This is a genomic window from Geodermatophilus bullaregiensis (assembly GCF_016907675.1).
GTDB lineage: Bacteria > Actinomycetota > Actinomycetes > Mycobacteriales > Geodermatophilaceae > Geodermatophilus > Geodermatophilus bullaregiensis.
This window is the reverse complement of record NZ_JAFBCJ010000001.1, coordinates 230,687-287,078: the sequence shown is the minus strand read 5'-3', so window position 1 is coordinate 287,078 and position 56,392 is coordinate 230,687. Positions and strand designations below refer to the sequence as shown.

Annotated in this window: 55 protein-coding genes and 1 pseudogene (1 of these 56 only partly in view); 31 read left to right on the top strand and 25 right to left on the bottom strand. The window is 74.5% G+C overall.

The genetic code is table 11. From position 1 onward, the window contains the following. A protein-coding gene (locus JOD57_RS01275) for a sugar porter family MFS transporter (RefSeq protein WP_239568026.1) crosses the window boundary here: on the top strand, window positions 1-985 show its 3' portion. 482 nt of this gene lie to the left of the window's left edge; only the last 985 of its 1,467 coding nucleotides appear in the window; its start codon lies beyond the left edge, outside the window; the stop codon is at window positions 983-985. Between the two features lie 219 nt (window positions 986-1,204). On the opposite strand, the gene JOD57_RS01270 is transcribed toward JOD57_RS01275, so the two are convergent. The 9 genes from JOD57_RS01270 to iolC all read right to left on the bottom strand — a co-directional run bounded on the left by JOD57_RS01270 (window position 1,205) and on the right by iolC (window position 11,780). After that, on the bottom strand, window positions 1,205-2,197 hold the full coding sequence (locus JOD57_RS01270; RefSeq protein WP_204690233.1) for a DUF3500 domain-containing protein: 993 nt from the start codon (window positions 2,195-2,197) through the stop codon (window positions 1,205-1,207). 269 nt (window positions 2,198-2,466) lie between these two features. Beyond that, window positions 2,467-3,960, bottom strand: coding sequence for a CoA-acylating methylmalonate-semialdehyde dehydrogenase (locus JOD57_RS01265; protein WP_204690231.1), 1,494 nt, complete (start codon window positions 3,958-3,960; stop codon window positions 2,467-2,469). Between the two features lie 17 nt (window positions 3,961-3,977). After that, a complete protein-coding gene (locus tag JOD57_RS01260) occupies window positions 3,978-4,853 on the bottom strand; it encodes a sugar phosphate isomerase/epimerase family protein (RefSeq protein ID WP_239568023.1) in 876 nt (291 codons plus the stop codon). Continuing rightward, window positions 4,850-5,923 (bottom strand): Gfo/Idh/MocA family protein, encoded by a 1,074-nt coding sequence (locus JOD57_RS01255; RefSeq protein ID WP_204690229.1) that lies wholly within the window; start codon window positions 5,921-5,923, stop codon window positions 4,850-4,852. Before JOD57_RS01255 ends, JOD57_RS01260 begins: the two co-directional genes overlap by 4 nt. Further along, window positions 5,920-6,912 carry a sugar phosphate isomerase/epimerase family protein gene (locus JOD57_RS01250; protein WP_204690228.1) on the bottom strand — a complete coding sequence of 331 codons (993 nt, stop codon included), beginning with the start codon at window positions 6,910-6,912 and terminating at the stop codon, window positions 5,920-5,922. Before JOD57_RS01250 ends, JOD57_RS01255 begins: the two co-directional genes overlap by 4 nt. Window positions 6,913-6,958: 46 nt before the next feature. After that, window positions 6,959-8,890, bottom strand: coding sequence for a 3D-(3,5/4)-trihydroxycyclohexane-1,2-dione acylhydrolase (decyclizing) (gene iolD, locus JOD57_RS01245; protein ID WP_204690227.1), 1,932 nt, complete (start codon window positions 8,888-8,890; stop codon window positions 6,959-6,961). After that, a complete protein-coding gene (gene iolB / locus JOD57_RS01240; protein WP_204690226.1) occupies window positions 8,887-9,792 on the bottom strand; it encodes a 5-deoxy-glucuronate isomerase in 906 nt (301 codons plus the stop codon). The genes iolD and iolB overlap by 4 nt, the downstream gene beginning before the upstream one ends. 109 nt (window positions 9,793-9,901) lie before the next feature. After that, window positions 9,902-10,825: a class I fructose-bisphosphate aldolase gene (locus tag JOD57_RS01235; protein ID WP_204690225.1), complete on the bottom strand. Its 924-nt coding sequence runs from the start codon at window positions 10,823-10,825 to the stop codon at window positions 9,902-9,904. After that, complete coding sequence (gene iolC / locus JOD57_RS01230; RefSeq protein WP_204690224.1) at window positions 10,818-11,780, bottom strand: 5-dehydro-2-deoxygluconokinase; 963 nt, start codon at window positions 11,778-11,780, stop codon at window positions 10,818-10,820. Before iolC ends, JOD57_RS01235 begins: the two co-directional genes overlap by 8 nt. A 224-nt stretch (window positions 11,781-12,004) precedes the next feature. On the opposite strand from iolC, the gene JOD57_RS01225 reads away from it, so the two are divergent. Continuing rightward, window positions 12,005-12,733: a GntR family transcriptional regulator gene (locus JOD57_RS01225; RefSeq protein ID WP_204690223.1), complete on the top strand. Its 729-nt coding sequence runs from the start codon at window positions 12,005-12,007 to the stop codon at window positions 12,731-12,733. 116 nt (window positions 12,734-12,849) lie between these two features. Continuing rightward, entirely contained in the window at window positions 12,850-13,170 is a 321-nt protein-coding gene (locus JOD57_RS01220; RefSeq protein WP_204690222.1) for a hypothetical protein, read from the top strand. Window positions 13,171-13,221: 51 nt separating this feature from the next. Here JOD57_RS01220 and JOD57_RS01215 read toward each other — a convergent pair whose 3' ends face one another. Beyond that, window positions 13,222-13,482, bottom strand: a complete 261-nt coding sequence (locus tag JOD57_RS01215; protein WP_204690221.1) for a hypothetical protein — start codon at window positions 13,480-13,482, stop codon at window positions 13,222-13,224. Window positions 13,483-13,785: 303 nt separating this feature from the next. On the opposite strand from JOD57_RS01215, the gene JOD57_RS01210 reads away from it, so the two are divergent. The 3 genes from JOD57_RS01210 to JOD57_RS01200 all read left to right on the top strand — a co-directional run bounded on the left by JOD57_RS01210 (window position 13,786) and on the right by JOD57_RS01200 (window position 17,088). After that, window positions 13,786-14,658 carry an endonuclease I family protein gene (locus JOD57_RS01210; RefSeq protein ID WP_204690220.1) on the top strand — a complete coding sequence of 291 codons (873 nt, stop codon included), beginning with the start codon at window positions 13,786-13,788 and terminating at the stop codon, window positions 14,656-14,658. Between the two features lie 161 nt (window positions 14,659-14,819). Then, entirely contained in the window at window positions 14,820-16,013 is a 1,194-nt protein-coding gene (locus tag JOD57_RS01205; protein WP_204690219.1) for an MFS transporter, read from the top strand. Between the two features lie 205 nt (window positions 16,014-16,218). Next, complete coding sequence (locus tag JOD57_RS01200; protein WP_204690218.1) at window positions 16,219-17,088, top strand: alpha/beta fold hydrolase; 870 nt, start codon at window positions 16,219-16,221, stop codon at window positions 17,086-17,088. Between the two features lie 24 nt (window positions 17,089-17,112). Here the strand turns inward: JOD57_RS01200 and JOD57_RS01195 are convergent, their stop codons facing one another. Further along, window positions 17,113-17,946, bottom strand: coding sequence for a hypothetical protein (locus JOD57_RS01195; protein WP_204690217.1), 834 nt, complete (start codon window positions 17,944-17,946; stop codon window positions 17,113-17,115). A gap of 281 nt (window positions 17,947-18,227) precedes the next feature. On the opposite strand from JOD57_RS01195, the gene JOD57_RS01190 reads away from it, so the two are divergent. After that, window positions 18,228-19,769, top strand: a complete 1,542-nt coding sequence (locus JOD57_RS01190) for an acyl-CoA synthetase (protein ID WP_204690216.1) — start codon at window positions 18,228-18,230, stop codon at window positions 19,767-19,769. Between the two features lie 51 nt (window positions 19,770-19,820). Here the strand turns inward: JOD57_RS01190 and JOD57_RS01185 are convergent, their stop codons facing one another. The 3 genes from JOD57_RS01185 to JOD57_RS01175 are packed head-to-tail and all read right to left on the bottom strand — an operon-like array spanning window position 19,821 to window position 22,278. Beyond that, window positions 19,821-20,030, bottom strand: a complete 210-nt coding sequence (locus JOD57_RS01185) for a dodecin (RefSeq protein WP_204690215.1) — start codon at window positions 20,028-20,030, stop codon at window positions 19,821-19,823. A 39-nt stretch (window positions 20,031-20,069) separates the two neighbouring features. Then, a complete protein-coding gene (locus tag JOD57_RS01180; protein WP_204690214.1) occupies window positions 20,070-20,729 on the bottom strand; it encodes a TetR/AcrR family transcriptional regulator in 660 nt (219 codons plus the stop codon). A gap of 4 nt (window positions 20,730-20,733) precedes the next feature. Beyond that, window positions 20,734-22,278 (bottom strand): MFS transporter, encoded by a 1,545-nt coding sequence (locus JOD57_RS01175; RefSeq protein WP_204690213.1) that lies wholly within the window; start codon window positions 22,276-22,278, stop codon window positions 20,734-20,736. A 184-nt stretch (window positions 22,279-22,462) separates the two neighbouring features. On the opposite strand from JOD57_RS01175, the gene JOD57_RS01170 reads away from it, so the two are divergent. From JOD57_RS01170 to JOD57_RS25975, 4 genes and pseudogenes are all read left to right on the top strand, one after another. Beyond that, window positions 22,463-23,857: an aspartate aminotransferase family protein gene (locus JOD57_RS01170; protein ID WP_204690212.1), complete on the top strand. Its 1,395-nt coding sequence runs from the start codon at window positions 22,463-22,465 to the stop codon at window positions 23,855-23,857. 101 nt (window positions 23,858-23,958) lie between these two features. Further along, complete coding sequence (ald, locus tag JOD57_RS01165) at window positions 23,959-25,089, top strand: alanine dehydrogenase (protein WP_204690211.1); 1,131 nt, start codon at window positions 23,959-23,961, stop codon at window positions 25,087-25,089. Window positions 25,090-25,281: 192 nt separating this feature from the next. Beyond that, window positions 25,282-26,055: pseudogene (locus JOD57_RS25980) on the top strand (aldehyde dehydrogenase family protein); the annotation flags it as partial. After that, a complete protein-coding gene (locus tag JOD57_RS25975; RefSeq protein WP_204690210.1) occupies window positions 25,997-26,596 on the top strand; it encodes an aldehyde dehydrogenase family protein in 600 nt (199 codons plus the stop codon). The pseudogene JOD57_RS25980 and the gene JOD57_RS25975, both read left to right, overlap by 59 nt. A 72-nt stretch (window positions 26,597-26,668) precedes the next feature. Here JOD57_RS25975 and JOD57_RS01150 read toward each other — a convergent pair whose 3' ends face one another. The 6 genes from JOD57_RS01150 to JOD57_RS01125 form a co-directional block, all read right to left on the bottom strand. Further along, window positions 26,669-27,430 carry a DUF4389 domain-containing protein gene (locus JOD57_RS01150; protein ID WP_204690209.1) on the bottom strand — a complete coding sequence of 254 codons (762 nt, stop codon included), beginning with the start codon at window positions 27,428-27,430 and terminating at the stop codon, window positions 26,669-26,671. Next, window positions 27,427-28,443 carry an NAD(P)-dependent alcohol dehydrogenase gene (locus tag JOD57_RS01145; RefSeq protein ID WP_204690208.1) on the bottom strand — a complete coding sequence of 339 codons (1,017 nt, stop codon included), beginning with the start codon at window positions 28,441-28,443 and terminating at the stop codon, window positions 27,427-27,429. Before JOD57_RS01145 ends, JOD57_RS01150 begins: the two co-directional genes overlap by 4 nt. A 94-nt stretch (window positions 28,444-28,537) precedes the next feature. Then, on the bottom strand, window positions 28,538-28,996 hold the full coding sequence (locus JOD57_RS01140; protein WP_204690207.1) for a hypothetical protein: 459 nt from the start codon (window positions 28,994-28,996) through the stop codon (window positions 28,538-28,540). Then, entirely contained in the window at window positions 28,989-29,933 is a 945-nt protein-coding gene (locus JOD57_RS01135) for an NAD-dependent epimerase/dehydratase family protein (RefSeq protein WP_204690206.1), read from the bottom strand. The genes JOD57_RS01140 and JOD57_RS01135 overlap by 8 nt, the downstream gene beginning before the upstream one ends. Then, entirely contained in the window at window positions 29,930-30,526 is a 597-nt protein-coding gene (locus JOD57_RS01130) for a hypothetical protein (protein ID WP_204690205.1), read from the bottom strand. Before JOD57_RS01130 ends, JOD57_RS01135 begins: the two co-directional genes overlap by 4 nt. Before the next feature lie 5 nt (window positions 30,527-30,531). Continuing rightward, window positions 30,532-31,335, bottom strand: a complete 804-nt coding sequence (locus tag JOD57_RS01125) for a DUF4386 domain-containing protein (protein WP_204690204.1) — start codon at window positions 31,333-31,335, stop codon at window positions 30,532-30,534. A 91-nt stretch (window positions 31,336-31,426) separates the two neighbouring features. Here JOD57_RS01125 and JOD57_RS01120 point away from each other — a divergent pair, with 91 nt between their 5' ends. From JOD57_RS01120 to JOD57_RS01080, 9 genes are all read left to right on the top strand, one after another. Beyond that, entirely contained in the window at window positions 31,427-32,230 is an 804-nt protein-coding gene (locus JOD57_RS01120) for a TetR/AcrR family transcriptional regulator (protein WP_204690203.1), read from the top strand. 402 nt (window positions 32,231-32,632) lie between these two features. Beyond that, on the top strand, window positions 32,633-32,809 hold the full coding sequence (locus tag JOD57_RS01115) for a hypothetical protein (RefSeq protein WP_204690202.1): 177 nt from the start codon (window positions 32,633-32,635) through the stop codon (window positions 32,807-32,809). A 249-nt stretch (window positions 32,810-33,058) separates the two neighbouring features. Continuing rightward, on the top strand, window positions 33,059-33,718 hold the full coding sequence (locus tag JOD57_RS01110) for a GntR family transcriptional regulator (RefSeq protein WP_204690201.1): 660 nt from the start codon (window positions 33,059-33,061) through the stop codon (window positions 33,716-33,718). A gap of 236 nt (window positions 33,719-33,954) precedes the next feature. Beyond that, window positions 33,955-35,379 (top strand): MFS transporter, encoded by a 1,425-nt coding sequence (locus JOD57_RS01105; RefSeq protein WP_204690200.1) that lies wholly within the window; start codon window positions 33,955-33,957, stop codon window positions 35,377-35,379. Window positions 35,380-35,398: 19 nt separating this feature from the next. Continuing rightward, complete coding sequence (locus JOD57_RS01100) at window positions 35,399-36,274, top strand: transketolase (protein WP_204690199.1); 876 nt, start codon at window positions 35,399-35,401, stop codon at window positions 36,272-36,274. Further along, a complete protein-coding gene (locus tag JOD57_RS01095) occupies window positions 36,271-37,326 on the top strand; it encodes a transketolase family protein (RefSeq protein WP_204690198.1) in 1,056 nt (351 codons plus the stop codon). Before JOD57_RS01100 ends, JOD57_RS01095 begins: the two co-directional genes overlap by 4 nt. Before the next feature lie 32 nt (window positions 37,327-37,358). After that, window positions 37,359-38,120, top strand: a complete 762-nt coding sequence (locus JOD57_RS01090; RefSeq protein WP_204690197.1) for an SDR family NAD(P)-dependent oxidoreductase — start codon at window positions 37,359-37,361, stop codon at window positions 38,118-38,120. Between the two features lie 145 nt (window positions 38,121-38,265). Continuing rightward, on the top strand, window positions 38,266-39,135 hold the full coding sequence (locus JOD57_RS01085) for a patatin-like phospholipase family protein (protein WP_204690196.1): 870 nt from the start codon (window positions 38,266-38,268) through the stop codon (window positions 39,133-39,135). Window position 39,136: 1 nt separating this feature from the next. Beyond that, the gene (locus tag JOD57_RS01080) at window positions 39,137-40,249 is read left to right on the top strand and encodes a lysophospholipid acyltransferase family protein (RefSeq protein WP_204690195.1); all 1,113 of its coding nucleotides are present in this window, start codon (window positions 39,137-39,139) and stop codon (window positions 40,247-40,249) included. On the opposite strand, the gene JOD57_RS26595 is transcribed toward JOD57_RS01080, so the two are convergent. Next, window positions 40,244-40,576, bottom strand: a complete 333-nt coding sequence (locus JOD57_RS26595) for an ATP-binding protein (protein WP_204690194.1) — start codon at window positions 40,574-40,576, stop codon at window positions 40,244-40,246. The two genes, JOD57_RS01080 and JOD57_RS26595, sit on opposite strands and share 6 nt — an antisense overlap. Before the next feature lie 323 nt (window positions 40,577-40,899). Here JOD57_RS26595 and JOD57_RS25970 point away from each other — a divergent pair, with 323 nt between their 5' ends. The 3 genes from JOD57_RS25970 to JOD57_RS01060 are packed head-to-tail and all read left to right on the top strand — an operon-like array spanning window position 40,900 to window position 42,048. Then, window positions 40,900-41,190, top strand: a complete 291-nt coding sequence (locus JOD57_RS25970) for an SH3-like domain-containing protein (protein ID WP_204690193.1) — start codon at window positions 40,900-40,902, stop codon at window positions 41,188-41,190. Further along, on the top strand, window positions 41,183-41,461 hold the full coding sequence (locus JOD57_RS25965) for an SH3-like domain-containing protein (protein WP_204690192.1): 279 nt from the start codon (window positions 41,183-41,185) through the stop codon (window positions 41,459-41,461). The genes JOD57_RS25970 and JOD57_RS25965 overlap by 8 nt, the downstream gene beginning before the upstream one ends. Then, complete coding sequence (locus JOD57_RS01060; protein ID WP_204690191.1) at window positions 41,458-42,048, top strand: nitrile hydratase subunit alpha; 591 nt, start codon at window positions 41,458-41,460, stop codon at window positions 42,046-42,048. The genes JOD57_RS25965 and JOD57_RS01060 overlap by 4 nt, the downstream gene beginning before the upstream one ends. A gap of 11 nt (window positions 42,049-42,059) precedes the next feature. Here JOD57_RS01060 and JOD57_RS01055 read toward each other — a convergent pair whose 3' ends face one another. After that, complete coding sequence (locus JOD57_RS01055) at window positions 42,060-42,947, bottom strand: amidohydrolase family protein (RefSeq protein WP_307824356.1); 888 nt, start codon at window positions 42,945-42,947, stop codon at window positions 42,060-42,062. A gap of 310 nt (window positions 42,948-43,257) precedes the next feature. Between JOD57_RS01055 and JOD57_RS01050 the strand changes: the two genes are divergently transcribed. Continuing rightward, window positions 43,258-45,078, top strand: coding sequence for a feruloyl-CoA synthase (locus tag JOD57_RS01050; protein ID WP_204690190.1), 1,821 nt, complete (start codon window positions 43,258-43,260; stop codon window positions 45,076-45,078). Between the two features lie 37 nt (window positions 45,079-45,115). Here the strand turns inward: JOD57_RS01050 and zwf are convergent, their stop codons facing one another. Next, window positions 45,116-46,606, bottom strand: coding sequence for a glucose-6-phosphate dehydrogenase (gene zwf, locus JOD57_RS01045; RefSeq protein WP_204690189.1), 1,491 nt, complete (start codon window positions 46,604-46,606; stop codon window positions 45,116-45,118). Window positions 46,607-47,014: 408 nt separating this feature from the next. Between zwf and JOD57_RS01040 the strand changes: the two genes are divergently transcribed. From JOD57_RS01040 to JOD57_RS01010, 7 genes are all read left to right on the top strand, one after another. Then, a complete protein-coding gene (locus JOD57_RS01040; RefSeq protein ID WP_307824355.1) occupies window positions 47,015-48,865 on the top strand; it encodes a BCCT family transporter in 1,851 nt (616 codons plus the stop codon). 130 nt (window positions 48,866-48,995) lie between these two features. After that, window positions 48,996-49,286, top strand: coding sequence for a dihydrofolate reductase family protein (locus JOD57_RS01035; protein WP_204690187.1), 291 nt, complete (start codon window positions 48,996-48,998; stop codon window positions 49,284-49,286). A 432-nt stretch (window positions 49,287-49,718) separates the two neighbouring features. Beyond that, the gene (locus JOD57_RS01030) at window positions 49,719-50,759 is read left to right on the top strand and encodes a hypothetical protein (RefSeq protein ID WP_204690186.1); all 1,041 of its coding nucleotides are present in this window, start codon (window positions 49,719-49,721) and stop codon (window positions 50,757-50,759) included. Between the two features lie 154 nt (window positions 50,760-50,913). Next, window positions 50,914-52,242 carry a PheS-related mystery ligase SrmL gene (gene srmL / locus JOD57_RS01025; RefSeq protein WP_204690185.1) on the top strand — a complete coding sequence of 443 codons (1,329 nt, stop codon included), beginning with the start codon at window positions 50,914-50,916 and terminating at the stop codon, window positions 52,240-52,242. 47 nt (window positions 52,243-52,289) lie between these two features. Next, a complete protein-coding gene (locus tag JOD57_RS01020) occupies window positions 52,290-52,802 on the top strand; it encodes a universal stress protein (protein WP_204690184.1) in 513 nt (170 codons plus the stop codon). Between the two features lie 82 nt (window positions 52,803-52,884). Beyond that, window positions 52,885-53,370, top strand: coding sequence for a cation:proton antiporter regulatory subunit (locus JOD57_RS01015; protein ID WP_204690183.1), 486 nt, complete (start codon window positions 52,885-52,887; stop codon window positions 53,368-53,370). Window positions 53,371-53,379: 9 nt separating this feature from the next. Continuing rightward, window positions 53,380-54,543: a cation:proton antiporter gene (locus JOD57_RS01010; protein ID WP_204690182.1), complete on the top strand. Its 1,164-nt coding sequence runs from the start codon at window positions 53,380-53,382 to the stop codon at window positions 54,541-54,543. Window positions 54,544-54,546: 3 nt separating this feature from the next. Here the strand turns inward: JOD57_RS01010 and JOD57_RS01005 are convergent, their stop codons facing one another. Both JOD57_RS01005 and JOD57_RS01000 read right to left on the bottom strand, forming a co-directional pair. Further along, on the bottom strand, window positions 54,547-55,464 hold the full coding sequence (locus JOD57_RS01005; protein ID WP_307824353.1) for an ABC transporter permease: 918 nt from the start codon (window positions 55,462-55,464) through the stop codon (window positions 54,547-54,549). Beyond that, on the bottom strand, window positions 55,461-56,357 hold the full coding sequence (locus JOD57_RS01000) for an ABC transporter ATP-binding protein (protein WP_307824352.1): 897 nt from the start codon (window positions 56,355-56,357) through the stop codon (window positions 55,461-55,463). Before JOD57_RS01000 ends, JOD57_RS01005 begins: the two co-directional genes overlap by 4 nt. Window positions 56,358-56,392: the final 35 nt, after the last annotated feature.

Sequence of the window (56,392 nt, the reverse complement as noted above, 5' to 3'; positions counted from 1 at the left end):
GATCGTGACCGGGCAGTTCCTCGCCTTCGCCATGAACGCACTGCTGGATGCCGTCATCGAGGACGCGAACGTGTGGCGGTGGATGCTGGGCATCGCCACCATCCCCGCGGTGGCGCTGTTCGTCGGCATGTTCTTCCTGCCGGACTCGCCCCGCTGGTACGCCGTCCGCGGGCGGCTCGAGGACACCCGGCGGGTCCTCGGCCTCAGCCGGGACCCGGCAGAGGCGGCCGAGGAGTACAACGTCATCGCCGAGCACGCCCGGCGCGACGTCTCGGAGGACAAGGGTGCGGCGTTGCGCGACCTGCGCGAGTTCCCGTGGATGCGCCGGATCTTGTGGATCGGCTGCGGGCTCGCGACGGTGCAGCAGGCGACCGGCATCAACACGGTCAACTACTACGCACCGACCATCCTGGAGTCGACCGGCCTCGGCGCGAGCGCGTCGCTGATCCTGACCATCACCGTCGGCGTGGTCGCGATCATCGGCACCGTCCTCGGGATCTGGCTGATCGGCCGGCGCAACCGCAGGCCGCTGCTGCTCACCGGGTTCACCGGTGTCGCGGCCGGGCACGCCGTCCTCGCTCTGTCGTTCCTGCTCCCCGAGTCGGCGTTCCGGAGCTACCTCATCCTGGCCGCGATGCTGCTGGTCGTCTTCTTCGTGCAGACGTTCATCGGCACACTGGTGTGGTTGCTGCTCTCGGAGATCTTCCCGATGACGATCCGGGGCTTCGCCATGGGCATCGCGGTGTTCGTGCTCTGGACGGTCAACGCGGCGATCTCCTTCGCGTTCCCGCCCCTGGTCGAGGCACTGGGTGCGACCCCGACCTTCGGGCTCTTCGCGCTGATCAACGTCGGCTCGTGGTTCTTCGTCAAGAAGTTCGCGCCCGAGACCCGTGGTCGCTCGCTCGAGGAGCTCGAGGACGACTTCCGGACGCACGACGCCGCACACCTCGTCCACGAGGCCCCGGCCGGCGTCCGGGGCGGCTGAGCACCCCGGCCCCACAGGCGCCCGCCATCACCGGTCCTGCCGGGGATGGCGGGCGCCGGCACGTGCGGGGACCGTCGCCGACCGACGAGCAGGAGCAGACGGGCGTGCCTGCGTGCCCACGGGACCGGGATCGCGCCGGAGGGCCAGCGACGCGGCCGGCGTCCGGCGGACACCGGCCTGCGCGCACGACCGGGCGGACCCGCCGTCCGCGGCACCGGCTCAGCTCCGGTGGTGCTCCGCACGGTGGGCGGCGAGGGCGTCCAGGCCGAAGTCGGCCTCCCGGTCGCGCCACACCGAGTGTGCGTGGTTGCCGCCCTGCTGGGTGTTGTCCCACTCCACGAGCAGCCGGGGACCCTGCAGCCGGTAGTAGTGCGGCTGCCCGGGGTCGGTGGAACCGGCCCACGCCACGTGGAGGCCGTCGACGTCCACCGGCGGGACGACGCCGTCCGGCACACGGTCCACGTAGGCGGACACCAGCGCCTCGAGCAGCCTGTGCTGCTCCTCGCCCAGCTCACCCGAGGGGAGTCCCAGCGGCTGCGCCGTCAGCGACAGGCGCCCGTCGTCGCGCCGGGGGCCGCCGGCGGCGGGGAGCCGCGGGCGGTTGCCGCTGAGGATGTCCGACGGCGCCCGGTCGAGCAGGACCGCCCGGGCCCGCAGGGTGGGAGACAGTGACCGCACCAGGTCGCGAGCCAGGTCCTCGGTCGCGCCGAGCAGCCGCAGGGTCCCGGCGCCGAGCAACGGTGCCGCGGCCGGGTTGGCCCCGATGAAGCAGGGCGTGACCGCCCGGACCCGGCCGTCGACCACGAGGTTGTTCAGGGAGACGTGGTGGCCGCCGAACCGCCACCCCCACGGGGTGCCGCTCCCCGGCTCGCCGAAGACCCGCAGGTAGTACAGCCCGGGGTCGCGGTAGCGCTCCCGGTCCCCGCCGCGCGGGAAGCCCTCGGCGCGGTCGAGCACGTTCTCCAGGCCCATGACGCCGCAGACGGTGACGTAGCCGGCGACGGAGAGGCCGGTGGCCAGCAGGGCCATGGCCAGCGACTGCTGCACCGGCCGCTGGGCGCCCAGGGGCAGGCCGCCGTGGTCGGTGGGGACGTAGTGCCAGCGCAGCCGCTCGCCCTCCGCCTCGGCGCCGCCCGCCGGCCCGGGCCGCTGCGCCAGGCCGTGCTGTGCGGGGTCGAGCGAGGCCAGCCACGCCGTCGCCGCCGTCGCCATCCGCCCGGCGACGAGCGCGTCCGCGCCGCCCCGCGGGCCGGCCGAGGGGGTCAGGGCCGGACCTCGCGGGACCCGGCCCGGTCGGGACAGGAGGACCCGTCCTCCCGGGCGTCACCGGCGGCGAACACGTCCAGCACCTCCTGCGGGTCCCGTACGGCGATGGTCACGGCGCGGGGACCACTGTCCGGAGTCCGGGAGTGGTGCCCGCGCCGCGGTCCCCACCCCCCGCCGCGAGCGCGCGAGCGGCGGGGGACAGGAGGGACCTCACCTCAGGCGTTCTGCGGGAAGCCGAGGTTCAGGCCGCCGTGGCTGGGGTCCAGCCAGCGGCTGGTGACGACCTTGCCGCGGGTGAAGAAGTGCACGCCCTCGGCGCCGTGCGCGTGCGAGTCGCCGAACAGGCTGTTCTTCCACCCGCCGAACGAGTAGTAGGCCATGGGCACCGGGATGGGCACGTTGATGCCGATCATCCCGACCTCGACCTCGTGCTGGAAGCGCCGGGCCGCGCCGCCGTCGTTGGTGAAGATGGCGGTGCCGTTGCCGTACTCGTTGCGGTTGATCAGCTCGACGGCGTGCTCGTAGGTGTCCACGCGCAGCACCGAGAGCACCGGGCCGAAGATCTCGTCGGTGTAGACGCTCATCGGTGGCTCGACGTGGTCGACCAGGGTGGGGCCGAGCCAGAAGCCGTTCTCCCCGCCGTCGGGGGTCACCTCGCGGCCGTCGACGACGAGCTTGGCGCCCTCCTTCTCACCGGCCTCCACGTAGGAGGCGACGCGGTCGCGGTGCCGCTTGCTGATCAGCGGGCCCATGTCGGCGCCCTTGCGGCCGTCGCCGGTGCGCAGCGTGGCGGTGCGCTCGGCGATCCGGGCGACCAGGTCGTCGCCGATCCCGCCGACGGCGACGATCGCGCTGATCGCCATGCAGCGCTCGCCGGCCGACCCGAACCCGGAGTTCACCGCCGCGTCGGCGGCCAGGTCGAGGTCGGCGTCGGGCAGCACGACCATGTGGTTCTTCGCCCCGCCCAGGGCCTGGACCCGCTTGCCGTTCCGGGTACCGGTCTCGTAGACGTAGCGGGCGATCGCCGTGGACCCGACGAAGGACACCGACCGGACGTCGGGGTGCTCCAGCAGCCGGTCGACGGCGACCTTGTCGCCCTGGGCGACGTTGAACACGCCGTCGGGCAAACCGGCCTCCTTCCACAGCTCGGCGACCCACAGCGAGGCCGACGGGTCCTGCTCACTGGGCTTGAGGACGACGGTGTTGCCGGTCGCGATCGCGATGGGGAAGAACCACATCGGGACCATCGCCGGGAAGTTGAACGGGCTGATGATCGCCACCGGGCCGAGCGGCTGGCGGATCGAGTAGACGTCGACGTTGGTCGAGGCGTTCTCGGTGAACCCGCCGCGCACCAGCGACGGGACGCCGCAGGCGTACTCCACGACCTCCTGGCCGCGGGAGACCTCACCGAGGGCGTCGTCGAGGACCTTGCCGTGCTCGGCGGTGATGATCGCGGCCAGCTCGGGCTTGCGGTCGTTGAGCAGCTCCCGGAAGCGGAACAGCACGGCGGTGCGCTTGGCCAGCGAGGTGTCACGCCAGGCCGGGAACGCCGCGGTCGCGGCGGCCACGGCCGCGTCGACGTCCTCGACCGAGGCGAGGGCGACCTCGCCGGAGACCTCGCCGGTCGCGGAGTCGGTCACCTCTGCGGTGCGGCCGCTGGTGCCCTCGCGGCGGGCGCCGTCGATCCAGTGCGGGATGGAGGTGGGCATGGGGTGCCTCTCTCGGTTCAGGGGGTGGTTCCGTCGGGGAAGTGCTTGGTGACCAGCTCGCGGATGGCGGAGAGCATCCGGGTGCCGGACTCGCGGGCCTCGTCGTCCCAGCCGAAGACGCAGGTCGTGAGGACGCCGTCGAAGCCGATCCCCGCCAACGCGGCGAAGGCCTCGTCGGCGTCCACGTCACCGCGGCCGAGCTCCATGTGCTGGTGGACGCGGACGGTGTTGCCCGGGGGGTTGGTGATGTAGCGCAGCCCGTCCGAGGCACGGTGGTCCATCGAGTCGGCGACGTGCACGTGGGTGAGCAGGTCGCCGGCGGAGGCGATGATCCCGGCCGCGTCGTCACCCTGGTGGAACGTGTGCGGCATGCAGTACAGGAAGCTGACGCACGGCGAGTCGATACCGCGCACCATGTCGACCGCCGGGTGGCCGAGCTCGATGAAGTCGTCGGGGTGCGGCTCGAGTGCGAGCTTGACGCCCTCGCGCTCGAAGGTCGGCAGCAGCTCCTCCATCGACCGCCAGAACATCGCCTCGGCGAGCTCCGGCGCCTCGGGCCGGCCGTTGAACTCCGAGTTGAGCGTGTCCACGCCGAGCTCGACGCAGATCTCGATCGCCCGCTTCCAGTAGCGGACGGCGGCCTGCCGCTCCACCTCGCCCGGGCCCGACCAGCGCATCACCGGCAGCAGCGAGGTGACGCCGACGCCGGCGTCGGCCAGCCTGGAGCGGAGGGCCCGCACCGTGGCGGTGTCCACCCGCGGGTGCTTGAAGAACGGGATGAAGTCCTCGCGGGGCGAGAGCTCGATCCACTCGTAGCCCATGCCGGCCACCACGTCGGGCAGCTCGAGCAGCGGGACGTCGCGCAGCATCTGCGGGTCCAGCGCGATCCTCATCGTGGCTCCAGCCGGACCTCGGTGCGCTGCCCGCTGTGCAGCGCCTCGATGCCGGCGGCACAGACGGCCTGGGCGGCGTAGCCGTCCCACGCGCCCGGGCCGTCGACCTCACCGCGGCGGGCGGCGTCGACCCACCGCTGCAGCTCGATGTCGTAGGCGCGGCCGAACCGCTGCCGGAAGTCCGGGGCGATGCTCGTCGACCGGGCCGCACCCGACGGGCTCCCGGAGGTGCGGACCAGGCCGGCGTCCAGGCCGATCATCGCGCTGCCGTCCTCGCCGACCACCTCGGTGCGCACCTCGTAGCCGACGCCGGTGCTGACGAAGCACTCGACGTCGACCATCCGGCCACCGGTGGTCTCGAACAGCACCAGCAGCGGGTCGGACTGGCCGGCGACGGCGTGCCGGGTCGCCCGCGGCCGGAGCACCGTGACCGCGGCGACCTCCTCGTCCAGCAGGAACCGGGCGACGTCGACCTCGTGCACCACCGAGTCGCTGACCATCATCTCGCTGGTGAAGTGCGGCGGGACGGCGGCGTTGCGGTGTGCGCAGTGCACGACCAGCGGTTCCCCGAGCCCGCCGGAGTCGAGCAGCGCCTTCAGCTCGGCGTACTCGGGGTCGAAGCGCCGCATGAAGCCCACCGTGACCAGCCGACGGCCGGTGCGGGCGGCGTGGGCGTCCTCGGCCCGCACGAGCGCCAGTGAGCTCTCGGCCTCCATGGTCAGCGGCTTCTCGCACAGCACCGGGATGCCGCGCTCGATGCACGCCAGCACCTGCTCCTGGTGGTACTGGCCGGGGGTGGCGATGAGGACGGCGTCGACGTCGTCGTCGGCGATAGCGGCCAGCGGGTCGCCGATCACCCGGCAGCCGGGCACGCCGGCGGCCACCTGCTCGGCCTTGTCGGCGAAGGCGTCGCTGACCGCGACGACCTGCGCCCCGGAGATGCGGCTGTAGAGGCGGGCGACGTGGTCGGCGCCCATCATCCCGACACCGAGCACAGCGACCCGCAGGTCGCGCGCGGGGACGTCGGCGAGGTCCGGGAGCGCCCCGGCGCGGGTCTCGGCGGTGGTCACGCCTGGGTCTCCGATCCGGTGGTGGGGGTCCTCGGGGAGCCGAGCTGCAGCGAGGGGAACCCGCAGCTGCCGATGTAGCGGTGGGTCCGCTGCGCGATCGGGAAGGGCACGTCCGGCGGACAGGGGTAGAGGTCGTGCTCGACGATCGCGAACACGTCCAGCCCGTGCTCCTCGATCGCCTCGAACAGCGGCGGGTACGCCGGGACACCGTTCGGCGGCTCGGTCATGGCGCCCATCGGCACCGCAGCCGCCCAGGTGATGTCCTCCGCCAGCACCCGGTCGATCACCGCAGGGTCGACCTGCTTGAGGTGGAGGTAGCCGATCCGCTCGGGGTAGCGGCGGATCAGGTCCAGGTTGTCACCGCGGTAGTAGCTGACGTGCCCGGTGTCCAGGCACAGCGGCACGTACTGCGGGTCGGTGTCGGCGAGGAACCGCTCGATGTCGCGCTGCCAGCCCACGTGCGTCTCCGCGTGCGGGTGGAAGGCGATGGACAGGCCGTACTCCTCCTGCACCGCCTTCCCCAGCTGCGTCACGCCGGTCGTCTTCGCCCGCCACTGGTCGGGGGTGAGGTCGCGGGACTCGACGTCGGCGCCGGTCTTCTGGTCGCGGAAGGTGTCGGGGATGACGACGACGTGGGTGCCGCCCATGGCCTGGGTCAGCGCGGCGACGTCCCTCACCTGACCCCACACCGCCTCCCAGGAGTCGGGACGGTGCAGGTGCTCGAACACCGTGCCGGCCGACACCTGCAGGCCGCGCGCGGCGAGCTCGTCGGACAGCTGCGCCGGTTCGGTGGGCAGGTAGCCGTAGGGCCCCAGCTCGATCCACTCGTAGCCGCAGGCGCTGACCTCGTCGAGGAAGCGCTGCCACGGCACCTGTGCCGGGTCGTCGGGGAACCAGACGCCCCACGAGTCGGGCGCCGACCCGACCCTGATCCGGCTCCTGCCGGTCTGCTGCTGCGGTGCCGGCGCGACCTGGCTGTCCGCGCTCATGCGGTCCTCCTCTGGGACGGGTGGTTCACGGCGGGGTGCGGGTGGGTCACGGCTGGGACGGACCGAGGAAGGGACGCTGGACGGCCTTCCAGCGGTCGTAGACGGCGCGGGCCTCCTGCGTGCTCGACAGCGTCGAGACCTCGCTGACCGGCACGTCCCACCACGACTGGCTGGAGGGCGCGTCGATGAGCGGGTCGGTCTCGACGTGCACGACCGTCGTCCGGTCGCTCGCCTTGGCCTTGCGCAGCGCCGCCTCGAGGCTGGGCCCGTCCTGGGCGATGAGGACGTCGACGCCGAGGCTCGCGGCGTTGGCGGCCAGGTCCACCGGCAGCACATCGCCCTCCAGCCGGCCGTTGGCCGCGCGGTAGCGGTAGCGGGTGCCGAAGCGCTGGGACCCCAGCTGCTCCGACAGGGCGCCGATCGAGGCGAAGCCGTGGTTCTGGACCAGGACGACGACGATCTTGACGCCCTCCTGGACGGCGGTGACCAGCTCGGTCGGCATCATCAGGTAGGAGCCGTCGCCGATCATGACGAACACGTCGCGGTCGGGGCTGGCCATCCGGATGCCGATGCCACCGGGGATCTCATAACCCATGGTCGAGTAGCCGTACTCGACGTGGTAGCCCTTGCGGTCGCGGACCCGCCACATCTTGTGCAGGTCCCCGGGCATGGACCCCGCTGCGCAGACCACGACGTCGCGTGGGGCGGAGACCTCGTTGACGACCCCGATGACCTCGTTCTGGGTCAGCCGGCCGCCCTCGCCGGCGCTGGGCACCTCCGGGTGGTACGCGGCCTCGACGGTGGCCTCCCACTCGGCGGCGAGCTCCGCGGTGCGGGCCCGGTAGGCGTCGTCGACCGACCAGCCGGCCAGCGCGTCGGTGAGCGCGGTGAGGGTCTCCCGCGCGTCGGCCTGCACGGTCACGCCGGCGTGCTTGGCGGCGTCCATCGCGGCGACGTTGACGTTGACGAACCGCACGCCGGGGTCGTTGAAGGCGGTGCGCGAGGCGGTGGTGAAGTCCTGGTAGCGGGTGCCGATCCCGATGACGACGTCGGCCTCGCGGGCCAGCGCGTTGGCCGCCGTCGTCCCGGTGGAGCCGATCGCGCCCACCGACTGCGGGTGGTCGTAGGGCAGGGCACCCTTGCCGGCCTGGGTCTGCCCGACCGGGATGCCGGTGGCGGTCGCGAAGGCGTCCAGCGCCTCGGTGGCCTGCGAGTAGACGACCCCGCCGCCGGCGACGACCAGCGGCCGGCGGGCCGAGCGGATGACGTCGACGGCGCGCTGCAGGGCGGCCGGCTCGGGCAGCGGCCGGCCGACGTGCCAGGTGCGCTCGGCGAACAGCTCGACCGGCCAGTCGAACGCCTCGGCCTGCACGTCCTGCGGGAAGCAGAGGGTGACCGCACCGGTCTCGGCCGGGTCGGTGAGCACCCGCATCGCGCCCAGCAGCGCGCCGGGCAGCTGCTCGGGCCGCCAGATGCGGTCGAAGTACCGCGACACCGGCCGGAACGCGTCGTTGACGGTCACGTCGCCGCTGTCGGGCCGCTCCAGCTCCTGCAGCAGGGAGCCGGCCGAGCGGGTGGCGAAGGTGTCGGCCGGGAGCAGCAGCACCGGCAGCCGGTTGATGGTCGCCAGTGCCGCGCCGGTGAGCGTGTTCGTCGAGCCCGGGCCGACGCTGGTGGACACCGCCCAGGTCTGCAGCCGGTCCTTGGCCCGGGCGTAGGCCACGGCGGTGTGCACGACGGCCTGCTCGTTGCGCCCGAGCACGTAGGGGAGGGTGCCGGGGGTGTCGACCTCGGCCTGCAGCAGCGCCTGGCCGAGCCCGGCGACGTTGCCGTGCCCGAAGATGCCGAAGCAACCGGCGAACAGCCGCTGCCGCTGCCCGTCGCGCTCGGTGTACTGCTGCGCCAGGAAGCGCACCACGGCCTGGGAGACGGTCAGCCGCACCGTCTCCAGGTCGGCCGGCGGCGGGAACTCGCTCACGGTCGGGACTCTCCGTTCGGGGTCGCAGGGTCGTGCAGGGGGAGGCGGGGGTCGATCGGCTCGGCGGCCCAGGTGCCGCGGATCCAGGCGTGCTCGGGGTCGTCGACGATCCGCCAGGCGCGCTCGGCCCCGGGACCGGCCATGACGTTGAGGTAGTAGAGGTCGTGGCCGGGGGCGGCGATCGACGGACCGTGCCAGCCGTGCGGGATGAGGACCACGTCGCGGTCGCGCACCTCGGCCAGCACGTCGATCGGCCGATCGGGTGTGCCGTAGACCCGCTGGTAGGCCAGGCCCGGCTGCCCTCCCGGCCCGGGCGCCACCTCGAAGTAGTAGATCTCCTCGAGCTCGGTCTCCACCTCGGAGGACTCGTCGTGCTTGTGCGGCGGGTACGACGACCAGTTGCCGCCGGGGGTGATCACCTCGCAGGCGATGATCGCGTCGGCCTCGAAGACGTCCGCGGTCGCGAAGTTGTTCACCTGGCGGCTGCACCGGCCGGCCCCGCGCAGCTCGACCGGCACGTCGGCGGCCGGGCCGTAGCGGACCGGCAGCCGCCGGCGGGCGCGGGCGCCGCAGAGGGCGAAGCGCCCGCCGCCGGGGCTGGACAGTGTCGCGGTGGCCTCCCGCGGGAGGTAGGCGAAGTCGGTCGGCCCGGCGAAGACGTCGCTGCGGCCGGCGAGGGTCAGGACCTCCCCGTCGCACTCGATGCCCAGACCGCCTTCCAGCGGGACGACGACGACCTCGTCGGGGCCGGTCTCCAGCGTGTGGCGGCCTCCGGCGGCCAGCCCGAGCACCCGCAGGCTCGAGTGCCCCCAGCCGGCGGACTCCGGCGTCACCTCGAGGGCGTACGGGCCGGTGGCGGCGGTGCCGGCGGGCAGGTGCAGCGACTCGGTGGTCGCGGTCATGTGCTGCTCCTCTGCGATGGGGAGGACGGCGGCTTGCCGAGGCGGCCCCGGCCCTCCTGCAGGGGCCCGCCGCGAGCTCGCGAGCGGTGGGGGGCACGAGGGCCCTTCGTCAGTGCACCAAGGAGACCGCGGTGTCCACGGCGGCGGCGACGTCGTCGTCCGGCGGGTAGAGCAGCGTGCGGCCGACGACGAGGCCCCGGACCGCGGGCAGCGCCAGGGCGTCGCGCCAGCTGGCGTAGGTCTCCTCGGGCCGGCGGGAGGGGTCCCCGCCGAGCAGCAGGGTGGGGAGGGTGGTGGCGTCCATGACCCGCTCCATCTCGGCGACCACCGGCAGCTTGAGCCAGGTGTAGGCCGAGGTGGCGCCGAGCCCCTGGGCGATGTGCACCGACTTGATCACCCCGTCGGGGCTGAGGTCGTTGGCGACCCGCCCGTCGACGCGCCGCGACAGGAAGGGCTCGAGCATGGCCACGACCCCGGCCCGGGCGAGCTCGGTGACCGCGCTCCCGGACCGCTCCAGCATCCCGACCGTGCCGGGGTCGTCGAGGTCGATCCGGTTGAGCATCTTGGCCGCGTCGAACCGGGCCTCGACCACGCCGGCGACGTCGTAACCGGTCATCCGGTCGTCGAGCTCGAAGCTGGCACCGGCCAGCCCGCCACGGTTCATCGAGGCCACCACGACCTTCTCCTCGAGCGCACCGAGCAGCAGCAGGTCCTCGGCGACGTCCGCGGTGGCGAGCAGGCCGTCGACGCCGGGGCGGGCGAGCGCGGTCCGGAGCCGGTCGAGCATGTCGGTGCGGCTGTTCATCGCCGTCGGCCGCCCCTGGGCGGACAGGGCGCCGCGGGCCGGGTGGTCGGCGGCGACGAGCATGAGCCGACCGTCCTCGGGGAGGAACGCCGGCCGCCGGCGGCGCGCGGCCAGGGCCCGGCCGATGGCCTGCGGGTCCCGGCTGCGCAGCTCGGTGACCTCGGCGTAGGTGGTGCACACCGGCGGGGCGCCGAGCACCTCGGTGGGGGCCAGGGCGGTGTCAGACACGGGTGCCCTCCAGGGAGACGGTGACGTGGGACTCGATCTCGGCGGCGGTCGGCATCGCGGTGGAGCACTCCAGCCGGGAGGCGACGATGGCGCCGGCGGCGTTGGCGTTGCGCAGCACCTGCTCCAGCGGGAGGCCGGTGAGCAGGCCGTGGGCCAGTGACCCGCCGAAGGCGTCACCGGCGCCGAGGCCGTTGACCACCTCGACCGGCGTGGGCGGGACGACGACCCGCTCGGTGCGGGTCTTGCCCAGGACCCCGCGGGGGCCCTGCTTGACGATCGCCAGCTCCACCCCGGCGTCGAGCAGCGCGTCGGCGGCGCGGTCGGGGTCGGTCTCCCCGACCGCGACCTCGCACTCCTCGCGGTTGCCGACGGCGACCGTGACGTGGGGGAGGGCCGCGCGCACCTGCGCCGTGGCCTCCTCCCGCGACGTCCAGAACATCGGCCGGTAGTCCAGGTCGAGCACGGTGTGCCGGCGCCGTCCCCGGGCCTCCCACGCGGCGTGGTGGGCCGACCGGCTCGGCTCCTCGGACAGGCCGGTCACCGTCGCCCAGAACAGGCCGGCGTCCCGGATGGCCGAGGTGTCCAGGTCCTCGGGACGGATCTGCAGGTCCGGGGCGGTGGGCCGGCGGTAGAAGTACAGCGGGAAGTCGTCGGGAGGGAAGATCTCGCAGAAGGTGACCGGCGTCGGGTGGGCCGGGTCGACCACCACGAGGCCGTCGTCGACGCCCAGCTCGCGCAGGGCCCGCCGCACGAACCGGCCGAACGGGTCGTCGCCGACGCCGGTGACCAGGGCGGTGGCGTGGCCCAGCCGGGCCGCGGCGACCGACACGTTCGCGGCACTGCCGCCGAGGAACTTGCCGAACGTCTCGACGTCCTCGAGTCCGACGCCGACCTGCAGGGGGTAGACGTCGACCCCACTGCGGCCCATCACGACCATCTCCCGGGCGTTTCCCACGGTGCTCCGTCCCCCTGCTCGCCGGTCCGCCTGCCCCTGGGACTGTGCTCCGGGACACACGCTCATGTCAAGACTTTGTAAGGACATGAAGCCAACAGGACTTCTAGATGTTGACCACCACGAACGAGTGAGGACGACAGGAGGTGCAGAGGTGCGATCATGACGTGGCGGTTGTGCCGAGTCGCCGGCCGGACCGATGCGGTGCCTGCAGCCGAGGAGGGCCTGTGCTCACGTTCGACATCGACCGCTCCAGCCCGACCCCGCTGTACTTCCAGCTCGCCCAGGCGATCGAGGGCGCGATCACCGGGGGCGCCCTGCCGGCCGGCTCGCGGCTGGAGAACGAGGTCCTCCTCGCCCAGCGGTACGGGCTCTCCCGCCCGACCGTGCGCCGGGCGGTGCAGGAGCTGGTCGACAAGGGGCTGCTGGTGCGCAAGCGGGGGGTCGGCACCCAGGTCATCCAGCCGCACGTGCGCCGCTCGGTGGAGCTCACCAGCCTGTACGACGACCTCTCCAGGGCCGGCGATGCGCCGACGACCGAGGTGTTGTCACTGGACCGGGTCCCGGCGCCGGCCGACGTGGCCAAGGAGCTGGACGTGACCGAGGGCGACGAGATCGTCGTGGTGCGCCGCCTGCGGCGCTCGCACGGGGAACCACTGGCACTGCTGACCAACCACCTGCCGGGGCGCTTCGAGCCGACCGTGGAGCAGCTGACCGAGCGGGGCCTCTACCAGTACCTACGCGCTCAGGGCGTGCACCTGCGGGTGGCCCACCAGCGCATCGGTGCGCGGTTGGCTCGCGCCGAGGAGGCCCGCCTGCTCGACGAGCCGCCGCGCTCTGCCCTCCTCACGATGCAGCGGACCGCCTTCGACGACCAGGGCGGGGCCGTCGAGTACGGCCGGCACGTCTACCGCGCGTCCCGCTACGACTTCGAGACCACGCTGGTCGGTCGCTGACCCCCCCGGCGCGTCGGGACTTCGGCATGACCTGTGCCTCGTTTCCGGTCCGGCCTCCGGTGGTCTCGGCCACATCTGCTCACTCGTGGTGGGCACACTCACAGTGTTCCGGCGACATGTGCCAAGCCCGGTGGTCGACCATGGAGGAGGAGACACCGACCGAGAGCACGACGACCGAGACCATGGAGACCACCATGCAGGGCACTGCCTTCGCCATCGCCGACACCACGCCCGACCTGGGCTTCCTGAACGCGCTGCGCCGCCGCCGCGCCGAGCGCCGGGCTCGTCGCGCGCTCGAGCGCGAGCTCGCCGACTACGCCACCGTCAGCGACCGGGACGACCTCGCCGCCCTGATCGCCGGCCGTGGGGACACCGACAGCGCCGCGGCCAGCGTCCTCGTCGCCCAGGCCCGCCGCGATCTCTTCCGCGCCCGCTGAGGGTGAGGGGACCCTCCCCTCACCGGCTCGGTGGGCCTGGAGGGCCCCTCCTCAGGTGAAGGGGTTCTCACCGGCCTCGATCTCGGCCGCGAACTCCCGCAGCGCCGCCCGGTCCGGACTGCCGCCGGCGTCCCGCACCGCGGCGTCCAGCGCGGCGAGGACCTCGTCCGCCGGCCGGCCGGCCATGCTGTCGCCGATCCCGGCCAGCGTGGGGGCCACGCGCTCGCTGAGCAGCTCGGCCCGCCGGGGCGCCGGTGGCCGCAGGAGGCGGAGGAGCTCCTCCTGCACCCCGTTCCTCGATCGCCTCGGCACGTCCCACCTCCTCGTCCTGTGACGGGTGGGCGCCCGGTCTCGAGGCGCGAGGCCGACGACCGAGGACGCCCTGGGCGGCTGCAAGCTACCCCGTCCGCGACCGGCGCGGCGCAGGTGCAGGCCGACGGCGACGGCGACCGGCCGTGCCGCGACCGTCCACTGGCGCACCCCGTTCCGGGCCGGTCCTCACGAGCACGAGCAGTTGCGGGATGTCCGTTGACGCCCGGGTGACGGGGAGTGAGTAGCTCTTCCCGCGTGAGCACCGAGGCGGTACCCCGGTCGAGTGCACCGGCGACGGTGGACGTGGACGCTGCGCTGGCCGAGCTGGCCGCGGCCCGGGACCGCGTCTACCACGACGCGGAGGCCGACCGCGCGGCCGCCGACGCCTACTACCGGGGGGTCGCCCCCGAGGGGTTCGCGGAGCTGCTGAGGCGCACGCACGTGCGGATGCCGGGGTACCGGCCGTCCAGGGAGCTGTACCCGTGGGTGGACCTGCAGCCCACCGGGGTGCTGCGGAGCCTGTACACCGGCCACGAGTGGGACCCGGAGGAGCTGATCCGCGCCGACCTCGCCGTCGCCGAGGCCCGCACCCGGGAGCTGGCCGCCCGGTCCGGCGGGCCGGGGGCCCGGGCCGACGCCGGGGCGGAGGCCGCGCTGGCGGCCGAGGTAGAGGCGGCGTTGCCGTTCAACTGCGAGCACGTGGTGCCGCAGAGCTGGTTCGCCAGGAGGGAGCCGATGCGCGGGGACCTGCACCACCTGTTCGCGTGCGAGGCCCGCTGCAACAGCTTCCGCGGCAACACCCCCTTCGAGGAGTTCGCCGACTTCCCCCCGCCGGCGACGGCGGGCCCGGCGCCCCGGGTGGTGCGCGGCGAGTGCGGCAAGAGCGAGGGCGAGGGGTTCGAGCCGACCCACGGCAAGGGCGCCGCCGCCCGGGCCGTCCTCTACTTCCTGCTGCGCTACCCCGGCGAGGTGCAGCCCGGTGAGATGCCGCCGGAACGCCGGGAGGTGCTGGTGCGCTGGCACGAGGCCGACCCGGTGACCGACTGGGAACGACACCGCAACGCCGCGATCGCCGAGCGCCAGGGCAACCGCAACCCCCTCGTCGACCGGCCCGAGCTGGCCGGGGAGCTGTGCGGTCTCCTGGGCGAGGGGGCTCCCCGGGCCGGCCACCGGTAGGTACCCCGCCACCCTGCGCAGGTCCCCCCGGGCGTCGGCGACCGCCCCGGCGCCGGCGGCGACCGCGTCGGGGTCGGCGGGGCGGGCGCCGAGGTGGTGGACTCGCCCCGTCGGGCGGCCACGGTGCGGCGTCGTCCGTGGACCGGTGCGGAGGTGGCGTCGTGCAGGTGCGGCCCCGCGCGCTCGTCCTGCTCGTGGCGATGGCCTCCGCCGTCGCCCAGGCCTTCGGCCGCTTCTCGTACGCGTTGCTGCTGCCGGCGATCAACCGCGACCTGCTGGACTCCTACGCGCTGGCCGGGCTGGTCGCCACCGCCAACGTCACCGCCTACCTGCTCGGGACCGTGGCGGTCAGCGCGCTCTCCCGCCGGGCCCGGCCGGCCGCGCTGATCCAGGCCGGGCTGGCCTGCAGTGCCCTGGGCCTCGCGCTGCTCACCCGTGCCGGCGGCGCCGGGGGGCTGGCCGTCGGCCTCACCCTGACCGGCGTCGGCGGCGCGTTCATCTGGGTGCCGGCTCCCGGGCTCGCGGGCTCCGTCGTCCGCCCGTCGCGCCGCGGCGCCGCGATCGGCGTCGCCGGCTCGGGCATCGGCGGGGGGATCGTGTTCGCCAGCGCCCTGACGTGGGCGCTGCAGGCCCGGGGCGGCGACGCCTCCTGGCGCACGGTCTACCTGGTGGAGACGGCGGTCGCGCTGGTCGCGCTCGTCCTGTGCCTGCTCCTGCTGCGGCCGGCGCGGCACCGCGACGACGACGCCCCCGTGCGCGCCGGCGCCCTGCGCCGGGTCCCCGGCTGGATCGGTCTCACCGGCGGGTACGCCGCCTACGGCCTGGCGTACTCCGTCTACACCAGCTACCTGGTGACCGCGCTCGAGGACGACGCGGGCTTCTCGGCCGGACACGCCTCGGCGGTCTACACGCTGGTGGGCGTCGGCCTGACCGCCGGCGGGGTCGTGCTCGGGCCGCTGTCGGACCGGTGGGGCCGCGGCGGCACGCTGATCGGCGGCTACCTGGCCATGGCCGCGGCGATCCTGCTCGTGCCGCTGGGCGTGGAGCCCCTGGCCTCGGCCTCGGCCCTGCTGTTCGGCCTGACGATGTCGGGGCTGCCGGCGGTCATCGCCGCCCACCTGTCGGACTCCCTGACCCCGCGGGAGTTCGCCGGGGCCTTCGGCCGCTGCACCCTGGCCTTCGGCCTGGCGCAGCTGTGCGGCCCCCCGCTCGGGGGGTTCCTCGCCGAGACGGCCGGCGGGTTCCTCGTCCCGTTCGTCCTCGCCGGGGTCGTGGCGGCGGTCGGCGCCGGGCTCAGCGTCGGTGTCCTCCGCGCCCCGACGGCGCGCCGCCGGCCGGACCGCACCCGCTCCTGAGCGCCGCCGGCCGGCCCTGTCCGCTTCGTCACATCGCGCCGCTGCCCGGTCGTGGGGGAGTCCTGCCCCCTAGCCTCGGTGGCACGCCGTGCTCCCCGTGCCACGAGCGCGTGCCACGAGCCCGTGCCACGGGTGGGGCCGTCGGCGCCGGCCCACCACCACCACCCGTGTCGAGGAGGATCCGATCAGTCGCCGTGCGCCCCGGGTGAGGTCCCTGCAGGTCACCGCTCCGGACGGGACGCCCATCCGGGCGTGGTCGGCCGGCAGGGGGACGCCCGTCCTGCTGTGCAACGGGTTGGGCGCCTCGCCGTCGGCCTGGCCGGCCCTCGTGTCCGAGGACAGCGGCTTCCAGGTCGTCGGCTGGGACCACCGCGGCCTCGGGGCGTCCCGCCGTCCGCGGGACCCCGGCGCGGTGCAGGTCGAGGACCACGTGGGCGACGCCCGCGCGGTCCTCGACGCCTTCGGCCTGCCGGCCGTGACCGTCGTGGGCTGGTCGCTAGGGGTCAACGTCGCGTTCGAGCTGGCGCTGGAGGACCCGGGGCGGGTGGACGGTGTCCTGGCCGTCGCGGGCGTGCCGGGGGGCAGCTTCTCCTCGCTGTTCGGGCCGTTCGGGGTCCCGCGCCGCCTGCGGGCCCCGGTGGGGCGGCTGAGCAGCCGGCTGCTGCCGGTCGTCGGGCCGCTGCTGCCGGTCCTCACCCGCGGCCTGCAGCCCTGGCAGACCGTGCTCGCGCCGGCGGTCGCCGGACGGTCGACCGCGGAGGCGGCGCGCCTGCAGGCGCTGGCCGCGGTGGTCGGCGAGTTCGCCCGGCACGACTGGGGCTGGTTCCGGCACCTCGCGGTGGCCGTCGCCGACCACGCTCCGCTCGACCTGTCACCGCTGTCGTGCCCGGTGACCTTCCTGGCGGGCCGGTACGACACGCTCGTCGACGTCGCGGACGTCCGGGCCGCGGCCGCCGCGGTGCCCGGGGCCCGTTACCGCGAGTTCGCGGCGACGCACTTCCTGCCGCTGGAGGCACCGAGGGCGATGCTGGACGAGGTGCGCCGGCTCACCGCGACGCGGGCCCTGCGCGTCTGAGCGGAGCGTGGGTGCCGCCGACGGTCAGTCCTCGTCCGGGGAGCAGTCCAGCCCCCCGTTGTGCCCGTCGCGGAGGTCCCACTCCTCGGTGCGGGGCGGGCTCGTCCACGTGTGCGAGGCCGCGTCCAGGCCGCCGCCGGCAGCGGTCCAGGCGGTGTACACGCCGCAGGGGCCGTAGGGCAGCAGACCCGTGCTCTCGACCTGGACGGAGCTGCGCGGCTGGAGGGCGACGGTCTGCCGCACGAGTTCACCGGTCGAGCCGACGTGGCCGCCGGTGCCGTAGAAGGTGCCGGTGGCGAGCACGTTGACGTCCTCCACGAAGTCGGACGTGTTGGTGATCCGGTAGGACTGCCGGCCCGCGTTCTCCTCGTGGTACCACGTGTCCTCGACGACGGGCAGGTCGGCCGGGTCGTTCCAGCCGCACTGCCCCGTGGTGCTCACCGCCCAGGTCGCCGTGGCGACACCGCCGGCGAGCTCGGTGACGGTCGCCCGCAGCGCCGGCACGCGGAGGTGGCCGTCGGAGGCGGCCTCGAGGGTGATCCTGTCCGTCGACTGGCCGGTCGTGACCACCAGCGAGTCGCGGAGGACGCCCGAGAGCTTCTCCCGCAGGGCGATGTCGTGGCTCTCGCCCGCCCTGAGCGCCGGCAGCCGGAACCCGACGGCGTAGGTGCCGAAGTCACCCGACGACCGCACGCAGCTGACGCTGACGTCCGACACGTTGGCGTCGTTCGCCGTGGCCGTGACGTTGGGGTTGGTCGCGATGACCGCCGCGGAGGCGGTGCCCGCGCCGGCCACGAGTGCGGCACCCGTGGCGGCCAGCGCGACCGCAGCGCTGAGGAGCCTGTTCTGGCGGGACACGCGGTTCCCCGATCCTCCCCGTGGGGGTCGATGACGGTCCCGCACGCCGTCGGCGTGGAACGGGGAGCATCGGACCACGGGTGCCCGGCCCCGTGGGTGAGGCCCGGTGCAGCTGCGCGCTGCCGGTGACGGGAGGGGAGGCGCCGTCCTCTCGACGCCGACGGCCCCGGAGGCGTCGAGTGCCGCTCCCGTGTCCCTGCCGGACCGGTGCGACCACTCCCGTTGCCCGCCCCCGCCCTACTGTGAGGCGCGGCACAGCCGACACCGAGAGGGGAGCGCCGGTGTTCCCGGGTACCCACGCGCGGACCACGCCGGAGAAGGCGGCGATCGTCGTCGCCGAGACCGGGGACGTCGTCTCCTATGCCCGGCTCGACGAGCGCTCCACCCGCCTGGCGCGGGTGTTCCGCGAGGCCGGCCTGCGCCCGGGGGACCACGTCGCCTTCCTGTCGGACAACCGGCCCGAGGTCTTCGAGGTCTACTGGGCGGCGCTGCGCTCGGGCCTCTACGTCACCGGGGTAAACCAGCACCTCTCGCCGGACGAGGCCGCCTACGTCGTCGAGGACTGCGGCGCCCGCGTGCTCGTCGTCTCCGCGGCGGTGGCCGACCTGGCCGCCGCGGTGGCCGGGCGCGTCCCCGCGCTGGAACTGCGGCTGGCCCTCGGCGGAGCGGTGCCCGGGTTCGACTCCTACGAGGACGCGCTGGCGTCGGTGTCCGCGGAGCCGCTGGGCGACCAGCCGTGCGGCGCGGACATGCTCTACTCCTCGGGCACCACCGGCCGGCCCAAGGGCGTCGAGCCGGCGCTGCCCCAGCGGCAGGTGGACGAGCCCGGCGACACGGTGGCCGGCGTCTTCGGCCCCCTGTACGGCTTCGGCCCGGACACCGTCTACTACTCGCCCGCACCGGTCTACCACGCGGCGCCGCTGCGCTTCGGCGGCATGGTGCACCGGTACGGCGGCACCCTCGTCCTCGCCTCCCGGTTCGACGCCGAGGCCGCCCTCGCCGCGATCGAGCGGTACCGGGTCACGCACGGGCAGTTCGTGCCGACGATGTTCGTCCGGATGCTCAAGCTGCCGCCCGAGGTGCGGAACTCCTACGACGTCTCCTCGCTGCGGGTCGCGGTGCACGCCGCGGCGCCGTGTCCCGTCGAGGTCAAGCAGCAGATGATGGACTGGTGGGGACCCGTCCTCCACGAGTACTACTCCTCCACCGAGGCCAACGGCGTCACCCTCATCGGACCGGAGGAGTGGCTGCAGCGACCCGGCTCGGTCGGGAGGGCCGGCCTCGGGGTCGTCCACGTCTGCGACGACGAGGGGCGCGAGCTGCCGGCCGGCGAGGTGGGGACCATCTGGTTCGAGCGCGACGAGATGCCCTTCGCCTACCACGGGGACCCCGCGAGGACGGCGCAGGCGCAGCACCCCGCGCACCCGACCTGGTCGACGGTCGGGGACGTCGGGTACGTCGACGACGAGGGCTACCTGTTCCTCACCGACCGCAAGGCGTTCACGGTCATCACCGGCGGGACGAACGTCTACCCGCAGGAGGTCGAGGACGTCCTGACCCTGCACCCGGCCGTCTACGACGTCGCCGTCATCGGCGTGCCCGACCCCGACATGGGTGAGGTGGTCAAGGCCGTGGTGCAGCTGCCCGAGGGCGTCGAGGGCGGCCCCGCGCTGGAGCGGGAGCTGATCGACTTCGTGCGCTCCCGCATCGCCCACTTCAAGGCACCGCGCAGCGTCGACTTCGTCACCGAGCTGCCGCGCACGCCCACCGGCAAGCTGCAGAAGCACAAGCTGAAGGCCCGCTACGCCGCCGTGGCCGGCTGACGAGGCGCCGGGACCGCCCGGGGCGCCGGTGCGCGGCCGGACGGGCGCAGGTCAGTCCTCCACCCGGAACCCGACCTTCAGCGTCACCTGCACGTGCGCGACCACGCCCTCGCTCACGTGCCCGCGGACCTCCTGCACCTGGAACCACTCGATGTTGCGGACCGTCCGGGAGGCCCGCGCGATGGCGGTGCGGATGGCGTCGTCCACGCCCGTCGTGCTGCTCCCGACGATCTCGCTCAACCGGTAGACGGGGTCGTTCACGGCGGGCTCCTCTGCTCGTGGTGCAGCCTGTGACGCCCGTCACCCTAGGGCCGGGCGCTCCTCCGCTCGTCCCGTGGCGCCCCCCGGCGAGCCGGTGACCAGGCGGCCGGCGAGGACCTGCGCGGCGTCCGTGGCGCACCGGCGGAAGAGCGCGTCGTCCCCGGTGCACAGCCAGTTCACCGACGCCCCGAACAGCAGGCCGAGCACCGACTCGGCCAGCACGTCGACGTCCCCGGCCCACGTGCCCCCGGACACCTCGGCCACCCGGTGCAGCAGGTCGAGCGCGTCACGGCGGTACTGCTCGGTCGACTCCCGGGCCGCGGCCCGCAGGTCGTCGTCCCGGCCGCCCATCATGGTCAGCTCCTGCAGCACCATCTCGGCACCCGGGTCGGCGATCACGCTGTCGGCGTAGCCCACCAGGGCGCGGGTGAGCACCTCGGCGGGTGTCCCCCCGGCCTCCACCGCCCGCATGAGCAGCGCGGTGGCCCGGTCGCGGTCGGCCTCGAAGACCGCACGCACCAGCTCGGCCTTGGACCCGAACGCGTAGTGCACGGCGCCGAGCGGGACGCCGGCCTCCCGCGCGACCGCCCGCGTGGTGAGCGCCCAGGCCCCCTCCCGCTGCATGACCTGCATGGCGGCCGCCACGAGTTGGGCCCGGCGCTGCCCGACGGGCAGGTGTGCGCGCTTGGCACTGGTCACCGCCTCACCGTCCCACCGTCTCCCGCGTCCCCGCCGGGCGCTCGGCGGACGCGGACGGTGCGGCGGCCCCCGCGTCGCCGCGGAGGAGGACGACGGCCTGCACCGCCACGTACGCGGCGACGAGGGCGGCGACGACGAGGACGACGTCCATGCCCGCGACGAAGGCCCGCCCGGCCTCGGCCAGGAAGGACGCCGCCGTCTCCGGTGGCAGCTGCGCGGCGACCTCCGCCGCCCCGCCCAGGGTCTCGCGGGCGGCGTCGACGGCGTCCCCGGGCACCCCGTCGACCGCGCCGAGGTGGGCGGCGTAGACCGACAGCCCGACGGTGCCCAGCACCGCGGTCCCCATGGCGCCGCCGAACTCGTAGGCCGTCTCGGACACCGAGGCCGCCGCGCCGGCCCGCTCCGGTGGCGCCGTGGCGAGGATGACGTCGTTCGTCAGGGCCTCGGCCGCGCCGACGCCGGCGCCGATGAGCACGCTCGCCACGACCAGCACGCCGCGGTCGCCGTCCACCCCGAGCAGGGTGGCGACCCCCAGCCCGGCCGCGGTCAACGCCATGCCGCCGCCGATGACCCAGCGCAGCTCCAGGTGGCGGGCCAGCCAGGGCGCGGACAGCGACCCGCCGACGGTGGACACCGCGAGGGGCAGCAGCCACAGGCCGGCGACCAGCGGGCTCGTGCCGAGCACCAGCACCAGGTACTGCGGGAGGAAGAACATCAGCCCCAGCAGGGCGAAGACCGTCAGCAGGTTCGTCCCCACCGCGACGGAGAAGGCGCGGTGCCGGAACAGCCCCAGGTCCAGCAGCGGCTCGGCGAGGCGGCGCTGCCGGCGCACGAAGACCCACAGCAGCGCCGCCCCGGCGGCGAGGGACGCCACCGCGGGCGCGCCCAGGCCGTCCTTCGCCGCCGTCTTGAGCGCGTACACCACCGGCAGGACGCCGGCGATCGACAGCACGGCGGAGAGCACGTCGAGCGGTGCGGGCCGCGAGCGCGACTCGGGCAGCAGGGCGAGGGCGCCGACCACCAGGAGCACCATGACCGGGGTGTTCACCAGGAACACCGAGCCCCACCAGAAGGACTCGAGCAGGACGCCCCCGACGATCGGGCCGACCGCGGCGCCGCCGGAGAAGGCCGCCGCCCACACGGCGATGGCCAGACGCCGCTCCCGGGGATCGGGGAACACCGAGCGCAGCAGCGCCAGGGTCGAGGGCATCAGCGTCGCCCCGCCGAGCCCGAGCAGCGCCCGGGCCGCGATCAGCATCCCCGGCGTCGTCGCGAAGGCCGCGATCGCCGAGGCGATCCCGAAGGCCACGGCGCCGGCCACCAGCAGCCGGCGCCGCCCGATGCGGTCCCCCAGGTTCCCCATGAGCACCAGCAGGCCGGCGAGCAGGAACGAGTAGACGTCGACGATCCACAGCAGCTCGGTCGACGTCGGGCCGAGGTCGGCGGTCAGGGCGGGGACGGCGATGCCGAGCACCGTCATGTCGATGCTGATGAGCAGGACGGGCAGCGCCAGGACCGCCAGGGCGGCCCAGCGACGGAGCGGACTCACGAGATCCTCGAGACGGGGGAGTGCGGGGGACCGCACGAGTCTGCCATCGATTAGGTCGATCGACCAAATCCTGTCGCCGACGCAGGGGGCCCGCCTCCACGTCCGGGTCACGCCGACGGCCGTCGCCGTGGGAGCCTCGGGGTCGCGCCCCGCACCACCGGACCGACAGCCACGAGGAGCCCGCATGACCACCTCGATCGAGCAGCCCCCGGCCGGCGTGCCGGACGCGACGGCGGCCCGCGCCGCGGACCACCTCTGGATGCACTTCGCCCGCCAGGGGCGCCACCCCGAGACGCCCGTCCCCGTCGTCACCCGCGGGGAGGGCGCCTACATCTGGGACAACCGGGGCCGCAGGATCCTCGACGGGCTGTCCGGGCTGTTCGTCGTCCAGGTCGGGCACGGGCGTCGCGAGCTGGCCGAGGCGGCCGCCAGGCAGGCCGCCGAGCTGGCGTACTTCCCGGTGTGGGGCTACACGACCCCGGTGCAGGCCGAGCTGGCCGAGCGGGTCGCCGACCTCGCGCCCGGTGACCTGAACCGCGTCTTCTTCACCACCGGTGGCGGAGAGGCCGTGGAGTCGGCGTGGAAGGCCGCCAAGCAGTACTTCAAGCTGATCGGCAAGCCGCAGAAGCACAAGGTGATCAGCCGCGCGGTGGCCTACCACGGCACGCCGCACGGCGCGCTGGCCATCACCGGCCTGCCGGCCATGAAGAAGGACTTCGAGCCGCTGGCCCCCGGCGGCTTCCGGGTGCCCAACACCAACCTCTACCGCCACCCCGAGTTCGCCGAGGACCCGAAGGCCTTCGGCCGCTGGGCCGCCGACCGGATCGAGGAGGCGATCCTCTTCGAGGGCGCCGACACCGTTGCCGCCGTCTTCCTCGAGCCGGTGCAGAACTCCGGCGGCTGCCTGACGCCGCCGCCGGGCTACTTCGACCGGGTCCGCGAGATCTGCGACCAGTACGACGTGCTGCTGGTGTCCGACGAGGTCATCTGCGCGTTCGGCCGGCACGGCGCGACGTTCGCCTGCGAGAAGTTCGGTTACACCCCCGACCTGATCACCTGCGCCAAGGGGATGAGCTCCGGCTACGGCCCGATCGGCGCGATGATCGCCTCCGAGAAGGTCGTCGAGCCCTTCCTGCGCCCCGGCGTGGCGTTCCCGCACGGCTACACGTTCGGCGGCCACCCGGTCGCGGCGGCGGTGTCGCTGGCCAACCTCGACCTCATGGAGCGGGAGGGGCTCAACCAGCGCGTGCTGGACAACGAGGCGGCGCTGGGCGCCACCCTCGGCAAGCTGCTGGACCTGCCGATCGTCGGCGACGTCCGCGGCGACGGCTACTTCTGGGCCGTCGAGCTGGTCAAGGACAAGGCCACCCGGCAGACCTTCGACGCCGCCGAGCGGGACCGGCTCGTCCGCGGGTTCCTGCCCGGCGCGCTGTTCGACAACGGCCTGTACTGCCGCCCCGACGACCGCGGCGACGTCGTCGTCCAGGTCGCCCCGCCGCTGATCTGCGGCCAGCCGGAGTTCGACCAGATCGAGCAGGTCCTGCGGCACGTGCTGACCGAGGCCCAGACCCTCGTCTGAAGAAGGACCTCCCTGCAGGGCCCCACCGGGCCGCGACCGCCGTGGCCCCCGACACCCGCTCCGGTGCGACCGCACCGGGCACCGACCGGAGGGAGCACGCCGTGAGCACGCTCGTCGTCGGAGTACCGAGCGAGATCAAGGACAACGAGAAGCGGGTGGCCCTCACCCCCGACGGCGTCGTGGAGCTGGTGCACGACGGCCACCGCGTCGTCGTGCAGTCCGGCGCCGGTGCCGGGTCCCGGTTCGCCGACGACGAGTACGCCGCCGTCGGCGCCGAGGTCGTGCCGACCGCCGACGAGGTGTTCGCCGCCGCCGATCTGATCGTCAAGGTCAAGGAGCCGGTGCCCGCGGAGTACCACCGGTTCCGCCCCGGACAGCAGCTGTTCACCTACCTGCACCTCGCCGCCGACCGGGGCCTGACGGAGTTCCTGCTCGAGCGGCGGATCGACTCCATCGCCTACGAGACCGTGCAGACCGCCGACCGCAGGCTCCCGCTGCTGACGCCGATGAGCGAGGTCGCCGGCCGGATGGCCGTGCAGGCCGCCGCGCACCACCTGGAGAGCCCGGCCGGGGGAGCGGGGATCCTGCTCGGCGGCGTCCCCGGCACCCCCGCGGCGAAGGTCCTCATCATCGGCGGCGGGGTGTCCGGCACCGAGGCGGCCAAGATCGCGCTGGGGATGCGGGCCATCGTCCGGGTCCTCGACACCAACCCGAGCCGGCTGGCCTACCTGTCCGACATCTTCGGCGGGCGGCTGGACCTGGTGACGCCCAACCGCGCCCGAACGGCGGACTACGTCGCGGAGGCCGACGTCGTGATCGGCGCGGTCCTCGTGCCCGGTGCCAAGGCGCCCACGCTGGTCAGCCGGGACATGATCGCCGCGATGCGCCCGGGCAGCGTGGTCGTCGACATCGCCATCGACCAGGGCGGCTGCTTCGAGACGAGCCGGCCGACCACCCACTCGGAGCCCACCTACGTCGAGGAGGGCGTCATCCACTACTGCGTGGCCAACATCCCCGGAGCGGTGGCCCGCACCTCGACCCTGGCCCTGACCTCGGCCACGCTGCCCTACCTCGTCCGGGTCGCGCGGCACGGCGTGACCGGGGCGGCCCGGACCGATCCCGCCCTGCGTCTCGGCCTGAGCACGCTCGACGGGCACCTGGTCAACCAGCCGGTCGCCGAGGCGCACGAGCTGCCCTCCACCGACCCCGCGGAACTACTCGCGGCGCGCTGAGGTCGCTCCCGGTCGGCCGCCCCCCTCCCACCCGGCTGATGCTGATCGGCGGGAACCGGGTCGAGGCCGCCGACGGCGGGTGGCGGGAGATCACCAGCCCGGCCCGTCGGGGTCAGGTCCTCGCCCGCGTCCCCCCGGGGCGACGCCGCGGACGTCGCCCGCGCGGTCGCCGCCGCACGCGCGGCGTTCCCGGCCTGGCGCGACCAGCACTGCACCGCCCGCCAGCGGCTGCTGCTGCGGATCGCCGACGCGCTCGAGGGCCGTGCCGAGGAGCTGGCCCGGGTCACCGCCGCCGACACCGGCAACGCGCTGGGCACCCAGGCGCGGCCGGAGGCGGCGCTGCTGGTGGACCTGTTCCGCTACTTCGGTGGTGTCGCCGGGGAGGTCAAGGGGACGACGCTGCCGGCCGGGGCATCGCAACTGCAGTACACCCGCCAGGAGCCGCTGGGTGTGGTCGGCGCGATCCTGCCGTGGAACTCGCCGCTGATGATCGCCGGCTTCAAGGTCCCGGCCGCCCTGGCCGCGGGCAACACCCTGGTGCTCAAGGCCGCGGAGGACGCCCCGCTGTCCATCCTCCTGCTGGCCGAGATCTGCCAGGACGTGCTGCCGCCCGGTGTCCTGAACGTGGTGACCGGCACCGGCCGTGAGGCGGGAGCGGCGCTCGTCGACCACCCCGGCGTGGACAAGGTCTCCTTCACCGGCTCCACCGAGGTCGGCCGCGGCATCGCCGGCCGGGCCGGGGAGCGGCTGGCCCACGTCTCCCTGGAGCTGGGCGGCAAGAACCCCTCGATCGTGTTCCCCGGTGCGGTGACCGACGAGCTGATCGACGGCCTGGTCCTGTCCTCCCGGGTCCACCGGCAGGGCCAGAGCCGCACCGCCCGACTCGCGGCTGTACCTGCACCGCGACGTGCACGACGAGGTGCTCGCCCGGCTGACGGAACGGCTGGGAGCGCTCCGGGTCGGTGATCCGCTGGACGAGGCCAGCGACATCGGCGCGGTCATCAACCAGACCCAGTTCGACTCCATCACCGACTACCTGGAGGACGGGCTGGCCAACCCGGCGATGCAGGTCGAGCTGGGCGGGCTGCCACCGACCACCGGGCCGCTCGCGGAGGGCTTCTTCCACGTGCCGACGCTGTTCTCCGGCGGCGACAACGGCTTCCGGCTCGCCCGGGAGGAGATCTTCGGCCCCGTCGTCGTCGCCATCCCGTGGACCGACGTCGACGACGTCGTCCGCACGGCCAACGACTCCGCCTACGGACTGGCGGCCTACGTCTGGAGCTCCGACATCGACCAGGCGATCACCACCGCGCACCGCCTGGAGGCCGGCTGGGTGCAGGTCAACCAGGGCGGTGGGCAGGTCGTCGGTCAGTCCTACGGCGGCTACAAGCAGAGCGGACTGGGCCGGGAGGTGTCCCTGGAGGGGATGATCGCCGGCTCCACCCAGACCAAGCAGGTCAACGTGCGCCTCGGCCACGAGGCGACCCCCGCCACGACCGGGACCTGACCGGGCTCCTATCCACCGCGTCGGTCCTCCTGGCCGCCCCGGGGCCTGCGTCGTCCCCGGGGCGGCGAGGGGTCACCGGGCGGCAGCCGGGGTCGGCGGGGGCGGGGTCGGCACCCCGGAGGGCGACGGCGGGACCGGGCCGGCGGGCACCGAGCCGGGATCGGTGCCACCCAGGTCGAGCCGGAAGGGCGGGTAGCGGTCGGTCATGAGCGCGGTGTAGGCCGCCACGCGCAGCGCCCACCGGTCCATGCCCATGACGAAGTCGTAGAGCGGCTTCGGGTAGCGGCCGGTGAACAGCAGCACGAGCGCGGCGATGAGCACGAGCAGGCCGACCAGGGAGACGCCGGCGTTCGCGGCGTCGTCCCAGGCGTCGTCCGTGTCGCCGCCTCGGGTGCCCAGCCACAGCCCGCCGCCGACGAACAGGGCCACCACGAGGTAGTGCGGGACGGCCAGCAGCCACTTGACGAGGACGAGTCCCCGCGACAGCCGTTCGGGATAGGTGACGTCCAGGTGCGCCGGGTGGTCGGGGACCTCGGCGAGGGTGAAGGGCGGGTAGCGGTCGGTGCCCAGGGCCCAGTAGCCGTAGTGGTGCACCCGCCAGGACCAGCGCAGGACGCCGACGTTGAAGTCGAACAGCGACCGTGGATAGCGCCCGGTGAACAGGATCGCGAAGAACGCGACGAAGCCGACGGCGAGGAACGCCACCCACAGGAAGAACAGCACGACGACGTGCGGGATCAGCAGCACCCACTTGACCAGCCACAGCCAGCGGGACAGCGACGGGTCGAGCGCGGCGTCGACGCGGACGGGATAGGGGGTGCGGGGATCGGTCATGGCGTGCTCCCTGTGGCTGGTGTCTGCGTCCGGCCGGGGGAGACGGAGACGACGAGCTTGCCTCGGGCCCTCCCGTCCAGCAGGTGGCGGATGGCGGCGGTCGCTTCCTCGAGCGGATAGGTCCGGTCGATGACCGGGGTGACCCGGCCGGACTCGACGAGCCCGGTCAGGACGACCAGGTCGGCGGCGTTCTCCGAGCTGGCGAGCGGAGCCAGGCGCTGGCGGACGAGCGGCGACAGCAGCATGGCGCGGATGGTCCGGTCGAACCCGCCGAGCCAGCGGCCACCGGTCTCCGAGCCGACGATGACCAGCGTGCCCCGGCGGGTGAGCGTGCGGCGCAGCCGTCTCAGGGAGCGATGACCGCCGGTGTCGAGGACGACGTCGAAGCGCTGACCGTCGGCGACGTCGCCGGTCGTGTGGTCGATGACGTGGTCGGCGCCGAGCGAGCGGACCAGGTCCACCTTGCTGGTGCTGCACACACCGGTGACCTCCGCGCCGAACGCCTTGGCGAGCTGCACGGCGAACGTGCCGACGCCGCCGGAGGCGCCGACGATCAGCACCTTCTGCCCCGTCCGGACGCGGCCCCGGTCACGGAGGCCCTGCAGGGCGGTGACGCCGGAGATGGGGACAGCGGCCGCCTGCTCGTGGGTCAGGTTGGCCGGCTTCGCGGCCAGTCGGTCGACTGCGACGGTCACGTACTCGGCGAACGAGCCGTTGCACGTGCCGTAGACCTGGTCACCCGGCGCGAAGCCGGTCACGCCGGGGCCGACGGCCTCGACGGTTCCGGCGAGGCTCCGGCCGGGGTTGAGGTACTTCGGCCTGCGGAGGCCGAAGCCGGCGAGCCGGACGGGGTAGGGCAGGCCGGCCATGACGTGCCAGGTGCCCCGGTCGACGCTGGCCGCGTGCACCCGGACGAGCACCTCGGCGTCGCCGATGGGAGGCACCGCGATCCGGCCGATCCGGAGGAGGCCCTCGGGTGCCGGGCCGTAGCGGTCCTGCACGACCGCGGTCATGGTCGTCGAGCCTCCGGCTCCACCGGGCGGGCCTCGGAGCGCGTGGAAGTGGGTGGTGGCCACCAGGACCTTCTCTCGTCGTTGACCGAGGTGGTCAGGAGGTGGGCCGCTGGACGCAGAAGTCGCTCTGCCGGCGGTGCCCGTAGTGCCGGATGTGCAGCGCGGGGGAGTCCGCGAGTGCGCGGATGGCGCGCTTCGCGACGTCGTCGTCGGCGGTGTGCACCCAGAGGGCGGAGCGCCCGTCCCTGGCGTGTCCGTGGTAGAGCTCGAGGGTCTCCTGGTCGTCGGTGACCGCCGCGGCCACGCGGCGGGTCCGACTCATCCGGGCGACGTAGCGGGCGTGGTCGGCGAGGATCTGCTCGCCGGTGAAGATCCGCAGCTGCCGGTCGGCGAACCCGGCGGCGCGCAGCGCTGCCGCGGCCTCCTCGGCCTCGACCGTGCCGGGGAGGACGGCGACCAGGAACCCCGTCGGGTCGAAGGCGAGCGGGCGGTCGGCGAGGTCCGGGTCCTGGTCGGTGGTGCCCACCGGCCAGACGACGTCGGTGTCAGCCATCGCGGTACTCCTGCAGCGTGTCGGTGAGGGCCTGCTCGACCGGCGTCGCCGTGACGCCGAGCTTGCCGGTGGTCGTGCTGCTGTCGACGACGAACGGTTCGGCGAACTGGTACTGCATCTCCACGAGCTCGCGCATCGTGGGGTTGACGAGGCCGAGGGCACGCAGCAGCACCGGCGGCAGGCGGCGGAGCCTGCCGCGGGGCCGGCCGGCCTGCCGGTAGACGACGTCGACCAGCTGCCGGGTGGTGCGGGTGTCGGGGTCGTTGGGCAGGTGCCACACCCGTCCCGGCGCGTCGGGGTGCTCGCCCAGGACGACGAGACCCTCGCCGATGTCGGGGACGTAGGTGTAGGTGTGCGGCTGGTCGGGGTCGCCGAGCACGGTCGCGGTCCTGCCGGCCAGAGCCGCGGGGAAGACGCGGTCGCCCAGGTTGGACTGGGCGCCGCCGCGGGGGCCGAAGTAGTCCGACGCGCGGCCGATGGCGACCTCGACCCGGCCGGCGTCGTGGGCGGCGAGCAGCTCACGGGCCATCCGGGCGCGCAGCCGTCCCTTCCGGGTGTGCGCGCCGTCGGGCAGGTCCTCGGTGAGCACCCGTCCGGCCGGGCGGCCGTACGGGTAGACATTCTCCGTGCTGACCAGCCGGGCCCCGGTGGCCTCGGCGGCGGCCAGCACCCCGGCCTGCAGCAGCGGGAACTGTGCGGTCCACTCGGCGTAGGGCGGGTTGAGGGCCTGGTAGACGACCGCGGCGCCGCGGGCGACCTCGGTGGTGAAGGCCGGGTCCCGGGCGTCCCCGGCGACGACCTCGACGTCGTCGGGGACGCGGGCGGAGCCGGAGCGGTTGACCAGCCGGGCGGTCTCGCCGCGGCGGCGCAGCGCGTCGAGGACGGCCAGGCCGACGGCGCCGGTACCGAAGACGACGTGCCGCGGAGTGGTGCTCATGCCCGTGCCACGACCGGTGTCGGCGCCGGCGGGGGGCCGGCCGGGCGGCGTCCGGGCAGGAGGTGCAGCAGGAGCAGTCCGGACAGCGCGGAGAAGGTGATCGCCCCGTAGGCGCCGAAGACGGTGAACTGCTCGTCGACGGCGATCCCACCCAGGGTGGTCGTGGTCCAGCCCAGCGCCCACAGCGCCGGCACCGCAGCGGCCCACAGCCAGCGCAGCCGCGTGCCGCGGGGCAGGGCCAGGGCCTGCGCGGGCCCGAGGACGAGGCCGGTGAGCGCGCCCATGAGGGCCAGGTCGGGCAGGGAGGTCCGGTAGCCCACCACGACCGCGCCGAGGAGGAGACCCAGTCCCATCCCGATGCCGGTGGCCGGCACCCACCGGCGGACGTCGAGTCGTCCCCGGCCGGCCAGCGTCTGTCCCAGGCCGATGCCGAGGCCGGCGACGGCGCCGCCGACCAGGGCGGCCACGGGTGAGTCGACGCGGCCGACGACGGCGGTGCCGGCCAGGCCGGCCAGCGGGAAGGCCAGGGACCCGGCCGTCCAGGTCAGCCAGGCACGCAGGAAGGGCGGCCGGGGGGTCGCTGGTGCGGTCATCGTGGTCAGCTCCTGACGCCGGCACCGGCCGGCAGACGGGGGGACGGGGCGATGGAGTCGGTGTCCACGCCGCCTCCGCGAGTGGTGCGGTCGGCGCCGGTCGGCCGCAGCAGGATCAGCACGCCCAGGGCGGCGACCCACAGTCCCCACGCGCTGCTGCCGAGGAGGCCGCCCAGGTCCCACACCGGGAGGCCGGGGACGGCGGTGGCGAGGACGTCGCCCTGGTTGGTCAGGTACAGCGCGCTCGCGACGAGCCCGGCGGCCCCGAGCCAGCGGGGCAGCACCCGGCTGCGCAGGATGGTCACGCTGACCGCGACGGACCAGGCGACGGCGAGCAGCTGGCCCAGGTGCTCACCGAGCAGTGCGCCGCCGAACTGGTGCTGCGCGGTCCAGGCCGCCTCCACCGCGGCCCGGGTGGTGGCGTCGCCGGCGACGTAGGAGTCGGCCAGTGGCGGGACGACGAACACCCAGCGGAGGAACCCGATCAGCGAGAGCAGCACCGAGACGGCGCCGACGTGGGTGGCCACCCGCAGCACCGGGTCGCTGCGCCGTCCGAGGGCCGCGGGGAGCAGCAGGATCGGGACGAGCAGGACCGCGTACGTCCAGGCGGTGGCGAACCAGGTCCACACCAGGCTCGGGCCGCCCGCGACGAAGGCCGGCAGCACCACGCCGGCCGGCTCCCGCAGGACGTCGGGCCAGTCGAACGTCGACGACAGCGCCGTCGCCGCCCCGGCGAACGCCAGGGCGCCCACCACGAGGAGCCCTCCGGTGGTGCGGCGGGGGCCGTCGGCCTGGTGCACACCTGTCATCAGAACTCCCTGAACGGCGTACAGAATCTGTACGGTGTGCAGAGACGGTCCTACCGTGTGGCCGCCGACGTCAAGGGGGTAGGTGGCGTGGATGTCCGTCCCAGCCGAACGTCGCCGGCCCGGTCCGCGCCGGGCCCTCACCGAGGACGAGATCCTCGACGCGGCGCTGAGCCTGCTGGACGACGGCGGCGCCGACGCGGCGTCCGTCCGGGGCATCGCCGCGCGGGTCGGGGTCGCCCCGAACGCGGTCTACACCTACTTCCCGGACAAGGCCGCCGTCGTCAAGGCACTCGTGGAGCGGCTGCTCGGCGAGGTCGACCACGACGTCTTCGCCGACCGCAGCCGCCCCTGGCGCGAACGCGTGGAGGCCCTCGCGCTCGACCTGCGGGCCCACCTGTCGGCCCACCCCGGCGCGGTCGGCCTCATGATCGGCGGGCCCATGGACGGACCGCACGCGCTCAGGCTGAACGAACGGCTCCTCGAGCTGCTCGCCGATGCCGGGCTCGACCGCACCGGAGCCGCGCGGGCCGCCTACCTGCTGATCGTCTACGTCTTCGGTTCCATCGCCCTGGAGGTCGCCGCCCAGCACGAACCGGGACCCCTTCCACCGGAGTCCGACCGGATCGACGCGCGCACCCAGGCCTTCGCCGCGACGCCGGCCGACCGGTTCCCGCGGAGCGCGGCGGCGGCGGCGACCATGGCCGGCTACATCTCGACCGAGCAGTACCTGTGGGGTCTGCGGCGGGTCCTGGACGGGATCACCGCGGGGGTGACGGACGTGCCGGAGGACCTCGACGGCGGACGCGGTGCCGTCAGGACGGTCGGTCCGTTCCCCGAGGTGGGTGCGGACGGGAGCGGCCGCAGCGTCGACGTCCTGGACGACGCGGCGAGCTGAGCGACCGGCCGGGTGGGTGGCCGTCGCGCGGCCCGCCAGGACGCCCGGTGCGCGCGCCTCGCCGGGGGACCGGGGACCGGGTCGCCGTCCGCGCCGTCGTCCCGGGACCGTCCGGACCCACCGCGGGGCCCGGCACCCTGCGGTCCGCGCCACATCGGGTGGACCGTCGGTCCGTCCGCGGGGAGCGTCAGGGGCTCGCCCTGCTTGCACCGGGTCGTCGGCGAACGCGCCGGCCAGCACCGCGGCCCCACCCGGCCCGTGTCCGTCTCGACGAGACCCGGTGGCCGGACGCGGGGGTGTGGAGTGCCCGGCGGTGGGCCGTGGCGGGCCAGGATGAGCCGTGCCGAGGGGTGTCGCACGCAGGAGCGGTTCCCCGGCACCGACGTCCCGAGGGGCGAGACCATGACCCAGAACCCACCGCAGCGCGCCGACGCCCTGACCGGAGAGCAGGTGCCGACCGACGGGACTCCCGACGCCGACGCCGGCGCCGAGCGGGACGCGGACGAGCGTGCCGACACCCGGGAGGACCGGCGCACGAGGCAGGACCTCGACGACGGGGAGATGGGCGGCGAGGGCTGAGCCGGGACCTCCGCCGGTCACCTCCGGAGCGCGGCCCTCGGTACGTGCGCGCCGGACCCGTCCGCCGTGCTGCTCCGCGTCGACGGATGCGCCACGCGGCCGCGGCGCCGGGTCCGTCCGCACCGCGGTCGGCAGCCGGTCGAGGGTGCCGGGCGGTGGGTGCCCCCGGACGGGGGAGTGACTGTCGACAGTCGTCACTCCGCCCCCGGCGTCCCCGGCTAGGATGACGGCCGACGAGGAGGCTGGTGCGTGAGCGTGGAGTCACTGTCGGCCCTGGACCGCAGCACGCTGCGGGAGCGCTCCCTGGAGGCGCTCCGCTCGGCGATCCTCACCGGCCGGTACCGGCCGGGGGACCACCTCGGCGAGGTGGAGCTGGCGGGCTCGCTGGGGGTGAGCCGCGGCACCGTGCGCGAGGCCCTGCGGCACCTGCAGCAGGAGGGGCTGGTCACCGCCGGCACCCGGGGCATGCTGCGGGTCAACAGCCTGACCTCCGCCGAGGTGCACGAGCTGTTCCGGGTCCGCGCCGCCCTGGAGGGCCTGGCCGTGCGCGAGGTCATCGCCTCACCTCGCCGGGAGGCCGCGGCGGACACCCTGCGGTCGGCCGTGGAACGGCTCTCCGACGAGGACGAGCCCGCCGCGCGGATGGAGGCCGACCTGGCCTTCCACCTGCTGCTGTGCCGGCTGTCGGGCAACTCGATGCTGGTCGAGGCCTGGCAGCGACTGGAGGGCCGGATGCGCGTCGCCATCCTCAACGGCGCGAGCTGGCAGGCGCCGATGATGGCCCGCGACCGGCACGTCCCGATCGTCGAGGCCATCGAGCGCGGGGACGTCGACGCGGCCGTGCAGGTCGTCGACGAGCACATGACCGCTGCCGCGCAGCACTTCGCCGAGGCGACCGCCTCCGCCTGAGGAAGGGCCCTCCTGCCCCCACCGCTCGCGGGCTCGCGGCGAGCCTCTGGACGGGGCCGGGGCGGCCGCCGACGGTCGCCCGGTCGTGCCACCTCCCGCCTCGGCCTGCACGGATGCACCTGCGGCGAAGTGACCCTTGACACCGTGACTCGGACCACCCACTCTAGTCGCCAGTTGACTGTTAACAGTCAACGACCAACGGGGATCCGACGCACCCCTGGCCATTGGAGGTCACCGTGACCGAGCGGCACCCACCCGTCCGCGACCCGCACCTCGAGGAGGTCGCCGCCTGGCACCCGATCGAGGGCACCCCGACCAAGAAGAAGGTCGCCATCGGGTGCTCCGTCGGGGCGACGATCGAGACCTACGACTTCATCGGTTTCGGCATCGCGGCGGCGCTGTACTTCAACACCGCCTTCTTCCCCGCGAACGACCCGCTGTCGGGCACGCTGCTGTCCTTCGCCACGCTGGGCATCGGCTTCGCGGTGCGCCCGCTCGGCGGGATCATCGGCGGCTACCTCGGCGACCGGATCGGCCGCAAGCCGGTCCTCGTCGGCTCCCTGCTGCTCATGGGCATCGCGACGGTGCTCATCGGCTGCCTGCCCACCTACCAGCAGGTCGGCGTCTGGGCCGGGGTCCTGCTGGTGGTCGTGCGGGTCGTGCAGGGGCTCGCGTTCGGCGCGGAGTGGGGCGGCGCGATCCTCATGTGCTTCGAGCACGCCCCCTGGCGGAAGAAGGGCCTCTACACCGGCATCACGCAGGCCGGCTTCCCGGTGGGGCTGCTGCTGGCCAACCTGGCGTTCCTGGCCAGCGTCCCGCTGGGCGGCTCGTGGGCGTGGCGGGTGCCGTTCCTGCTCAGCGCCGTCCTGATCGTCGTGGGCATCGTGATCCGGCTCAAGGTCGAGGAGTCGCCCGAGTTCGAGGAGCTCAAGGAGGAGGGCGAGCTCTCGAAGAACCCGCTGCTCGAGGTGCTGCGCGACGACTGGCGCATCATCCTGCGCGCCTTCTGCCTGCGGATCACCGAGACGGCCGGCTACGCGGTGTCGGTCACGTTCATGCTGTCCTACGTCGCCACCGAGGAGCTGGCCGACCGGTCGGTCACCCTCACCGCGACGATGATCGCGGCCGGGATCGGCATCTTCGCCACCACGTACTGGGGCGCGCTCACCGACCGCGTCGGGCGGCGCCCGGTGTACCTGCTGGGCACCGCGCTGCACCTGCTGTGGGGCATCCCGCTGTTCCTCGTGGTCAACACCGGCGCCGCGGTGGCGATCGTCGTCGCGTTCGTCGTCAGCTACGCGCTCCTGCAGAACATGCTGGCCGGGGTGCAGGGCGCCTGGTTCTCGGAGCTGTTCGCCACCAAGACCCGCACCACCGGCGCGTCCCTGGCCTACCAGATGTCGGCCGTCGTGTCCGGGTTCACCCCGCTCATCACCACGGCGCTCTACGCCGGCTACGGCTGGATCGGCCCGGCGCTGCTGTTCAGCGGCTACGGCCTGCTGGGCCTGCTCGCCGCACTGGCGACCCGCGAGACCTGGGGTCGGGCCGAGCGCGCGGAGGTGGCCGCCCTGGAGCGCACCCTCCGGGCGACCTCCGCCGTCCCCACCCCCCGTACCGGTTCGCCCGAGCGCCGGCCGACGGCCGACTCGACGACCGACTGACCCCCCGAGGAGCAGCGTCATGACCTCACTGACCACACCGCGGACAGCGGCGTCGACCGACGACCGGACGGAGCGGATCGAGCGGATCCGTCAGGCCGCCTACCGCATCCGGCGCAACGCCCTCGACATGGGCGAGGTGCAGGGGCAGGGCTACATCGGGCAGGCGCTCGGCGTCGCCGACGTCCTGGCCGTCGTCTACACCGACCAGCTCCGGTTCCGACCGGAGGACCCGCACTGGCCCGACCGCGACCGCTTCCTGCTCTCCATCGGCCACTACGCCATCGCCCTGTACGCGGCGCTGGCCGAGGCCGGGACCATCCCGACGGCGGAGCTGGAGACCTACGGCTCGGATGACTCCCGGCTGCCGATGTCGGCCATGGCCTCCTACACCCCGGGCGTGGAGATCTCCGGCGGCTCGCTCGGCCACGGGCTCCCCGTGGCCACCGGGATGGCGCTCGGGCTGCGCCACCAGGGCAACGGGGCTCGTGTCTACGACCTACTCTCCGACGGGGAGCTGGACGAGGGCTCGACCTGGGAGGCGGCACTGGCCTGCGCCCACCACGGCCTGGACAACGTGACCGCGATCGTCGACGTCAACGCGCTGCAGGCCGACGGCCCCACCGCCGGGGTGTTGCGCACCGAGCCGGTCACCGACAAGTGGCGGGCCTTCGGCTGGCACGCCCTGCGCGTCGACGGCAACGACGTCGCCGCGCTCGTCGAGGCCCTCGACGAACTGCGCGCGCACCGCGGCTCGCCCGGGGTGCTGATCTGCGACACCCGGATCGGCCGCGGGGTGCCGCTGCTCGAGGGTCGCGAGAAGGCCCACTTCATGCGGGTCGAGGAGCACGAGTGGCAGCTCGCCCGCACCCAGCTCGAGGAAGGACTGACCCGATGACCAGCACCGCGCCGAAGAAGCGGCTCACCACGTCGGCGATGATCGCCTCGTTCGCCGACCCCGGTCAGCGCACCACCAGCGCGCCGTTCGGGCACGCGCTCAACCGGCTGGCCGAGCAGCGCCCGGAGATCGTCGGGCTGTCGGCGGACCTCGCCAAGTACACCGACATGCACGTGTTCCGCGACGCCCACCCGGACCGCTTCTTCCAGATGGGCATGGCCGAGCAGTCGCTGCTCGGGACGGCGGCCGGGATGGCCGAGGTCGGGCTGGTGCCCTTCGCCTCCACCTACTCGGTGTTCGCCACCCGGCGGGCCTACGACTTCCTGTGCCTGGACATCGCCGAGCCGGACCTCAACGTCAACGTCGTCGGCGCGCTGCCCGGTCTCACCACCGGGTACGGGCCCAGCCACCAGGCCACCGAGGACCTGGCGATCCTCCGCGGCTGCCCGAACCTGACCATCGTCGACCCGTGCGACTCCGTCGACATCGAGCAGGCCGTGCCAGCCCTGGCCGACGCACCCGGCCCCACCTACCTCCGCCTGCTGCGGGGCGCGGTGCCCACCGTGCTCGACGAGTACGACTACCGGTTCCAGCTGGGCAAGGCCGCCGAGCTGCGCACCGGCCGGGACGTCGTCCTCATCTCCACCGGGCTGATGACCATGCGGGCGCTGCAGGCCGCCGCCCGGCTGGAGGCCGACTCCGTGGACGTCGCGGTGCTGCACGTGCCCACGATCAAGCCGCTGGACACCGAGGCGGTCCTGCGGGCCGCCCGCACCGACCGGCTCGTGGTCACGCTGGAGAACCACACGGTGATCGGCGGGCTGGCCGAGGCCGTCGCCGCCACGGTGGCCTACGCCGGGGTCGGGACCCGGGTGGTGCCCATCGCGCTGCCCGACGAGTTCCTCGCCGCCGGCGCCCTGCCCACCCTGCACGACCGCTACGGCCTGTCGACCGACGCCGTCGTCGCCCGGGTCCGCGCCGAGCTCGGCGGCGCCGCCGGGCACCGACCGCCCGCGGTCTGGCCCGCCGACCCCGCCCCTGCAACCGCCTGACCCCCGAACCCCGACACCCTCTGGAGGACACCGTGTCCGTCTCCGACAAGACCGCCGTCGTCACCGGCGCCGGCTCCAGGCGCGGCATCGGCCGCGCCACCGCCCACACCCTCGCCGCCGCCGGCTGGAACGTCGCCATCCTCGACCTGGACGAGGCCAGCGCCAAGGACGCCGCCCACGAGATCGCCGAACGGCACGGCGTGCAGGCCGTCGGCATCGGCTGCGACGTCACCGACGAGGCCTCCGTGGAGGCCGCGCTGACCGTCCTGGACGGCGCGCTGCCCCCGGTCGGCGCCCTGGTCAACAACGCCGGCATCACCTCGCCGACCCCCTTCCTCGAGGTCAGCGGCGAGGAGTGGGACCGCATCTTCGCCGTCAACGTGCGCGGGGCGTACAACATCACCCGTCGGGTCGCCCCCGGCATGGTCGAGCGCGGCTTCGGTCGCATCGTCTTCCTGGCGTCGGTCTCGGCCGAGCGCGGCGGCGGCGTCTTCGGCGGTGTCGCCTACTCCGCGGCCAAGGCCGCCCAGCTGGGCTTCACCCGGGCCCTGGCCCGCGAACTGGGGCCGAACGGCGTGACGGTCAACGCCGTCGCCCCCGGGCTGATCGACACCGACATCACCGGCGGGGCGCTGGAGGGCGAGCGCAAGACGCAGCTCGTCGCCGGCATCCCCGTGGGCCGCAACGGCAACGTCAACGACGTCGCCGACCTGATCACCTATCTCTGCCGGGAGGAGACCGGCTACGTCACCGGCGCGACCTACGACGTCAACGGCGGCTCGCACATCCACTGACCGGAGCCGCAGGACACCACGCGGCCCCGCCTGCCCGTCACGGGCAGGCGGGGCCGCGTGGTGTCCGGCCGGACGGGCGCCGGCTCGGCCCGAGAGGTCCTCCCTCGAGCTGACCGCCTCCCGCCGCGGGTGACACGATGCGGCCATGGCGTCGCCAGGGCTGCCGGCCGGTCGGGGCGGGACGGCGTTCGTCCTCGGCGGCGGGGGAGTGCTCGGCGCGGCCGAGGTCGGGATGCTGCAGGCGCTGTTCGAGCACGGTGTCCGGCCCGACCTGGTCGTGGGCACGTCGGTGGGCGCGATCAACGGCGCGCTCGTCGCCGCCGACCCGGCGCCGGGCGCGGTGGACCGGCTGCGCGGCGTGTGGGAGGAGATGGCCTCCCAGCGGATCTTCGCCGGGTCCGTGGTGGGCCGCCTGGGCACCCTGGTGCGGACCCGCACGCACATCCACCCGCGCGAGCCGCTGCGGGACCTGCTCGAGGTCTCCCTGCCGGTGCGGACCTTCGCCGGGCTGCAGGTCCCGTTCCAGTGCGTCGCGGCCAGCATCGAGCGGGCCGCCGAGCGCTGGTTCACCCACGGGGACCTGGTCGAGGCGGTGCTCGCCTCCTGCGCCGTCCCCGGGCTGCTGCCGGCGGTGGAGATCGACGGCGAGCACTTCCTCGACGGGGGGCTGGTGCACAGCATCCCGGTCGGCCGGGCGGTCGCGCTCGGCGCCGACACGATCTACGTGCTGCACGTCGGGCGGATCGACCGTCCGCTGCGGCCACCGACCCGGCCGTGGGAGGTGGCGACGGTCGCCTTCGAGATCGCCCGCCGGCACCGGTTCGCCGCGGACATGGCCGAGCTGCCACCCGGGGTCACGGTGCACGTGCTGCCCGCCGGGGACCCGGACCCGCCGGGGGCCGCCAACCTGCGCTACCGCGACTTCTCCGCCGTGCCCGGCCGGATCGACCGGGCGTACGTCGCGGCCCGCGACCACCTGGACCGGATCACCGCATCCGGGGACGGGAGAGCCTGAGGTGCTGCCACCACGCCGCGTGCGCCGGGTCGCCGGTCTGCTCCTCGTCGGTGCGCTGGTGGCCGCGGTGGTCCTGCTGCCCGTGCTCGTCGTCGTCGCGGTGGTCGTCTCGGTGTGGCTGCCGGGGCGCTGGCGCGGGCTGCGGCTGCTGTCCTTCGCGCTGGTCTACCTCGCGCTGGAGGTCGCCGGGCTGGCGGCCGCGGCGGTGCTGTGGGTGCTCAGCGGCTTCGGCCGCCGGCTGCACACCCCGGCGTCCCGGGCGGCCCACTACACCGTGCTGCGCCTGCTGCTCGACGCGCTGATGCGCTCGGCGCAGCGGCTGTTCGCGCTGCGGCTGGTCACCGACGGCACGTCCTGGTCGCCGCTGGACGACGGGGTGCCCGGCTCGACCAACGCCATGGTCGTGCTGTCCCGGCACGCCGGTCCGGGCGACTCGTTCCTCCTCGTGCACACGCTGATGAACCGGGACCACCTGCGCCAGCCGCGGATCGTGCTCAAGGACGTGCTGCAGCTCGACCCGCTGATCGACGTCTACCTCAACCGGCTGCCCAACCACTTCGTCTCCTCCGACCCGGCGGTGGGGTACGGCGCCGAGGAGGCGATCGCCGACCTGGCCCGCGACCTGGGCGAGGAGGACGCCCTGCTGATCTTCCCCGAGGGCGCGAACTTCACCCCGCGGCGCCGGACCCGGGCCATCCAGCGGCTGCGCGACCGGGGGCTGGCCTCCGCGGTGCGCCGGGCCGAGGCGATGCGGCACGTGCTGCCCCCGCGCCCGGCCGGGGTCACCGCGGCGCTGCGGGCGGCCCCGCACGCCGACGTCGTCCTCGTCGCGCACACCGGCCTGGAGCACCTGAGCACGGTGCGGGACGTGTGGCGGGGCCTGCCCATGGACAAGACCCTGCACCTGCGGTGGTGGTTCGTCCCGGCCGCGGAGGTGCCGCGGGACGAGGCCCAGCTGACCGACTGGCTCTACCGGTGGTGGGAGACCATCGACGAGTGGATCACCACCACCTCGGTCGCGGCGCGGCCGGCGGGGGACGTCCGGGCGACCGGGACGCCGGGGCTGCCCGGCGCGGACCGGGGGGACGGCGCGGGCGCCGCCGGTCCCTCATGACCCCGGCCGGCGGCTCCGGATGACCACCGTGGTGCCGTGCTCACCCGGCGTGACCGTGGTGTCGGCCAGGGCGTGCATCATGGCCAGCCCGCGTCCCCGGGAGGAGTCGGGGACGGGCGGGCGCCACCGTCCGTGGTCCTGGACGAGGATGGTCACCACGCCGTGGGCGATCTCGACGCACACCTCGAAGAACGGCTCGCTCGAGTGCGAGTGCTCCACCGCGTTGATGGCCGCCTCGGACGCGGCGAGGACGAGGTCCTCCACCTCGTCGGAGGGCAGGCCCGTCCCGTCGAGCAGGCGCCGCAGCCTCCGGCGCGTCGAGGGCACCGAGCCGACGACGCACGACAGGCGCCACTCCTCCCGCCGTCCGGCGGCCGTCGACCCGGGGTGCGCCGGGACGGGGTCACCGGCGGGCCTCGTGGACGGCGGGGTCACCACGGGGCACGCACGGGTGTTCCGCCGGACCCGGCGGGGAGGTGATGCAGCACGGCCAGCTTCCCGGGGAGTCGCGGTCGCCGGGTCCGGGGCGACCATGCTGAGCAGGGAGAACGCTCGGTCTCACAAGCGGCTACCCAGCCGGTGCCGTGGGTACACGCCGGGAGCGGGACGTCGTCCGTGCGGCGCCGCGCGTTCGGCGGTAGGAAGCAGCGGTGAGCCGCATCAACGACGTCGGTGGGATGTCCGGGTTCCCGCCGGTCGTCGAGGAGCCCGACGAGCCGCCGTTCCACGCCGACTGGGAGGCCCACGTGCTCGCGCTCAACGGCGCGCTGATCAGGGCCGGTGTGTACAACCTGGACGAGTTCCGCGACGCGATCGAGCGGATGCCGCCGGAGGAGTACCTCGCCGCCTCGTACTACGAGCGGTGGTTCACCGCGATCACCACGCTGCTGGTCGAGAAGGGCGTGGCGGCCCCGGACGAGCTGGCCCTGCCCCGTGACTGACCTCGCCCCCGGCGTGCGGGTCCGCACCCGCACGACCGACCCCGACGGCCACACCCGGCTGCCCCGCTACGCGCGCGGCGCGGTCGGCGTCCTGGTGGAGGAGGCCGGTCTGCACCCGCTGGCCGACGACCGGGCCCGCGGCCGTGGCGGCACGCCCCGGCCGGTGTGGCACGTGCGGTTCACAGCCGCCGACCTCTTCGGTTCCGGGGACCACACGGTGACCGTGGAACTGTGGGCCGACTACCTGGCCCCGATCGAGGAGGACGCGTGAGCGGCGACCACACCAGCTCGGTCATCTCGGCGCGGGTGCGCCACGTCGAGGCCCTCCTCGAGCGCCGCGGCCTGCTCGGCAGCGGCGAGATCGACCGCCGGATCGACGAGTTCCTCGCCGGGGGGTCGCCGGTCAACGGCGCCCGGATCGTCGCCCGCGCGTGGGTCGACCCGGGCTTCGCCGGCCGGCTGCTGGCCGACGCGAACGCGGCGATCGGCGAGGTCGGGCTCTCGATGGCCGGCGGTCTGCAGGAGCAGCGGCTGAAGGTGGTCGCCAACACGGCCGACGAGCACAACGTCGTCGTCTGCACGCTGTGCTCCTGCTACCCGATCGCGCTGCTCGGCCCCTCGCCCGGCTGGTACAAGAGCGAGGCCTACCGCTCACGGGTCGTGCGCGACCCGCGCGGCGTGCTGCGCGACCTCGGGTTCGAGCTGCCGGAGGGGACGCGGATCTCGGTCTGGGACGCCAGTGCCGAGTCGCGCTACATGGTGGTGCCGTGCCGTCCCGCGGGCAGCGAGCACCTCCCGGAGGACCGGCTCGCGGGCCTGGTCACCCGCAAGGGACTCATCGGCACCGCCGCCGTGTGAGCCCCCGTGGCTCAGCGCCGCAAGCCGAGGGCGCGGATCGCGTTCTCCTTCATGACCAGGGGCCGGACCTCGTCGCGGACGTCGAGCTGCGCGAAGTCGCGGATCCAGCGCTCGGGCCGGAGCAGCGGGTAGTCCGAGCCGAACAGCACCTTGCTCCGGAGCATCGTGTCGGCGGCGCGGACCAGCTGGGGCGGGAAGTACTTCGGGGACCAGCCCGACAGGTCGATGTAGACGTTGGCCTTGTGCTGGGCCACGGCGATCGCGGCGTCCTGCCAGGGCACCGAGGGGTGCGCCATGACGATCGTGAGGCCGGGGAAGTCGGCGGCGACGTCGTCGAGCAGCATCGGGTCGGAGTAGCGCAGCTTGATCCCGCGCCCGCCGGGCAGGCCCGAGCCGATGCCGGTCTGGCCGGTGTGGAACAGCGCCGGCACCCCGAGGGACTCCAGCTCGGCGTAGAGGGGGTAGTGCCGGCGGTCGTTGGGCTCGAAGGCCTGGATCGAGGGGTGGAACTTGAACCCGCGGACGCCGTGGTCCTCCACCAGCCGGCGGGCCGCGCGGATCCCGGCGACGCCGCGGGCGGGGTCGATCGACCCAAACGGGACGAGCACGTCGGGGTGCTCGGCGGCCGCCTCGGCGATCTCCTCGTTGGACAGGGTGGGGTGGCCGGTGGCCAGCTCGCTGTCGACGGTGAAGACCACCGCGGCCATCCGCCGGGCCCGGTACTCCTCGGCGATCTGCGGGACGGTGGGGTGGTACGGCTCGCCCTTGAAGTACGCGGCGGCGGCGTCGAGCAGCTCGTCGTCCATCGAGAGGTGCCCGTGCAGGTCCTGCTCGACGTGCACGTGGACGTCGACGGCCACCAGGTCGTCGAGGTCCAGGCCGGCGGGGGTGCCGCTCACCTGGGCACTCCGGCGGCTGCGGCCGTGTCGGTCGGGTCCACGGGGACTCCTCGGGGGACGGGGGAGCGCTGGCGCGGCCGAGGCTAGGGGGTCGGCGGGGTCGGCGGGTCAGCCGGGGCCGCCCGGGGGTTCCGGCGGCAGGAACCGCGGCACGCGCGCGACGGTCGGCCCACGCGGTGTCGGCGGCGCGCCGGACCACCACGTCGATCCCGCTCATCCCGACCCTCGCGTCGGACGAGCGTCCACCTTGACGCCGGGGTCCGGCGCGTGGGGCGATGACCTCCGTCCACGTGCTCCAGGGGGTCGCCCGATGTCCCGCACCGACGCAGCACCTGCGCACGGCCGGCCGACGGGCCCGCCGACCTTCGCCGTCCCGCGGGTCGAGTCCGAGTCGACGGCGGACGGCCGGCTGCTGATCCGCTCGACCGAGCCCCTGGGCGCGCACCCGGTGAGCGTCGTCCACTCGTTACGTGCCCACAGCGAGGCGCACCCCGACCGGCTGCTGGTCGCCGAGCGGGTGGGCGGCGAGTGGGCGCGGCTGACCTGGGGCGAGGTCCGCGAGCGGGCCGACCGGCTCGCGCAGGGCCTGCTCGACCGGGGGCTGGCCGACCGCCCGGTGCTGCTGCTGTCGGGCAACAGCCGGCTGCACCTCGTCGTCACGCTGGCCGCGATGACCGTCGGCGCCCCGGTGGTGCCCACCAGCGTCGCCTACTCCCTGCAGAGCGCCGACCACGCGAAGCTGCGCACGATGGCCGACCTGGTCGAGCCCGGTCTGGTCGTGGCCGAGGACGCGTCCTTCGCGCGGGCGGTGGCCGCCGTGGGGGAGGGGCGCACCGTCCTGGGCGCGGACGGCGGCGTGCCGGGGTCCCTGGCCGTCGCCGACCTCGGCGCCGACCCGACCGGGGAGGTGGACCGCCGGTGCGCGGCGCTGGGCCGCGACGACGTCGCCAAGGTCCTGTTCACCTCCGGCTCGACCGGCACCCCCAAGGGGGTGCTGTGCACCCACGGGATGCTCTCGGCCAACCAGCAGCAGGTCCGGCAGGTCTGGCCGTTCCTCGCCGAGGAGCCCCCGGTGCTCCTGGACTGGCTGCCGTGGAGCCACACCTTCGGCGGCAACCACGACGTCAACATGGTGCTGGTCAACGGCGGCACGCTGTGGATCGACGACGGCCGGCCGGCGCCGGGGCTGGTCGAGCGGACGGTGCGCAACCTCGCCGATGCCCGGCCCACCGTGTACCTCAACGTCCCCGCCGGCTACGCCACGCTGCTCCCGCACCTGGAGCGCGACCCCGCCGCCGCGCAGGCCTTCTTCTCGCGGCTGCGGCTGGGCTTCTTCGCCGCCGCCGCGCTGCCGCAGCAGCTGTGGGACCGCATCGAGGCGCTGGCCGCCCGCTGCGGCGCCGGCATGCAGATGACCACCTCGTGGGGCCTGACCGAGACCGCGCCCGCCGCGACCTCGGCGCACTTCCCCATCACCCGCAGCGACGTGCTGGGGGTGCCGCTGCCCGGCGTGGAGCTGGCGCTCGTGCCGGTGGGGGAGAAGACCGAGGTCCGGGTCCGCGGCGCGAACGTCACCCCGGGCTACCACCGGCGCCCCGACCTCACCGCCGCCGCGTTCGACGAGCACGGCTTCCTCCGCACCGGCGACGCCGTCGCGCTCGCCGACCCGGACGACGTCGCGGCCGGGCTGGTCTTCCGCGGGCGCATCGCCGAGGACTTCAAGCTCTCGACCGGCACCTTCGTCAGCGTGGGCACGCTGCGCCCGGCGCTGCTGTCGGCCTCGCACGGCCTGCTCACCGACGCGGTGGTCTGCGGCCAGGACGGCGACCGCGTCACCGCGATGGTGTGGCTGCACCCCGACCACGCCGCCCGGGTGGACGGCGACGGCGTCCCCGAGGAGTCGCTGCGCCGGGAGCTGGCCGCCACGATGGCCCGGCTGGCCGCCGGGGGCGGTGGCTCCTCGCAGTGCGTCGAGCGGCTGCTCGTCCTCCCCGAGCCGGCGCAGCTCGACGCCGGGGAGATCACCGACAAGGGCTACGTCAACCAGGCCGCGGTCCGCGACCGCCGCGCCGGCCTGGTCGCGCTGCTGACCGCCGACCCGCCACCACCGCGGGTCGTCGTCCGCGGCTGAGCGCCTCCGGGGCCGGGGGCCGGGGCGGCGCCGGCCGTCAGGCCAGCCGCCGCCAGCGCCGGCCGTCGCGGGCGACGAGGGCGTCGGCCTCGGCCGGCCCCCAGGTCGCCGCCTGGTACAGCGGGATCGGCCGGCCGTCCTGGCTCCAGTACCGCAGCACCGGGTCGACGATCCGCCAGGACCGGCCGACCTCGTCGGCGCGGATGAACAGGGTCGGGTCGCCGATCAGTGCGTCGAGGATGACCCGCTCGTAGGCGTCGATGGACTCCTGCTCGAAGCTCTCGTAGGAGAAGTCCATCGACGCCTTCTGCACCCGGAAGGCGTGGCCGGGCACCTTGGCGCCGAAGCGCAGGCTCAACCCCTCGTCGGGCTGGATACGCACGACGAGTGCGTCGGGCTCCAGGCCGGCCTCGGACCCGGGGAACAGCGGCAGCTGCGGCGGCCGGTGGAACTCCATGGCCACCTCGGTGACGCGGGCGGGCAGCCGCTTGCCGGTGCGCACGTAGACGGGGACGCCGTTCCAGCGCCAGTTGGAGATGTCCAGGCGCAGCGCCACGAACGTCTCGGTGGAGCTGAGCGGGTCGACACCGGGCTCCTCCCGGTACCCGGGCATGAGGTCCTCGCGGGTGCCGCCGCGGGTGTACTGCCCGCGGACGGCGTTGGCGGCGATGTCGGCCTCCTCGTCGAGGGGGCGGATCGCGCGCAGCAGCTTGACCTTCTCGTCCCGGATCGCCTCCGGGTGGAAGGACGTCGGCGGCTCCATCAGGAACAGCGACAGGACCTGCAGCACGTGGTTCTGCACGATGTCGCGCATCGCGCCGGTCGTCTCGTAGAAGCCGCCGCGGTCACCGACGCCCAGCGTCTCGGCGACGGTGATCTGCACGTTGTCGACCCACGTCCGGTTCCAGATCGGCTCGAAGACCGAGTTGGCGAACCGCAGCGCCAGCAGGTTCTGCACCGTCTCCTTGGCCAGGTAGTGGTCGATGCGGAAGATCTGGTCCTCGCCGAACGACGAGGAGAGGTCGGCGTAGAGGTCGCGGGCGCTGTCCTCGTCCCAGCCGAACGGCTTCTCGATGACCGCGCGGACGAACCCGTCGCCGTCGGCCTGGCTCATGCCGGCCTTGCCCAGGGACAGCGCGATCGGGCTGAACAGCCGCGGCGGCACCGAGAAGTAGTGGACGCGGTTGCCCCCCGTCCCGTGGTCGCGGTCGCACTCGGCGAGCACCTCGGACAGCCGCTGGTAGGTCGCCGGGTCGTCGTACCCGCCGTGCACGTAGCGGACCTTGTCGGTGAGCTCCCGCCACCGCGGGTTGTCCTCGGTGGCGACGTGCCGCCGGCAGAGCGCGGCGAACTCGTCGTCGGTCATCGGCGTGCGCGCCACCCCGACCAGCACGAACTCGCGGGGCAGTGCGCCGTAGGCCGCCAGCCGCGACAGCGCGGGCAGCAGCTTGCGCGCGGTCAGGTCCCCCGAGGCGCCGAAGATCACCAGGCAGCAGGCCGGGGACCGGCGGTCCTGATCGGTCGTCATCGCTGCGTCGACCACCTCTCCACCGGCACCCGATGGCGGTCGGCCACGGGCCGGTGCCCAGTCTTACCGCACCGTGCACCGCGGGTGCACCTCCTGTGGTCCGGATCGCGTGACCCGCGGTGCCCCGGCCGGCCGCGACGGCGGGGACGCCGCCCGGCCCGGTTTCTCCTCTCGTGCAACTCACGTCAGACTCTTGTTGACCGCCAGCCGATCTGGTTCCCTCACGCGAAACGCGATGCGGTCCGCGCAACACCCTTGGGGAGCGTCATGGACGAATCACGGCAGGAACGGGCCTCGGACCCCGGCGCGGTGGGTGCACCTGCGGCCGGCGGGGGGCCGGACCGCAACGGTGCCACCGGCCGGGGGAGCGCCGAGGAGCACGCTCCCGTCCGGGCGCGGGACGTCTCCGTGTCCGGGACGCACCCCGCGCTCGCCGAGCCACCGCCGTGCGTGGCCGACCGGCACTGGGACGTCGACCGGGTGCTGTTCGCCATCGCAGCCACCATGGCCCTGGCCTTCGTCGCCTGGGGCTTCGTCAGCCCCACGGGTCTGAGCACCGCCAGCGGTTCGGCGCTGGCCTGGGTGACGGGCAACCTCGGCTGGTTCTTCGTCCTGCTGGCCACGGCCTTCGTCGTCTTCGTCATCTGGCTGGCGGCGAGCAGGTACGGCCGCATCCCCCTGGGGCGCGACGGCGAGCGGCCGGAGTTCCGCACCGTCTCGTGGGTCGCGATGATGTTCAGCGCCGGCATGGGCATCGGGCTGATGTTCTACGGGGTGGCCGAGCCACTGTCGCACTACGTCTCCCCGCCGCCGCTGACGGTCGAGGCCGAGTCGTCCCAGGCCATCGAGACGGCGATGGCGACCACGCTCTTCCACTGGACGCTGCACCCGTGGGCGCTGTACGCCGTCGTCGGGCTGACCATCGCCTACGGCACCTTCCGCCGGGGACGCCGGCAGCTGATCAGCTCGGCGTTCATCCCCCTGCTCGGCGAGCGGCGGGTCGCCGGGCCGGCGGGCCGCGTGATCGACGTGCTCGCGATCTTCGCCACCCTGTTCGGCTCGGCGGCCTCGCTGGGGCTGGGCGCGCTGCAGATCGGCAGCGGGATGCAGATCCTCGGCTGGGCGGGGGACGTCGGCAACGGCGTGCTGGTCGGCATCATCGCGGTGCTGACGGCGGCCTTCGTCGCCTCGGCGGTCTCCGGCATCGCCCGGGGCATCCAGTGGCTGTCCAACACCAACATGGTGCTGGCCCTGGTCCTCGCGCTGTTCGTCTTCGTGGCCGGCCCGACGGTCTTCATCCTCAACCTGATCCCCGACGCGCTCGGCAACTACTTCTCCGACCTGGGCTCGATGGCCGCCCGCACCGAGGCCACCGGCGGTGACCCGATGGCCGCGTGGCTGCGCGGCTGGACGGTCTTCTACTGGGCCTGGTGGATCAGCTGGACCCCGTTCGTCGGACTGTTCATCGCACGGATCAGCCGTGGGCGCACCATCCGCCAGTTCGTCACCGGCGTGCTGCTGGTGCCGAGCGTGGTCAGCCTCGTGTGGTTCGCGGTCTTCGGTGGCGCCGGCATCGCCCTCCAGCGGGACGGCGTCGACGTCGCCGGCGCGGGGTCGGCCGAGGGGCAGCTGTTCGGGGTCCTCGAGCAGTACCCGCTGGCCACCGCGGCCACGGTCCTGGTGATGGTCCTCGTCGGGATCTTCTTCGTCTCCGGTGCCGACGCCGCCTCCATCGTCATGGGGTCGCTGTCCCAGCGCGGGACGCTCGAGCCCAGCCGGTCGGTCGTCGTCTTCTGGGGTGTGGTGATGGGCTCCGTCGCAGCGATCATGCTGCTGCTCGGGGAGGAGGGTGCCGCCCTGACGGGGCTGCAGAACCTCACGATCATCGCGGCGCTGCCCTTCGCGGTGGTCATGGCCGCGATGGCCGTCAGCCTGGTCAAGGACCTGCGCTGCGATCCCATCGTGCTGCGCGGCACCTACGCCAGCGTGGCCGTGGAGCAGGCCGTCGTCCACGGGATCAGCCGTCACGGCGACGACTTCGTCCTGTCCGTGCAGTCGGCGCCGTCCGCCGTCCCGCCGCAGGAGGCCACCCGCACCACGCCGCCACCGGTCGTGAGCCCCCGCCGCGAGGCCGACCCGCCGGTCGTCGCGGACGGCGGCACCGGACACCGGCCGCCCGGCGAGGGCCCGGTCGTCGCGGCGCCGCAGGACGACCGCGGGGCGCGGGTCCCCGGCCGGCCGCAGGCACCGCGCGACTAGGCGTCGCGCCGCCGCTGATCCGGACGGTCCACCGCCGGACCGGACATGTCCTGGCTGACCGAGCACCTGGCCGACCCCGACCCGACGGCCGCGAGGGGCCTTCGGCGGCCGCTGGCAGGGGCCGGTCGTCGTGCCGACCCACCGCCCGCCCGCCCAGGCGCCCGAGGGGGTGACCTGCACCGGCGACCTGCACGACGCGGTGGCCCGGGCCGGCGCCGCCGCAGGGGACGGGTACGTCGACGTCCGCGGTGCCGATGTCGCCCGCCGGTGCCTCGAGGCGGGGTTGCTCGACGAGGTCCTGCTCGTCTTCGCCCCGGTGCTGCTCGGCGAGGGCGTGCGGGTCTTCGACCACCCCGGCGGCACGCGGGTGCGCCTGCAGCCCCTGCCCGGCGAGACCGCGCACTGGTACCGGGTGCGCTGAGCCGGTCGCGCTCCCGTCACCGGGCTGCGGGGAGCGCAGCGCCCGCGCGTCGCTGTATCAGCGGTACCGACCGCCGTCTCCGTGCCATGAGGGGCTTGGACCCCCGGCGGGAGGACAGCGGTGGAACCGCACGGAGCTGCACACGCTGGGGCACGACCGCGGGAGAACGGGAACAGGACGCGAACGCCGCTCGACGGGGACGACCACGGACCCCCGGGCGATCACGGCGCCCCCTGCCTCGACGATCTCATCCAGGCACACCACGACCGCAGGACCACGGGTGCGAGGGGGGACTTCGCGAGGCTGCTCGCGCAGTACCGGGGCGCCGACCGCGAGATCGTCGACCAGTACTTCGCCAGCCACGTCCACGCCGGCGCGCTGCACGTGTGCCGCAGGACCCGGTTCCACAGGCGGAAGGACCCCGAGATCCGCGTGAAGTACCCCGGGGAGAAGGTCGCCGTGGTGCAACCCGCGTTCGAGGCCGCGCTCTGGCGGGCGCGCGCCATGGAACGGCAGTCGGCGCTCGTCGTGGCGGGACGTCCCCGCCGTCTGCTCCTCGAGATGCTCCTCTCGATCATCGTGTACCTGCTCGGGGTGCTGGACTCCCTCGAGGCCGCAGGTCACGGAGAGCCGGAGGTCGAGGAGCCTCGTCGTGTGCACCGCATCGACAAGGCCGTGCGCATCGCACAGCGGGAACTGACGCGCCTGCAGCACTTCGTGGACCGAGCCGCGATCAGGACCGCGCTCAGGCACTACCTCCTGGGGGTGTCCCTCGGCGGGGTCGCCGTCTCGGCTTCGGCGTGGACGACCAGCCGGATACCGATGTTCGAGCAGACAGCGACGCAGGACCTGGTCCGTGCCATCGCCGCCGGGGGACTGGGTGCCGTCATCAGCGTGATGATCCGGATCAGCCACGGGCAGCGGCTCGACGTCGACACCACGCAGGACGACTTCATGACCTGCATGGCCGGCAGCTTCCGCCCGGTCATCGGCGGGGCCCTCGGCGTAGCGCTGTACGTCCTGCTGCAGGCGGGTCTCACCCCCCTCGAGATCCCGGAGCAGGCCGTGACGCCTCGTACTTCTTCACGGCCATCGCCTTCCTGGCCGGTTTCAGCGAGCGCTGGGCCCAGGACGCCATCGTCCGGAGCACACCCCTGCCCGAGTCCGCGAGCACCTCTCGCACCCCGCCGACGAGCACGCCGGTCCCCGCCGAGGACACGGACCCGGCCGTCGCACCCACGGCCACCGGCCTGGGCGGTCGAGAACGCGTCCGACGACCGGGCACGGCGCGATCACCCCGGGCCCGGGACAGGACCTGACCTGCGGATCCCGATCGTCGCCCACACGCCCGGCTCCGTCGGGTGCACCCGTCGGGCTCCGGCAGCCCGGGCGGTCCCGTCGGGCCCCTCGTCCGGGCGGAGGCGAAAAACCAGCGGAGACGTGTCCGACCTCGCCGATAGGCTCACACCGTGACCGGCTCGACGCAGCGATTCCGCCGCCCCGGGACCGTCCGGGCGCGGCTCGCCGTGCGCTGACCCGAGCACTCCTCGCAGCGCGGAGGCCACGCCCCGGGTGGTTCCGGGGCGTTCGTCGTCCCGCACACCTCCCGCCTCCCTGCGAGGTCCCCGTGTCCGCTCCCACCCACCCCGCCCTCGCCCTGCGCGACCTGAGCGACCCGTCCGCGGGGCTGCACGCCGTCCAGCTCGTCGTCGACCGGCTCGAGGCCGCACTCACCGACCTCTGGGGACTGCCGGTGCGCCGGGACCCCGGCCCCCGGATCGTGCCCGTCGCCGACAACTACGACCGGCTCCGCTACCCACCCGACGCGGTCACCCGCGACCGGCGCCACACCCGCTACGTCGACGACGAGCACGTGCTCCGGTCGCACACCACCGCCCGGGTCCCCGCGCTGCTGCGCGACCTCGCCGCCGACCCGGCCGGGGAGGTGCTGCTCAGCGTCCCGGGGATCACCTACCGTCGCGACGTCATCGACCGGCACCACGTCGGCGAACCGCACCAGATCGACCTGTGGCGCATCCGTCCCGGCGGGGAGCCGCTCGCCGAGGACGACCTGGTGGGGATGGTCCGCGCGGTCGTGCAGGCGGTGCTGCCCGGCACCGGCTGGCGCACCCCGGCCAGCCGCCACCCGTACACGCTCGCCGGACGGGAGGTCCTCGTGGCCGTCGCCGACGTCGAGGTCGAGGTCGGCGAGTGCGGACTGGCCCACCCCGGGGTGCTCGCCGCCGCCGGACTCCCGCGCGCGGCCAGCGGCCTGGCCATGGGGCTGGGCCTGGACCGGCTGGTCATGCTCGCCAAGGGCGTGGACGACATCCGGCTGCTGCGCTCGACCGATCCCCGGATCGCGTCGCAGATGCTCGACCTGGCGCCGTACCGACCGGTGTCGGCGCACCCGCCGGCCCGCCGCGACGTCTCCGTCGCCGTGTCCGTCGACGTGGACGCGGAACTGCTCGGCGACCGGATCCGCGCTGCGCTCGGCTCCGCCGCCGACGCAGTGGAGGAGGTCGTCGTGCTGTCCGAGACCGACCACGCCGACCTGCCCGCGGTGGCCCGGGACCGGCTGGGCACGCGGCCGGGGCAGAAGAACGTGCTGCTCCGGCTGGTCCTGCGGCACCCGGACCGGACACTCACCGCCGCCGACGCCAACGCGCTGAGGGACCGCGTCCACCTCGCCGTGCACGAGGGACGGCAGCACCTCGGGTCGCCGGCCGGCCCGGTCACAGCGGCGGGAGAGGGCGCGGCAGGCGTCCCTGAGCTCGGCCGGCCGCACGTCGGCGAAGTCCGCGTCGAAGGTGGCGAGCAGCCCGGCGATGCCGGCCCAGGACCACGCGCCGAGCGCGATGCGGGTCCGGGTGCGCGACCTCGACGGCATCGACCTCGAGGCGGTGTGCCACCACCCCGAGCCCCGCTGAGCGCGCGCCCGCACCGGGGTGCGTGACCGTCGTCCGCGGCCGCGGACGCCCCCCTCCGCCGTAGGCTCCGCCCATGACGGAGTTGATCGACGCAGAGGCGGACGACGACGGCGTCGCGGAGGTGGCGGACGTCGCGGGCGGCGTGCTCGTGGGCCACGACGGCTCCGCGTGCGCGCAGGAGGCGCTGCAGTGGGCCGCCGACCTGGCCCGCCGGGCCGGGTACCCGCTGCACGTGCTGCGCGCCTGGAAGATGACCACCGCGCCGCGGCCGTCGACCTGGGAGCCCGGGTACGTGCCGCCGCTGGAGGACTTCGAGACCGCGGTGCGGGAGCAGCTCGAGGCGCACGTGGCGTCCGCGGGACTGGACCCGTCCCTGTCCGTGACCTGTCACGTGACGCACGGCTCGCCGGCCCGCGGGCTGATCGGGTCCGCCGCCCGCGCCGACCTGCTGGTGGTCGGCGCACGGGGGAGGGGCGGGTTCGCCGGGCTGGTCCTCGGCTCGGTGAGCGACCAGTGCGTGCGTCACGCCCCGTGCCCGGTCGTCGTCGTCCGGTCCGGGACCGCGTCGGGCGTCGCCGCGGGGTGAGGCCGCCGCCCCGGGACCGCCGGGGCGATCGGCCGGCTGATCGTCCCGGAACCGCGCGGGTGCGGGCTGCGACCATGCCGGCATGGACCTCGAGGAGACCATGCTGCCGGGGGTCGGCGTCCGGTACCGGCTGCGGACCCGTGCCGGTGAGGTGCTCGGCATCGTGCTCCGGAGGGAGGGGGCGGCCGAGGTCGCCGTCTACGACCGGCGCGACCCCGACCGGGCGCGCGGCGTGCTGCACCTCGAGCCGGACGAGGTCGAGGCCGTCGCGGAGGTGCTGGGCGCGCCCCGGCTCACCCAGCGCTTCGCCGACCTCTCGCGTGAGGTCCCCGGGCTGGAGTCGGGCCGGTTCCCGATCGGTGCGGGCTCGCCCTTCGCCGGCCGCCCGCTGGGCGACACCCGGGCCCGCACCCTGACCGGTTGCTCGATCGTGGCGATCGTCCGCGACACCGACGTCGTGCCGTCCCCCGGGCCGGCCGACCCCCTGCGCGCCGGGGACGTCCTGGTCGCGATCGGCTCGGCCCGGGGGCTGGAGGAGCTGCGACGCCGCCTCGACGGGCCGGCGTAGGACCGGCCGGTGGACCACGTCGCCCAGCTGCTGGTCGAGCTCGGCCTGCTGTTCACGGGGTTGTCCCTGCTCGGCCTGCTGGCCCGTCGCCTGGGCCTGTCCTCGGTGCCGTTCGTGCTGGTCGCCGCGCTCGCGGTGGGTGAGGGCGGGGTCGTCCCGCTGACCACCTCCGAGCCGTTCATCGAGGCGGCCGCCGAGATCGGCGTCGTGCTCCTGCTGCTGGCCCTCGGACTGGAGTTCTCCGCCGACGAGCTGTTCACCTCGCTGCGGCACCACGGCCCCTCGGGGCTGGTCGACCTGCTGCTCAACGCCCCGCCGGGGTTCGTGGCCGGTCTCCTGCTGGGCCTGCCGTGGCAGGGGGCGCTGGCGCTGGCCGGCGTCACCTGGATCTCCTCGTCGGGCATCGTCGCCCGGCTGCTCGGCGACCTGGGCCGGCTGGCCAACCGGGAGACCCCCGCGGTGCTCTCCGTGCTGGTGCTCGAGGACCTCGCGATGGCGCTGTTCCTGCCGCTGCTCGCCGTCTCGCTCGCCGGCGGGGGACCGGGAACGGCGCTCGCCGGCGCCTGCCTCGCCGGCGGCGCGGTGGCACTGGCGCTGCTGGCGGCCCAGCGGCAGGGGCACCGGCTCGGCCGGCTGCTGGGCTCGGCCGACGACGAGCAGCTGCTGCTGCGCGTGGTCGGGCTCACCCTGCTGGTCGCCGGGCTGGCCCAGTCGCTGGGGGTGTCCGCGGCCGTGGGCGCCTTCCTGGTGGGGCTCGCGCTGCCGGCGTCCTTCGCCGAGCGGGCGCGGTCGGTGCTCGGGCCGCTGCGCGACCTGTTCGCGGCGACCTTCTTCGTGGCCTTCGGCCTGTCCACCGACCCCGCCGCGCTGGTCCCCGTGCTGCCCGCCGTCCTGCTGCTCGCCGTGGTCACGGCCGGCACCAAGGTCGCGACCGGCTGGTTCGCCGCGCGGCGCGACGGCGTCGCCGTGCCCGGCCGGTGGCGCGCCGGGACGGCGCTGGTGGCCCGCGGCGAGTTCTCGATCGTCGTCGCCGGCCTGGCGGTGGCGGCCGGCATCCCGGAGGTCGGGCCGCTGGCCACCGGCTACGTGCTCGTCCTCGCCGTGGCCGGCCCGCTGCTCACCCGCTTCGTCGAGCCGCGCGGCCGGCCGGCGGTCCCGCGGTCGCTCGCCTGAGCCTCACACGTCCCGGCGGCTGAACGACAGCGCGGCGAGGCTCCCGATGAGGGCGGTCCACACGACCACCCAGGCCAGGTAGCCGGCGCTGAGCGGGGCGACACCGAGGAACGGCGAGCCCTCGAAGTCGGCGCCGAACGAGCTCAGCGCCGTCGAGTCCTGGAAGGCGTGCATGGCGCCGCGCCAGAGCCCGTCGGTGGGCAGCAGCATCCGCGAGACCGTGCCCACCTGGGCCACGCCGTCGTTGCCGACGACCTCGCCCACGCTGCCGACGACGCCGGCCACCCAGGTCGCGCCGAACAGGCCGACCGCGACGATGCCCGAGGCCATGGGGGAGACGGCGGTGGACAGCAGCAGCGCCAGCGTCATCAACACCGTCGTCTGCGCGGCGAGCAGCAGCAGGCCGGTGACCGGGTCGGGGGGCCAGTAGCCGACCGTCACCTGGACGACGAGGAACTGCGCCAGCCCCGCGACGGCGACGAAACCGCTGCCGAAGACCACCAGGCCCAGCCACTTGCCGAGCAGCACGGTGGCGCGGCGCACCGGCCGGGCCAGCACGGACAGCGCCATGCCCGACTCGACCTCGCCGGACAGCGTCGGCCCGGCCAGGAACGCCGTGCCGAGCGCCGCGATGAGGCTCAGGCCGAACATCACCAGGTTGAGCAGCTGGGAGGCGACCAGCCGGGCCTCACCGCTGGTCAGCGCGCCGAACTCCGGATCGACCGACGCCAGCTTCGCGAAGCCCCAGGCCGACAGGCCCAGCAGCGCGACCGTGAGCACGCCCAGCGCGCGCAGCACCTTGCGGCGGGCCGCCTCGCGCAGCGTCAGCCCGGCGACGGTCAGGACGGTCGCGGCCCCTCCCCGCGCGCGCTCGTCGGCCCTCCGGCCGGCCGTGCCGCGGTCGTGCGCCAGCCCGGTCACGGGTGCTCCTCCCGCAGGATGCCCAGCAGCCGCTCCTCCAGGCTGATCCGCACCGGCTCCACCGCGTGCACCCGCACACCCAGGCCCACCAGGTCGGCGACCAGCCCCGGCACCGCGGACCCGTCGTCGTCGCCCGGCAGCGCGACGGTGAACTCCTCGCCGGTGCGGTGCAGCGCGCCGACCGCGGCCATCCGGGCCTCCGCGGCCGCGGTCACCCCGCCCAGCCGCAGCCGCACCTCCCGCTGGCCGAGCAGCTCCGTCAGCGTGCCGGAGGCGGCGACCCGCCCGCGGTCGAGGATCACGACCCGGTCGCAGACCCGCTCGACCTCGCCGATGAGGTGGGAGTTCAGCAGCACCGCCACCCCGCGCTCCCTGAGCGAGAGCACGATGTCACGGACGTCGACCCGCCCGAGCGGGTCCAGCGCGCTGGTCGGCTCGTCGAGGACGACGAGCTCCGGGCGCGCGACGAGCGCCACGGCCAGGCCCAGCCGCTGCTGCATGCCCTTGGAGAAGCCGCCGACCCGGTCGCCGGCCCGCTCGGCCAGGCCCACCAGCGCCAGGCAGTCCCGCTGCTCCTCGCCGGGGACGCGGGCGCCGGCCAGCCGCACGTGCAGGGCGAGCACCTCCGCCGCCGTCAGCCACGGCTGGTAGCGGAAGAGCTCGGGCAGGTAGCCGACCCGCTCGCGGGCCCGCGGGTCGCGCCCCCGCCGGCCGAGGAGCAGCACCTCGCCGGCGTCCGGGCGGACCAGCCCGAGCAGCATCTTGATCACGCTCGTCTTGCCGGCGCCGTTGGGCCCGAGCAGGCCCAGGACCTCGCCGCGGCCGACGGCGAAGGAGACGCCGTCGACCGCGGTCCGCCGTCCGTACCGCTTGCGCAGCCCCGAGCACCACACCGCCGGGGACGGCGGCAGCTGCGCGAGCAGCCGGT

What these genes read in the sequence shown, in the direction of transcription:
- JOD57_RS01015 (WP_204690183.1), top strand. Translation starts at nt 52,885, where the DNA reads ATGGACCTCGAGGAGACCATGCTGCCGGGGGTCGGCGTCCGGTACCGG.
- JOD57_RS01170 (WP_204690212.1), top strand. Translation starts at nt 22,463, where the DNA reads ATGACCACCTCGATCGAGCAGCCCCCGGCCGGCGTGCCGGACGCGACG.
- JOD57_RS01100 (WP_204690199.1), top strand. Translation starts at nt 35,399, where the DNA reads ATGACCTCACTGACCACACCGCGGACAGCGGCGTCGACCGACGACCGG.
- JOD57_RS01135 (WP_204690206.1), bottom strand. Translation starts at nt 29,933, where the DNA reads ATGAGCACCACTCCGCGGCACGTCGTCTTCGGTACCGGCGCCGTCGGC.
- JOD57_RS01125 (WP_204690204.1), bottom strand. Translation starts at nt 31,335, where the DNA reads ATGACAGGTGTGCACCAGGCCGACGGCCCCCGCCGCACCACCGGAGGG.
- JOD57_RS01140 (WP_204690207.1), bottom strand. Translation starts at nt 28,996, where the DNA reads ATGGCTGACACCGACGTCGTCTGGCCGGTGGGCACCACCGACCAGGAC.
- JOD57_RS01095 (WP_204690198.1), top strand. Translation starts at nt 36,271, where the DNA reads ATGACCAGCACCGCGCCGAAGAAGCGGCTCACCACGTCGGCGATGATC.
- iolB (WP_204690226.1), bottom strand. Translation starts at nt 9,792, where the DNA reads ATGACCGCGACCACCGAGTCGCTGCACCTGCCCGCCGGCACCGCCGCC.
- JOD57_RS01145 (WP_204690208.1), bottom strand. Translation starts at nt 28,443, where the DNA reads ATGACCGCGGTCGTGCAGGACCGCTACGGCCCGGCACCCGAGGGCCTC.
- JOD57_RS01085 (WP_204690196.1), top strand. Translation starts at nt 38,266, where the DNA reads ATGGCGTCGCCAGGGCTGCCGGCCGGTCGGGGCGGGACGGCGTTCGTC.
- JOD57_RS01150 (WP_204690209.1), bottom strand. Translation starts at nt 27,430, where the DNA reads ATGACCGATCCCCGCACCCCCTATCCCGTCCGCGTCGACGCCGCGCTC.
- zwf (WP_204690189.1), bottom strand. Translation starts at nt 46,606, where the DNA reads ATGACGACCGATCAGGACCGCCGGTCCCCGGCCTGCTGCCTGGTGATC.
- JOD57_RS01120 (WP_204690203.1), top strand. Translation starts at nt 31,427, where the DNA reads ATGTCCGTCCCAGCCGAACGTCGCCGGCCCGGTCCGCGCCGGGCCCTC.
- JOD57_RS01250 (WP_204690228.1), bottom strand. Translation starts at nt 6,912, where the DNA reads ATGAGCGCGGACAGCCAGGTCGCGCCGGCACCGCAGCAGCAGACCGGC.
- JOD57_RS01270 (WP_204690233.1), bottom strand. Translation starts at nt 2,197, where the DNA reads ATGGCGACGGCGGCGACGGCGTGGCTGGCCTCGCTCGACCCCGCACAG.
- JOD57_RS01050 (WP_204690190.1), top strand. Translation starts at nt 43,258, where the DNA reads ATGTCCCGCACCGACGCAGCACCTGCGCACGGCCGGCCGACGGGCCCG.
- JOD57_RS01020 (WP_204690184.1), top strand. Translation starts at nt 52,290, where the DNA reads ATGACGGAGTTGATCGACGCAGAGGCGGACGACGACGGCGTCGCGGAG.
- JOD57_RS01115 (WP_204690202.1), top strand. Translation starts at nt 32,633, where the DNA reads ATGACCCAGAACCCACCGCAGCGCGCCGACGCCCTGACCGGAGAGCAG.
- JOD57_RS01260 (WP_239568023.1), bottom strand. Translation starts at nt 4,853, where the DNA reads ATGAGGATCGCGCTGGACCCGCAGATGCTGCGCGACGTCCCGCTGCTC.
- JOD57_RS01130 (WP_204690205.1), bottom strand. Translation starts at nt 30,526, where the DNA reads ATGACCGCACCAGCGACCCCCCGGCCGCCCTTCCTGCGTGCCTGGCTG.
- JOD57_RS01265 (WP_204690231.1), bottom strand. Translation starts at nt 3,960, where the DNA reads ATGCCCACCTCCATCCCGCACTGGATCGACGGCGCCCGCCGCGAGGGC.
- JOD57_RS01220 (WP_204690222.1), top strand. Translation starts at nt 12,850, where the DNA reads ATGTGCCAAGCCCGGTGGTCGACCATGGAGGAGGAGACACCGACCGAG.